49 protein-coding genes and 2 tRNA genes (1 of these 51 cut by a window edge) are annotated in these 56,504 nt (G+C 69.4%); 22 read left to right on the plus strand and 29 right to left on the minus strand.

Annotation, left to right across the window (positions count from 1 at the left end):
- Nucleotides 1-39 precede the first annotated feature (39 nt).
- Nucleotides 40-1,368, minus strand: a complete 1,329-nt coding sequence (locus ACIHEJ_RS15505) for a vanadium-dependent haloperoxidase (RefSeq protein ID WP_400135334.1) — start codon at nt 1,366-1,368, stop codon at nt 40-42.
- 1,172 nt (nt 1,369-2,540) lie between these two features.
- Between ACIHEJ_RS15505 and ACIHEJ_RS15510 the strand changes: the two genes are divergently transcribed.
- The 3 genes from ACIHEJ_RS15510 (at nt 2,541) to ACIHEJ_RS15520 (ending at nt 4,943) form a co-directional block, all read left to right on the plus strand.
- Entirely contained in the window at nt 2,541-3,287 is a 747-nt protein-coding gene (locus ACIHEJ_RS15510; RefSeq protein WP_400135335.1) for a hypothetical protein, read from the plus strand.
- Nucleotides 3,284-3,631, plus strand: a complete 348-nt coding sequence (locus ACIHEJ_RS15515; protein ID WP_400135336.1) for a winged helix-turn-helix domain-containing protein — start codon at nt 3,284-3,286, stop codon at nt 3,629-3,631. Before ACIHEJ_RS15510 ends, ACIHEJ_RS15515 begins: the two co-directional genes overlap by 4 nt.
- 361 nt (nt 3,632-3,992) lie before the next feature.
- Nucleotides 3,993-4,943: an alpha/beta hydrolase family protein gene (locus tag ACIHEJ_RS15520; protein WP_400135337.1), complete on the plus strand. Its 951-nt coding sequence runs from the start codon at nt 3,993-3,995 to the stop codon at nt 4,941-4,943.
- Nucleotides 4,944-5,815: 872 nt separating this feature from the next.
- Here ACIHEJ_RS15520 and ACIHEJ_RS15525 read toward each other — a convergent pair.
- Nucleotides 5,816-5,977 (minus strand): hypothetical protein, encoded by a 162-nt coding sequence (locus ACIHEJ_RS15525; RefSeq protein ID WP_400135338.1) that lies wholly within the window; start codon nt 5,975-5,977, stop codon nt 5,816-5,818.
- A 234-nt stretch (nt 5,978-6,211) separates the two neighbouring features.
- On the opposite strand from ACIHEJ_RS15525, the gene ACIHEJ_RS15530 reads away from it, so the two are divergent.
- Genes ACIHEJ_RS15530 through ACIHEJ_RS15540 form a run of 3 tightly spaced genes read left to right on the plus strand, consistent with a single transcriptional unit; the run spans nt 6,212 to nt 9,026 of the window.
- Nucleotides 6,212-6,652: a hypothetical protein gene (locus ACIHEJ_RS15530; protein ID WP_400135339.1), complete on the plus strand. Its 441-nt coding sequence runs from the start codon at nt 6,212-6,214 to the stop codon at nt 6,650-6,652.
- 9 nt (nt 6,653-6,661) lie between these two features.
- Entirely contained in the window at nt 6,662-8,491 is a 1,830-nt protein-coding gene (locus tag ACIHEJ_RS15535) for an alpha/beta hydrolase (RefSeq protein WP_400135340.1), read from the plus strand.
- Between the two features lie 13 nt (nt 8,492-8,504).
- A complete protein-coding gene (locus ACIHEJ_RS15540; RefSeq protein WP_400135341.1) occupies nt 8,505-9,026 on the plus strand; it encodes a hypothetical protein in 522 nt (173 codons plus the stop codon).
- Between the two features lie 407 nt (nt 9,027-9,433).
- Here the strand turns inward: ACIHEJ_RS15540 and ACIHEJ_RS15545 are convergent, their stop codons facing one another.
- From ACIHEJ_RS15545 to ACIHEJ_RS15600, 12 genes are all read right to left on the minus strand, one after another.
- A complete protein-coding gene (locus tag ACIHEJ_RS15545; protein WP_400135342.1) occupies nt 9,434-11,491 on the minus strand; it encodes a restriction endonuclease in 2,058 nt (685 codons plus the stop codon).
- 416 nt (nt 11,492-11,907) lie between these two features.
- Nucleotides 11,908-13,878, minus strand: coding sequence for a TIGR03960 family B12-binding radical SAM protein (locus ACIHEJ_RS15550; RefSeq protein ID WP_400135343.1), 1,971 nt, complete (start codon nt 13,876-13,878; stop codon nt 11,908-11,910).
- Nucleotides 13,879-13,949: 71 nt separating this feature from the next.
- On the minus strand, nt 13,950-15,449 hold the full coding sequence (locus tag ACIHEJ_RS15555; protein WP_400135344.1) for a CHAD domain-containing protein: 1,500 nt from the start codon (nt 15,447-15,449) through the stop codon (nt 13,950-13,952).
- Between the two features lie 91 nt (nt 15,450-15,540).
- Nucleotides 15,541-16,737, minus strand: a complete 1,197-nt coding sequence (gene rodA, locus ACIHEJ_RS15560; protein ID WP_400135345.1) for a rod shape-determining protein RodA — start codon at nt 16,735-16,737, stop codon at nt 15,541-15,543.
- A complete protein-coding gene (mrdA, locus tag ACIHEJ_RS15565) occupies nt 16,734-18,992 on the minus strand; it encodes a penicillin-binding protein 2 (RefSeq protein WP_400135346.1) in 2,259 nt (752 codons plus the stop codon). Before mrdA ends, rodA begins: the two co-directional genes overlap by 4 nt.
- 164 nt (nt 18,993-19,156) lie before the next feature.
- Nucleotides 19,157-19,834 (minus strand): rod shape-determining protein MreD, encoded by a 678-nt coding sequence (gene mreD, locus ACIHEJ_RS15570; RefSeq protein WP_400135347.1) that lies wholly within the window; start codon nt 19,832-19,834, stop codon nt 19,157-19,159.
- A 13-nt stretch (nt 19,835-19,847) separates the two neighbouring features.
- Nucleotides 19,848-20,810 (minus strand): rod shape-determining protein MreC, encoded by a 963-nt coding sequence (gene mreC / locus ACIHEJ_RS15575; protein ID WP_400135348.1) that lies wholly within the window; start codon nt 20,808-20,810, stop codon nt 19,848-19,850.
- A 173-nt stretch (nt 20,811-20,983) separates the two neighbouring features.
- Nucleotides 20,984-22,003 (minus strand): rod shape-determining protein, encoded by a 1,020-nt coding sequence (locus tag ACIHEJ_RS15580; RefSeq protein ID WP_366014331.1) that lies wholly within the window; start codon nt 22,001-22,003, stop codon nt 20,984-20,986.
- A gap of 283 nt (nt 22,004-22,286) precedes the next feature.
- A complete protein-coding gene (ndk, locus tag ACIHEJ_RS15585) occupies nt 22,287-22,700 on the minus strand; it encodes a nucleoside-diphosphate kinase (RefSeq protein WP_400135349.1) in 414 nt (137 codons plus the stop codon).
- 67 nt (nt 22,701-22,767) lie between these two features.
- A complete protein-coding gene (locus ACIHEJ_RS15590) occupies nt 22,768-23,130 on the minus strand; it encodes a DUF4233 domain-containing protein (protein WP_400135350.1) in 363 nt (120 codons plus the stop codon).
- A gap of 9 nt (nt 23,131-23,139) precedes the next feature.
- The gene (locus ACIHEJ_RS15595; protein ID WP_400135351.1) at nt 23,140-24,654 is read right to left on the minus strand and encodes a bifunctional folylpolyglutamate synthase/dihydrofolate synthase; all 1,515 of its coding nucleotides are present in this window, start codon (nt 24,652-24,654) and stop codon (nt 23,140-23,142) included.
- A gap of 212 nt (nt 24,655-24,866) precedes the next feature.
- The gene (locus ACIHEJ_RS15600) at nt 24,867-27,491 is read right to left on the minus strand and encodes a valine--tRNA ligase (protein ID WP_400135352.1); all 2,625 of its coding nucleotides are present in this window, start codon (nt 27,489-27,491) and stop codon (nt 24,867-24,869) included.
- A 137-nt stretch (nt 27,492-27,628) separates the two neighbouring features.
- On the opposite strand from ACIHEJ_RS15600, the gene ACIHEJ_RS15605 reads away from it, so the two are divergent.
- Nucleotides 27,629-28,633, plus strand: a complete 1,005-nt coding sequence (locus ACIHEJ_RS15605) for a hypothetical protein (protein WP_400135353.1) — start codon at nt 27,629-27,631, stop codon at nt 28,631-28,633.
- 319 nt (nt 28,634-28,952) lie between these two features.
- On the opposite strand, the gene clpX is transcribed toward ACIHEJ_RS15605, so the two are convergent.
- The 5 genes from clpX to ACIHEJ_RS15630 form a co-directional block, all read right to left on the minus strand.
- Nucleotides 28,953-30,239 carry an ATP-dependent Clp protease ATP-binding subunit ClpX gene (gene clpX, locus ACIHEJ_RS15610; protein WP_014672712.1) on the minus strand — a complete coding sequence of 429 codons (1,287 nt, stop codon included), beginning with the start codon at nt 30,237-30,239 and terminating at the stop codon, nt 28,953-28,955.
- A 169-nt stretch (nt 30,240-30,408) separates the two neighbouring features.
- Nucleotides 30,409-31,074, minus strand: coding sequence for an ATP-dependent Clp protease proteolytic subunit (locus tag ACIHEJ_RS15615; protein WP_400135354.1), 666 nt, complete (start codon nt 31,072-31,074; stop codon nt 30,409-30,411).
- A 66-nt stretch (nt 31,075-31,140) separates the two neighbouring features.
- Entirely contained in the window at nt 31,141-31,746 is a 606-nt protein-coding gene (locus tag ACIHEJ_RS15620) for an ATP-dependent Clp protease proteolytic subunit (protein ID WP_400136111.1), read from the minus strand.
- 380 nt (nt 31,747-32,126) lie between these two features.
- Complete coding sequence (gene tig / locus ACIHEJ_RS15625; RefSeq protein ID WP_400135355.1) at nt 32,127-33,497, minus strand: trigger factor; 1,371 nt, start codon at nt 33,495-33,497, stop codon at nt 32,127-32,129.
- 207 nt (nt 33,498-33,704) lie between these two features.
- Nucleotides 33,705-33,781, minus strand: a tRNA-Pro gene (locus tag ACIHEJ_RS15630).
- Between the two features lie 161 nt (nt 33,782-33,942).
- Between ACIHEJ_RS15630 and ACIHEJ_RS15635 the strand changes: the two genes are divergently transcribed.
- Nucleotides 33,943-34,013: transfer RNA gene (locus ACIHEJ_RS15635), tRNA-Gly, on the plus strand.
- Nucleotides 34,014-34,189: 176 nt separating this feature from the next.
- Here ACIHEJ_RS15635 and ACIHEJ_RS15640 read toward each other — a convergent pair.
- The 3 genes from ACIHEJ_RS15640 to ACIHEJ_RS15650 form a co-directional block, all read right to left on the minus strand.
- Entirely contained in the window at nt 34,190-34,657 is a 468-nt protein-coding gene (locus ACIHEJ_RS15640) for a hypothetical protein (RefSeq protein ID WP_400135356.1), read from the minus strand.
- Nucleotides 34,648-35,130 (minus strand): hypothetical protein, encoded by a 483-nt coding sequence (locus ACIHEJ_RS15645; RefSeq protein WP_400135357.1) that lies wholly within the window; start codon nt 35,128-35,130, stop codon nt 34,648-34,650. The genes ACIHEJ_RS15640 and ACIHEJ_RS15645 overlap by 10 nt, the downstream gene beginning before the upstream one ends.
- A gap of 227 nt (nt 35,131-35,357) precedes the next feature.
- Complete coding sequence (locus ACIHEJ_RS15650) at nt 35,358-35,855, minus strand: hypothetical protein (protein ID WP_400135358.1); 498 nt, start codon at nt 35,853-35,855, stop codon at nt 35,358-35,360.
- A 281-nt stretch (nt 35,856-36,136) separates the two neighbouring features.
- On the opposite strand from ACIHEJ_RS15650, the gene ACIHEJ_RS15655 reads away from it, so the two are divergent.
- The gene (locus tag ACIHEJ_RS15655; RefSeq protein WP_400135359.1) at nt 36,137-36,793 is read left to right on the plus strand and encodes a hypothetical protein; all 657 of its coding nucleotides are present in this window, start codon (nt 36,137-36,139) and stop codon (nt 36,791-36,793) included.
- Between the two features lie 10 nt (nt 36,794-36,803).
- Here ACIHEJ_RS15655 and ACIHEJ_RS15660 read toward each other — a convergent pair whose 3' ends face one another.
- Both ACIHEJ_RS15660 and ACIHEJ_RS15665 read right to left on the minus strand, forming a co-directional pair.
- The gene (locus ACIHEJ_RS15660) at nt 36,804-37,052 is read right to left on the minus strand and encodes an SCO4226 family nickel-binding protein (protein WP_400135360.1); all 249 of its coding nucleotides are present in this window, start codon (nt 37,050-37,052) and stop codon (nt 36,804-36,806) included.
- A 493-nt stretch (nt 37,053-37,545) separates the two neighbouring features.
- Nucleotides 37,546-37,740: a hypothetical protein gene (locus ACIHEJ_RS15665; RefSeq protein ID WP_400135361.1), complete on the minus strand. Its 195-nt coding sequence runs from the start codon at nt 37,738-37,740 to the stop codon at nt 37,546-37,548.
- A 533-nt stretch (nt 37,741-38,273) separates the two neighbouring features.
- Between ACIHEJ_RS15665 and ACIHEJ_RS15670 the strand changes: the two genes are divergently transcribed.
- Complete coding sequence (locus ACIHEJ_RS15670; protein ID WP_400135362.1) at nt 38,274-39,362, plus strand: acyltransferase family protein; 1,089 nt, start codon at nt 38,274-38,276, stop codon at nt 39,360-39,362.
- On the opposite strand, the gene ACIHEJ_RS15675 is transcribed toward ACIHEJ_RS15670, so the two are convergent.
- Nucleotides 39,359-39,850: an HD domain-containing protein gene (locus ACIHEJ_RS15675; RefSeq protein ID WP_400135363.1), complete on the minus strand. Its 492-nt coding sequence runs from the start codon at nt 39,848-39,850 to the stop codon at nt 39,359-39,361. The two genes, ACIHEJ_RS15670 and ACIHEJ_RS15675, sit on opposite strands and share 4 nt — an antisense overlap.
- 97 nt (nt 39,851-39,947) lie before the next feature.
- Between ACIHEJ_RS15675 and ACIHEJ_RS15680 the strand changes: the two genes are divergently transcribed.
- Nucleotides 39,948-40,610 carry a GNAT family N-acetyltransferase gene (locus ACIHEJ_RS15680; RefSeq protein ID WP_400135364.1) on the plus strand — a complete coding sequence of 221 codons (663 nt, stop codon included), beginning with the start codon at nt 39,948-39,950 and terminating at the stop codon, nt 40,608-40,610.
- 172 nt (nt 40,611-40,782) lie between these two features.
- On the opposite strand, the gene ACIHEJ_RS15685 is transcribed toward ACIHEJ_RS15680, so the two are convergent.
- A complete protein-coding gene (locus ACIHEJ_RS15685) occupies nt 40,783-41,955 on the minus strand; it encodes a PP2C family protein-serine/threonine phosphatase (protein WP_400135365.1) in 1,173 nt (390 codons plus the stop codon).
- A gap of 199 nt (nt 41,956-42,154) precedes the next feature.
- Here ACIHEJ_RS15685 and ACIHEJ_RS15690 point away from each other — a divergent pair, with 199 nt between their 5' ends.
- Nucleotides 42,155-43,396 carry a GNAT family N-acetyltransferase gene (locus tag ACIHEJ_RS15690; RefSeq protein WP_400135366.1) on the plus strand — a complete coding sequence of 414 codons (1,242 nt, stop codon included), beginning with the start codon at nt 42,155-42,157 and terminating at the stop codon, nt 43,394-43,396.
- A gap of 106 nt (nt 43,397-43,502) precedes the next feature.
- Here ACIHEJ_RS15690 and ACIHEJ_RS15695 read toward each other — a convergent pair whose 3' ends face one another.
- Both ACIHEJ_RS15695 and ACIHEJ_RS15700 read right to left on the minus strand, forming a co-directional pair.
- On the minus strand, nt 43,503-44,312 hold the full coding sequence (locus ACIHEJ_RS15695; protein ID WP_400135367.1) for an Fpg/Nei family DNA glycosylase: 810 nt from the start codon (nt 44,310-44,312) through the stop codon (nt 43,503-43,505).
- An 85-nt stretch (nt 44,313-44,397) separates the two neighbouring features.
- Nucleotides 44,398-44,883 (minus strand): ribose-5-phosphate isomerase, encoded by a 486-nt coding sequence (locus ACIHEJ_RS15700; RefSeq protein ID WP_400135368.1) that lies wholly within the window; start codon nt 44,881-44,883, stop codon nt 44,398-44,400.
- Between the two features lie 224 nt (nt 44,884-45,107).
- Between ACIHEJ_RS15700 and ACIHEJ_RS15705 the strand changes: the two genes are divergently transcribed.
- Nucleotides 45,108-46,532, plus strand: a complete 1,425-nt coding sequence (locus tag ACIHEJ_RS15705; protein ID WP_400135369.1) for an amino acid permease — start codon at nt 45,108-45,110, stop codon at nt 46,530-46,532.
- 266 nt (nt 46,533-46,798) lie between these two features.
- Complete coding sequence (locus tag ACIHEJ_RS15710) at nt 46,799-47,005, plus strand: hypothetical protein (RefSeq protein WP_400135370.1); 207 nt, start codon at nt 46,799-46,801, stop codon at nt 47,003-47,005.
- Nucleotides 47,006-47,117: 112 nt separating this feature from the next.
- Here the strand turns inward: ACIHEJ_RS15710 and ACIHEJ_RS15715 are convergent, their stop codons facing one another.
- Complete coding sequence (locus tag ACIHEJ_RS15715) at nt 47,118-47,696, minus strand: biotin transporter BioY (protein ID WP_400135371.1); 579 nt, start codon at nt 47,694-47,696, stop codon at nt 47,118-47,120.
- 427 nt (nt 47,697-48,123) lie between these two features.
- On the opposite strand from ACIHEJ_RS15715, the gene ACIHEJ_RS15720 reads away from it, so the two are divergent.
- The 8 genes from ACIHEJ_RS15720 to ACIHEJ_RS15755 form a co-directional block, all read left to right on the plus strand.
- Entirely contained in the window at nt 48,124-49,341 is a 1,218-nt protein-coding gene (locus ACIHEJ_RS15720) for an ROK family protein (protein ID WP_400135372.1), read from the plus strand.
- A gap of 207 nt (nt 49,342-49,548) precedes the next feature.
- Nucleotides 49,549-50,592: an ABC transporter substrate-binding protein gene (locus ACIHEJ_RS15725; protein ID WP_400135373.1), complete on the plus strand. Its 1,044-nt coding sequence runs from the start codon at nt 49,549-49,551 to the stop codon at nt 50,590-50,592.
- Entirely contained in the window at nt 50,589-51,434 is an 846-nt protein-coding gene (locus ACIHEJ_RS15730) for an ABC transporter permease (RefSeq protein ID WP_400135374.1), read from the plus strand. Before ACIHEJ_RS15725 ends, ACIHEJ_RS15730 begins: the two co-directional genes overlap by 4 nt.
- Nucleotides 51,410-52,144, plus strand: a complete 735-nt coding sequence (locus ACIHEJ_RS15735) for an ABC transporter ATP-binding protein (RefSeq protein WP_400135375.1) — start codon at nt 51,410-51,412, stop codon at nt 52,142-52,144. Before ACIHEJ_RS15730 ends, ACIHEJ_RS15735 begins: the two co-directional genes overlap by 25 nt.
- Nucleotides 52,141-53,484, plus strand: a complete 1,344-nt coding sequence (locus ACIHEJ_RS15740) for an LLM class flavin-dependent oxidoreductase (RefSeq protein WP_400135376.1) — start codon at nt 52,141-52,143, stop codon at nt 53,482-53,484. Before ACIHEJ_RS15735 ends, ACIHEJ_RS15740 begins: the two co-directional genes overlap by 4 nt.
- A gap of 11 nt (nt 53,485-53,495) precedes the next feature.
- A complete protein-coding gene (locus ACIHEJ_RS15745; protein WP_400135377.1) occupies nt 53,496-54,386 on the plus strand; it encodes a TauD/TfdA dioxygenase family protein in 891 nt (296 codons plus the stop codon).
- Nucleotides 54,387-54,507: 121 nt separating this feature from the next.
- Complete coding sequence (locus ACIHEJ_RS15750; RefSeq protein ID WP_400135378.1) at nt 54,508-55,890, plus strand: amino acid permease; 1,383 nt, start codon at nt 54,508-54,510, stop codon at nt 55,888-55,890.
- A gap of 119 nt (nt 55,891-56,009) precedes the next feature.
- A protein-coding gene (locus tag ACIHEJ_RS15755) for a superoxide dismutase (protein WP_400135379.1) crosses the window boundary here: on the plus strand, nt 56,010-56,504 show its 5' portion. 153 nt of this gene lie beyond the right edge of the window; 495 of the gene's 648 nt are visible here — the first part of the coding sequence; the start codon lies at nt 56,010-56,012; its stop codon lies beyond the right edge, outside the window.

The following is a 56,504-nucleotide window of genomic DNA, read 5'->3' on the forward strand; positions in this document are numbered from 1 at the left end:
CTCCCCAGCTCGACGCCGGGTCCACTTCGGCTCTGCAGTTCAGTCGGTGTCGTCGCCGCACTTCGGCTCGGCGGACCTGCCCGGCCGAGCCGTTCGGGTCGGCGGGGACGGCTGGGTACCGTCCTTGCCGACCGGCTGGAAGTAGTGGTCCAGCGCCCAGGCGGCCAGGTGGGTGCCGGCCCGGCAGCCGACCACGTCCGCCGTGCGGGAGTGGACGCCGCCCCACACACGGGCGTCGACGACGTCCCGGTTGAGGTCGTCGACGGACCCGTAGAACCGCGTGTTGCCGGTGACCTCGGAGGGGACGTAGAGATCGATGTGCGAGGTGCCGAGAACGCCGGTCAGGGCTCGTGCCACGGCCGCCATGACGGTCGTATGGCCGGCAATGTAGTCCGGGTGTGGCGGAGTGATGAGCAGCGGCTCCCAGGCCGGGTCAGCCGTCGTCGCGGGGTTGCCGTCGGTGTCGGCGAGGCGGATGGCGGTGATCGGCCGCCAGGAGCCGTAGTGGAGCTTGGCGTCCCATGCGGTGACGACGGCGTCGGTCGCTGACGCGTTCACCGCGGCGAACAGCCGGGCCGTCTCGGCGATGCCGAGCCGGTGCCGGGCGGCGTGGTCTCGTACGGCTGTCTGTACCTGTGCGACCAGGTTGCCGCTGAAGAAGAGGGCGGTCTCGGTCTGCTGCGCGCTCCTGCCCGAGTTGGTCTTCGCGCCCATGGCCTTCAGCTCCTGGACATCCTCGGCGTAAGCGGCCGAGGAGAGGGCGGGTGGTCCGCCGGGGCGGAACTGCTGCGGGGAAGCGAGCAGGAGGGGGCGGAGCCTGGCGAGCCAGGTGTCGATGAAGGGCTGGAACGCGGGCGGGGTGGGCCGCCAGACCCCCGGCGCTGGGGAAGCGGTGAAAGGAACGTCCGCGAACCTGCCGTCCCCTTCACGGAGTTCGATGATGCGGTCGGCAGCGCGCCTTCCGTAGTCCACCCCCCGGTCTCTGGCCTGACCGGCCGGAAGAGCGGCGAGCGAGTCCGCGTACGCGGTGTCGAGCCGCTCCTTGAAGGCCGGGAAGTAGGTGAGCAGCACGTCGTGGGCCGCAGTGGCGGCGGCCGCCGCGGAGGATGCCTTGGCCGGACCGCGCTCGTGCCATTTGTACAGGGCGTAGCCGCCTTCGATCCCCACCACGGCGTTGTACACGGCGACGGAGACGAACCCCTCCCAGATCGCTACCTGCCCGGAGGGGCGTGGGCCGAGGCTGGTCTTGATCGTGTCGGTGGCGATGGCGTTCCACTCGCGAACCACGGCTGCCGGGTCCGCCGCCGTCCGGTTGTCCGGTTCGGGGGGACTTGCCGCAGCAGTGAGCGTCACCAGGGCGATGGCCACGACGGCGCAGATGATTGCCCGGACACGTGAACGCGGAGGAACGGGAAGAGGGGGCTCTTGATGCACAGCGTGCTCCCTAGCATCGAGTGCCCAAGGCTTAGCAACGGCCCCCTGCGTGAGCAAGCCAACTCGCCGCGACCGGGCAGGCCCGGGGCGCCCTCGTACGCCTCACCACCCGCTACGAGAAGATCATCGCCGCCGGACGGACCCTGCACCCGCCCCAGGCCCCGGAGAACCGCGCTGCAACCAGGCAAGAGCCGCACACCTGCTCGCCCACCTCGACACCGACTCGACCACGTGCTCCCGTTCACCCTCGACTGGCGGGTGCCCTCGACAACAACAGCGAACAGGCCATCGGGAGGGGGCTCATTGACGTGTGGTGGCGTGTGGTGGCGTGTGAGTGCCGGCCAGCCGGAGATCTTCTGCTGGCTCTTGGCCATCCGGCCGGGCGAGGGGGCTCAGGGGCCATATGGGCCTGCAGAACTCTGGAACGGGCCGTCGGCCGTCAGGTCCACTCCACCTCGGAGACGGTCTGCGAGGCGCCTGTAGGGCCCGGCAGCGGCGTCCGAGCCGAGGCCGACGGCGTCGGCGAGCGAGGACGCGAAGTGCCGACCGCGGCCAACGCGGCGACCACCTCGTCCTCGCTCACCCCCGCCAACACTTCGACCACCCGATCGAGTGCCTCACCCACCTCAGTGCGCGTGCCCGCTCGAAGCCGGCGCCGGACCCGCGTTCTTGACCGTCAGCGGCAGCAGCTTCTTGCCAGTCAGGCCGATTTGTATGGCCGTATCCATCTGCGGGGAGGTAACCACCTACATCCGCCCCCTCGCCGAGCCGAGGGTGGTCGTCCACCTCCTGTCGGCGCCGCCTTCGTCGCTGCCTCGACTGGCGTTTCCCCAGTAGCGATCTCCTGTCGCCCGCTCAATGCCATCAGCTTGGGAAGCTGGGTGCCCTTGCGGTGGCGGTACGCCCATGCGGCAGCCGGCCGATGTGGGGGGTTTCGCTCTGGCGGTCGAGCTTCTGTCCGCCGGTGCAACCGAGCGTAGTCGGTGCGGATCTCGGTTCGGGCGGCCAGTGGCGAACCGTGGACCGCCGGTTTCCCATGCCCGGCTTTGGCAGCTAATCCAAATGGATCTCTTGTCACAACTGGTTTGTAATGCAAAGCTGATGCCATGACAGATGCATCAGTGCCCTCGCAAGGCACCCCTCATGAAGTCCTTACCAGCCTTCGGGACCTGACCCGGCGGGTCCGTGCCGCCCAGCGCGGCGCCTGGTTTCCCCTCTTGCTGCTCGGCCTGCTCACACTGGGCGGAATCCTGGTCAGCCACCTCACCTTCAAGGTCGAGACCGTTCCCTGCCCCGCCGCCGACCCCACGGCAGGCGCCAGCTGCACCCAGGTCACACAGGGCTCGGCGGTCTACTGGCTCGTCGGGCTCGCCCTCGCCTACACCGCGACGGCGTTCTTCTACATCCGCCGCTCCCACGAACGCGGCGTCGGCACCCCGATCCGGCCCTACATCCTCACCGGGATCGTCCTGGTCGGCCTTGTAACGGCCACCACGATCTGGACCATTCGCCACGGGATGCCGAAGCCCGGCGAACCGCTCGACTTCTGGGGCCTGCACCTCGACCCCACCTCAGGGCTGACGGCATTCCTGCACCGACTCATGGGGAACGCCATAGCCGTCGGGCTGCCCCTGCTGGTGCTGTCTTGGGTGGAACGCAGCCGCGTCCTGCTGCTGCTCACCGTGGTGTACCTGGGCATCGAACTGGTGCCGCTCACCGACGGCTGGGCGGGGATCCCTTTCACCTCGCCCTGGTCATCCCTGCCCCACTTCGGTGTCCCCGGTGTACTCCTCCTGCTCGGCGCCCTCGGTTTCGGCCTGGCCGAGCTGCTCGATAAGCGCACACACTCATGAGCGACCAAAGCCAACAGACCGATCAGCACCCCGTCAACGGCCTGGATGATGTTGTCCACCAGCGCGTCCGTCTCGGCATTCTCACCGTGGCCCACCAAGCCCGCCGTGTCGAGTTCTCGTTCCTGCGGACAACGCTCGGCCTCACAGCTGGCAATCTCAGCCAGCACCTGGCCGTCCTGGAGAAGGCCGGACTGATCGACATCGAGAAGGGCTACGAGGGCAAGCGTGCCCGCACCTGGCTCTCCCTCACTCCCGCCGGCGACCAGGCCCTCCGGGACGAAGTCAGCCAACTCAAGCGGCTCATTGACCAGATCGAACAGGGCAGCTCGGACCCACAGTCCTAGCTGGCACCGTCCGGGAACTCCGTTTGCCGCGATCAGCTCGCGCTGGACGCACCGAACACGCGCAGCACGCCGAACACCATCCAAGAGTCCTGGGGAGGACCCTGTGACCACGACATCGGTCACCAATCGAACCGACATGACGCGCCGTCACATGCTCGGAGCAGCGTTGGCCGCAGGCATCGGGGCTGCCGTGCCGCTCGTCTCCGCATCCCGCGCGTGGGCGGCTCCGACCGCCTCCGACCCGGCACAGCTCACCCTGCCTACGCCTACCGGGCCGCACTCTGTGGGCACGGTGCCACTCCATCTCGTCGACACCTCACGTCCGGATCCCGTGGCCGGCCCCGGACATCACCGCGAGCTGATGGCCAGCGTCTGGTACCCCGCTCGCAAGACGGAGGGTCTGCCGCGTGCGTCCTGGATGACCGAGGGCGCGTTGCGGGCGTTGCTGGCGGACATTGGCTTCCCTCTCGACCCCGCCCTCGGCCCGCTCACCGCCGGGCACGTGGGCGCGCCCATCCACCGTACGGGCCACCGTCTGCCGGTCATCGTGTACTCGCACGGTGCTAGCAGCCACCGCGGCGACCACACGATCATGATCCAGGAACTCGCCAGCCACGGCTATGTCGTGGTCACCGTCGACCACACCTACGACACGTTCACCGAGTTCCCCGACGGCCGAGTGGTCATCCCGACAGAGGTCCCGCCGTTCCTGGGGCCACGGGACTTCGCCGCGGACCTCCGGTTCCTGCTCAACTGCGTAGAGCAGCTCGCCGCCGGGCGCAGCCCAGACGTCGACGGCAGGCCACTGCCTCAAGGCCTGCTCGGCGCCCTCGACCCGCAGTGCATCGGCGCGTTCGGCTGGTCGAAGGGCGGCACCGCCACCGCACTCACCATGCTCGCCGACCAGCGCGTGCGCGCCGGGCTCAGCGTCGACGGCCCGATGCAGCCGACCATTACCACCGACCTGGAGCGGCCGTTCATGATGATGACCGCCGACTTCACCCGGGCCGCCATGCCAGACGTCGCCGAGTTCTGGACACACCTGCGCGGCTGGCGGCTCGACATCCAGGCCGACGGGGCCATCCACAACTCCTACGGCGACAACGCGACGCTGATCCCGCAAGCAGGCAAGATCCTCGGCATGACCGACCAGCAGATCCAGGACCGGATCGGCACCCTGGATCCGGCCCGGGCCGTACGGATCCAACAGGCTTATCCCCTCGCGTTCTTCGACCTGCACCTACGGCACCGCGGGGGGCACCTGCTCGAAGGCCCGAGCGCGGCCTACCCAGAGGTGAAGTTCCTCCACTGAAGCGTCGGGCCGCGCACGGTGCGCTTCCGACGAGGACTGCCTCGGCTGCTTGCCGCGCGCGGTGAGCGGAGCGAGCCGCCTTTACCTGGCAGAGGAAGTTGTGGCCCGACCGAGATGGGGGCCTCACAGACCCAATCGCGCCGCTCCATATCACCGCACGCCTACGTGCCCTCCTCCCACCAGGTAAGGAGGCCCAGGGACAGAGCAGTCACGCAAACCGGCAGGTCCCTCAGACCCACTCCACCTCGGAGACGATGTACGGGGTACTTCCAGGGCCCGGCAACGGCGTCCGAGAGGACGCCAGCGGCGCCGACGGGCGAGGGACCGAAGCGCCGGCAGCAGCCAACGCAGCCGCCACCTCGTCCACACTCGCCCTCGCCAGCGCCTCAACCACCCGATCGAGCGCCTCGCTCACCTCAGTGCGCGTGACCACTCGAAGCCGGCGCCGGACCTGCGTTCTTGACCGTCAGAGGCAGCAGCTTCTTGCCGGTCGGGCCGATCTGGATGTGGGTGTCCATCTGGGGGTACACACCAACGGGGTTACAACTGCGCTTCCGCTGGCCGGCGCTATGGGCGGCTGAGGGTGCATGTGATCCCTGCGGCAACCGTCGTGGCGAGAATCCAGCCGACAGGTGGTGCTTGCTGCCGTCTTCCCGCGGTCGACCGGCGACGAGCCGGTGGCCTCGCCCCCCTTCTTTTCGCGCGGATGTGGGAGGCATTCACGCAGGCCCGCGACCAGCCCAACTCCTCGACCGCGTGCAGTTCAGCTAGCAGGAGGCGGTGCAACTGGTCGAAGACACCGGCCTCGTGCCACCGGCCCAGCCGACGCCAGCAGGTCTGATCGGAGCCGACCCCTGTTCCAGCGGCTGCAGCTACCAGCTCACGTCGTTGTAGAGCACGTACAAGATGCCCGGCAGGCACAGCCGGTCGCCCACCGGCCTTGGGTCAGGCGCCTTCTGCGGCGAAGGCGACAGCAGCAGCTCGATCAGCACCCACAGGTCGTCATCCGCGAACCACGGCCGGTTGCTGCCCACATCCTGCGAACGTCGAAATCATCCGCACTGGTCACGGCCGACCAGCACACACCCACAAGATCGTGTTACGAGCTCTGAGAGCCTGACAAGCAATGCAGCCACGCTCGTCACAAACATGGGTACGAATACTCAATCGCTGTGGCGTCTGACGCCGATACGGTAAAGCCACGTTCCGGCTACGGTATGAGTCGATCACCGCACTGCGGTACTGCGGACACGGGGGAGGAAGCACGCATGGCGTGGGACGAGTGGGAGCAGCTCAAAACAGCTGCGGCCAACGGGCCTGGCACTCATATGGAGTTGAACCATGTGCCGTCGGACCCGGGAGTATCCGGCACCCTGCTGTCGAACAAACCGGCCTGGTCCAAGGCGGGCCAAGCAGTCGGCTCGCTCAGCGGCTCCATCACCGCGGCGCTCGAAAGGCTGACGGACGGACAGAAGGGCCTCGTCGCGGAGACCGGCTGCCAGACGTCCGGGGCTCAGAAGGAAGTCCACGACTCGTGGGACCGCTACGTCAAGGCGGTGAGCGGGCGCTGCACAAGGCTCTCGGACCTGCTGGAAAAAGCGGGCACCGACCTGTTGAAGACCGATGAGTCCGTCAAAGCCGAGATCGGCAACCTCAAGGTGGACTACGCGGATACGCCGACGGTCGGCGGCCAGGGCAAGGGGCGGTAACCAGAAGTCATGGACCTCGCGACCCTGAAGGCGCTCGACCCCAAGGAGTTTCTGGGCGCCGCCGACGGATACCGCAGCACCAGTGACATGGCCGGCGCGGCCAAGGACCGCATCGACCACGAGATCGCCGCGGCCATGAGGAAGTCCCTCCACAGCGAGGCCGCGACCGCGGCGATCGGCCAACTGTCGGAGCTGGGCAAGGACTTCCACTACATCCAGATCGAATGTGGACTGGTCAGTACGGCTCTCGAGGCGTTCTCGTACGAGATCGAAGCGGCCAAGAAGAAGCTTCAAGCGGCCATCGACGGCGCGCAGGCGGCGAAGCTCACCGTGAACGCCGACGGCTCGATCACCTACCCGGCGGGCGGGGAGAAGGCTGAGGACGGAAAGGTTCCCGGGGGCGGCACGGTCAGCGGTACGTCGGGCGGCCTGTTCGAGGGCATGTTCGCGGCAGTGAGCCGTCAGTCCGCAGCCCTCGACCCCAACCCGAACCACCGCCTCGCACTGGACTACGCGGATGAGATCGCCGGCGCCCTCAAGGAGGCGACGGAGTCCGACGAGAAGTGGGCGCCGAAACTGCGGGCACTGAAGGCGGACGACGATCTCAGCGTCTCCGACAAGGACCTTGCCGACGCGTCCTCGGACACGAGCGGCGTGCGCGACGCGGGCAAGGAGTACCTCGACTCGCTGCCGCAGCCGCCCAAGGACGGCAAACCGACGGACAACGCGAAGTGGTGGAAGGGGCTCAGCCCGGAGCAGCAGACCGCGTGGATCTCCATGCGCCCCGACTCGGTCGGCGCGCTCGACGGACTTCCCGCCACGGTTCGGGACGAGGCCAACCGGACAGTGCTCTCCGAGACCCATGGTGTCGCACAGGTCAAGTACGACGCCTGGTTGAAGGACCACCCTGAGCCCCCGCAGTACCAGGACCACATCAACTTGCACACGGGAGTGAAGCAGGGCAAGGAGAAGAACCCGGCGTGGGAGGCATGGAAAGCCGAACAGGAGAAGATGCACAAGGGGCTTGACGGCATGGACGCGTTACAGAAGCGTTTCGACCAGACGGGCATCAAGGGACTGCCCGAGGCGTACCTCCTGGGCTTCAGCGCCGACGGAGACGGCCGCGCGATCATCGCCAACGGGAACCCGGACACCGCGGATCACCAGGCGGTGTATGTTCCGGGTACGACCTCCGATTTGGACAGTATCGAGGGGAACGTCAACCGGATGGTGAAGGTCTGGCATGCAGCCCAGGATGAAGCGGATGGGAAACCCGTCTCCACCATCACCTGGCTCGGCTACGACGCACCTGACGGCGTCGTCAAAGACGCGACTTTCCCCCACTACGCATACGATGGCGCACCAGCCTTCAACAAATTCCTCGATGGACTCGACGTATCACATTCCGGCGATTCGGCAGCGCACCGGACCGTGATCGGTCACTCGTACGGGTCGAGTCTCGTGGGTGCTGCGGCCCAGACCGGGGATCTCCACGCCAACGACATCGTCTTCGCGGGCAGTCCCGGCGTGGAGGTTTCCCGCGCCGACCAGATGGACGTGCCGAAGGGGCATGTGTGGAACGAGTACGCCGACGGGGACCCGGTTCCAGAGCTCGGCCGCATGTTCCACGGAGGAGGGTTCGGACGCGTCATCCCCGCCGATTCGGCCTTCGGCGCCAATCAGATGGCCACTGACACCGAGGGTCACGGCGGCTATTGGGATGAACACTCCCAGAGTCTGAAAAATCAGGCCCTGGTAGTGGTCGGGAAATACGACGACGTCAAGGCGGCGCCGGAGCCGACCAGACCGTATACGCCGAAGACGCCGTTCGAAAAATAGGAGTGCCCCTATTATGAAGGACAAGCTGAGCGCCTTTGTGCTCGCCGCGCCCATTGCGCTCATCACTCTCACGGGATGCAGCATGAACTCCGATGAAACCACGATCGTCGGCACGAGCACCTCAATGGATGCCGCCAACGCCACAGAAAAAGTATCCAGTGGAATATACGACCTGATCGGTGTCAAGGGAAAGACTTCCGACAGCCAGTCAGGGGTCTCGGAGTGCTCGGGGAAAGATGAGGATAAGTACTTTCGGATCTTTCATCCGTGGAGTTTCTACCCGACCTCGGCGAGCGACCTCGAAAAGGCGATGAAGAACCTCAGGGCGGAACTGCCGAAACACGGCTGGAAGATCGTCGAGTACGGTCCGGACACCAGCAAGCACAGGAACATCAACCTGACCGCTGACAACGACCAGAAGAAAGTCAGCGTAAACATCGTTCAGATGCTGAAGAACGATCCACCGAAGCTGAGCCTGACCGTCGTGACCGGCTGCTACAAGGTCCCGGACGGTCAGAAGGTCCAACACTTCTGAGCGCGGTGGTACGAGCCGCCTCAAACTCGAAAACGATCACGATTGGGCCATCTTGAGGCGTCTCCAGCACATGAGACTGCACGCGAGTGAGATGAGGGCGTTGTGCAGGTCGAGGCGTCGTTCCCATCGGACGGCCAGGCGCTTGAAATGGTGCAGGAGCGAGAAGGTCAGCTCCACGACGCAGCGAAGCTCGCCCAGTCCCTTGCTGTTGGGCGGGCCTCCGCGGGAGATCACCGGCAGGATCCGGTTTTCCGTCGCCGGGGGCCCTGTACCTGCCGAGGCGTACAGGGCCCGATCAACTACTTGTTGACCACCGTCAGAGGCAGCAGCTTCTTGCCGGTCGGGCCGATCTGGATGTGGGTGTCCATCTGCGGACAAGGTCAGCACTATGTAGGAGCTCCGTGTCGTCACTCGACTTCGATGCCGTACTCCTGGACGAGCTGCTCCAGCCCCCCTGTGTACCCCTTCCCTCCAAGCACGAAGTCCCAGTCGCCATTGGGCCTGCGCCGGAAGGAACCGAGCACCAATGCGGTCTCGCCGGAACGGCCATCGGAGACTTCGAGTCGACCAAGCTCAGTCATTGCCGGGTCCAGCAACCGGATACATGCATCGGTGAATCCGGACAGGTCGGCCCCCGGGTTCACCTCCGGATCCACGGCCGCCACGAGCACGAACCGATCAGCTGCTCCCGGGAGCGCGTCGAAGGAAACATGGAGTGCTGCCTTGTCCGGCGCCGCAGCCGGCACTGCGCGTACCGAGCCGTCTGGGGTCTGCGGGTTGTTGAAGAAGACGAAGTGCTCTTCGCTCAGGATTCGGTTGCCACGGCAGACAAGAGCGCATACGTCCAGTGCCACACTGCCGGACCACGTCATGCCCAACACGTTGTGGTGGTCGGACGCTGTTGCAGGACTGGACGGCGACGGCTGCGCTGGAGTCGGTCGCCCACCCTCCCCCAGGCGCCCACGAAGCCCATGCCGGTGCAGCAGGTCAACGAGTTCACCGCCCGAGATGAGCTCCAAAGGCTTACCCCGGGCGAATGTGTGTGAGCCGGGGCCGAAGCCCGCCGTGGTCACCAGCACTCCCTTGTTGGCGCCGACGTCCTGGACCGTTCCGTACAGGTCACGTACCGCGGTGGGCGGCACTGTGCTGCGGTAGCGCTTCACCTGTACGACGATCTTGCCGCCTCGGATGGGCGTCGGGTCCAGCGCGTCGACATCCACGCCGCCGTCATTCGAGCGCTGGGTCGTCACAGCCTGCATGCCCATGGCGCGGAACAGGTCGGCAACGAGCGACTCGAATTCGATCGGGTCCATGTCGTACAGATCCGGCTCCTCATCACCGCCGTGCGCGACGACATGGTTTCCGACGTCCTGAGGCTTTCGGCCCGGGCGTACGGAGGCGAGCTGATCAGGGCGGGACGCGAGCTGACCCCTCAACGCGTCGGTCAGACAGCTGACCGCGTCCACCTGTTCCAGGTGCAGGCCGGTGAACGCCGCCCGCTGGGCCATGACGGTCGCAACGAAGATGTGCGTGCGCTGGCCCGTGGCCGGATCATGGGCGTCGACGAAGCCGTTCACGGCCACCGAGTCGAGGATGCCGCACTCGTCCGCCGCGAAAAGCTGATGCAGGACCAGCAGCAGGCTCTGCGCGAGCACCTCTCGGTACAGCCCACGACGCTGGGTAACAGAACGTGCGGTTTCCTTGTCCTCGTCCTGGGCGGGCACGTACCTCACGGATTTCGCCTCGGGGACCACGTCGTATCCGGGCAGCTCCCAGTCCAGCACAAGCTGCCGCGCCGCCGCGTCGAAGGCTGCCGCGACCTGCCGAGGAAACCCTTCGGGCCAAGCAGTCGACGAGTAGAGAGCCGCTGAGAAGTACTCGACCACGGAGTCAGGGTCTCCCCGCCTCACGCCCTCGGTCACCTCGACGATGCCAGCGTTATGCCGACGCACCTCCGCTCGCTGTGCCCCAGTCCTCTGCTCATAGTCCCTCTGGAGGGCCGCCAACTGTTGCTGTCGCTGTGCTTCGGCAGCTTGCGCGGCGTGCCAGTCCCGTTCGAAACGAGCCTGTGCCTCCGCCTGGGCCTGCGCACGCCGGTTTGCAGTCCAACCGCCCTGCGCCTGGTATTGGCTGGGATCCGGCATGCGCACGGGCCAGGCGAGCTGTCCCGGGTCGAACGGCGGGATCTCTTCCGCACGCATCAGGGACGAGGCTCTGAAGGCCGGCGCCTGGCAGCCGGCGGTCAGCAGCCCTTGCAAGGTGGCGACCTGCGCGTCCAGCTCCTCCGTGCGTCGCCTCGCCTCTGCCTGCCGGTATTGCCGGTACTCCTGCGTGGCACGTCGTTGATAGGCCCGCGCCTGCCGTGCCTCTTCCCGGCGCCGTCTGGCTTCGGCTTCCACTTGACGCTGGTGCTGACGCTGCATTTCTGCCCAGGCACCGACAAAACCAGCAGAGCGACGACTCATGCGCTACAGGCCCTCCCCAGGATGTCGGGCGCAGCCGACCAAGCTCTGGTTGCCCCCACAACCAGTAGTAACCAAACGACTTTAACCAGCAATCGCTGGTACGGACATCAACTTGCCAAAGGCAACTTGCACCGGTTCTTCCGACAGGTCACGACACGAGTGCGCCCCCTCCGAAGCGAAGGGGGCGCTCATGGTCGCCACATGGCCTGTGCGCGGCCGCAGTGGCTCAGACCCACTCCACTTCGGAGTGGATGTCCGACGACCTCCCAGGACCCGGCAGAGGCGTGCGAGGGAGCTCCTGCGGCGCCTGCCGTCGGCTCGAAGCTGAGTTTCCGACAGCAGCCAACGCAGCCGCCACCTCGTCCACACTCGCCCTCGCCAGCGCCTCAACCACCCGATCGAGCGCCTCGCTCACCTCAGTGCGAGTGACCACTCGAAGCCGGCGTCGGCCCACTGTTCTTGACCGTCAGAGGCAGCAGCTTCTTGCCGGTCGGGCCGATCTGGATGTGGGTGTCCATCTGCGGGCAGACGCCGCAGTCGAAGCACGGGGTCCAGCGGCAGTCCTCGACCTCCGTCTCGTCGAGAGAGTCCTGCCAGTCCTCCCAGAGCCAGTCCTTGTCCAGGCCGGAGTCGAGGTGGTCCCAGGGCAGGACCTCCTCGTAGGTGCGCTCGCGGGTGGTGTACCAGTCGACGTCCACGCCGAAGGGGGCGAGGGCCTTGTCGGCGCAGGCCATCCAGCGGTCGTAGGAGAAGTGCTCGCGCCAGCCGTCGAAGCGGCCGCCGTCGTCGTAGACCGCGCGGATGACGGCGCCGATACGGCGGTCGCCGCGGGAGAGGAGGCCCTCGACGATGCCGGGCTTGCCGTCGTGGTAACGGAAGCCGATCGAGCGGCCGTACTTCTTGTCGCCGCGGATCTTGTCGCGGAGCTTGGCCAGGCGGGCGTCCGTCTCCTCCGCGGAGAGCTGCGGGGCCCACTGGAAGGGGGTGTGGGGCTTGGGGACGAAGCCGCCGATGGAGACCGTGCAGCGGATGTCGTTGGAGCCCGAGACCTCGCGGCCCTTCTGGATGACGTGCGTCGCCATGTCGGCGATCTGCAGGACGTCGTCGTCGGTCTCCGTGGGCAGGCCGCACATGAAGTACAGCTTCACCTGGCGCCAGCCGTTGCCGTAGGCCGTGGCGACCGTACGGATCAGGTCCTCCTCGGAGACCATCTTGTTGATGACCTTGCGCATGCGCTCCGAGCCGCCCTCGGGGGCGAAGGTCAGGCCGGAGCGGCGGCCGTTGCGGGTCAGCTCGTTGGCGAGGTCCACGTTGAAGGCGTCGACGCGGGTGGAGGGCAGGGAGAGGCCGATCTTGTCGTCCTCGTAGCGGTCCGCGAGGCCCTTGGCGATGTCGCCGATCTCGGAGTGGTCCGCCGATGACAACGACAGCAGGCCCACCTCCTCGAAGCCCGTGGCCTTCAGGCCCTTGTCGACCATCTCGCCGATGCCCGTGATCGAGCGCTCGCGCACCGGGCGGGTGATCATGCCGGCCTGGCAGAAGCGGCAGCCGCGGGTGCAGCCGCGGAAGATCTCCACCGACATGCGCTCGTGGACCGTCTCGGCGAGGGGGACGAGGGGCTGCTTGGGGTACGGCCACTCGTCCAGATCCATCACCGTGTGCTTGGAGACACGCCACGGGACGCCGGACTTGTTGGGGACCACACGGGCGATACGGCCGTCGGGGAGGTACTCGACGTCGTAGAACGCCGGGATGTAGACCGCGCCGGTCTTCGCGAGGCGGAAGAGGACTTCCTCGCGGCCTCCCGGGCAGCCTTCGGCCTTCCACTCGCGGATGATGCGGGTCATGTCCAGGACGGCCTGTTCGCCGTCGCCGATCACGGCCGCGTCGATGAAGTCGGCGATCGGCTCCGGGTTGAAGGCCGCGTGGCCGCCGGCCAGGACGATCGGGTCGTCGATCGTGCGGTCCTTGGACTCCAGCGGGATGCCGGCCAGCTCGAGGGCGGTGAGCATGTTCGTGTAGCCCAGCTCCGTGGAGAAGCTGAGGCCGAACACGTCGAAGGCCTTCACCGGGCGGTGGCTGTCGACCGTGAACTGCGGGACGCCGTGCTCGCGCATCAGCGCCTCCAGGTCCGGCCACACGCTGTAGGTGCGCTCGGCGAGGACGCCCTCCTGCTCGTTGAGGACCTCGTAGAGGATCATGACGCCCTGGTTGGGGAGCCCGACCTCGTAGGCGTCCGGGTACATGAGCGCCCAGCGGACGTCGCACTCGTCCCACGGCTTGACCGTGGAATTGAGCTCTCCGCCGACATACTGGATGGGCTTCTGCACATGCGGGAGCAGTGCTTCGAGCTGCGGGAACACCGACTCGGCGGCTTCGGCAGGCATCTCGCGAACCTTCGTGAGCTGACAGGGGTGACCATTCAGCGTAACCCGGCCGGAGGCCCTCCCCCGAACGCTCAGCCCCAGGCCCCCGAGCCGATCTTTTTCCACAGGCCCGGGAGTCTGGTCTCCGCCGCTGTCGCCCGTTGCTCCTCACGGCCGTACAGCACGCCGTAGGCGAACGCGTTCTCGCCCGCCGCGTGGGCCACTGCGGACAGTTCGCGCAGGGTGTGGCGGGCCATGACGCTGTCCTGGTGGTCGCCCAGGAGGGTGGTCAGGGACTTCATGGAGGCGGTGAGGGAGCGGGCGGGGGTGCCGAGGGCGGGGGTGGCGGCCTCGGCGGCGTAGCGGGTGCGTTTGGCCTTCTTGCGGGCCTCGTGCAGGGCCAGGTCGCGGTCCGCGCCGGGCGGGAGGTCGAGGGCCTGCTCCACCAGGGCCGAGAGTCGGGCGAGGTCCTGGTGCACGGCTTTGGTGAGCACCTTGTCCGGTTTCCGGTCGGCCGCCTTGCGCAGGGGCGGGTCGGCGAGCAGCGCGTCGAAGGTGTCGAGGAGGGTCAGGTAGCGGCGGGAGTCCAGGACGCCGGTGAGGTGGCCGTGGGCGCCGGACCGCCGGGTCCGGCCCCAGGTGGCGAGCCGGTCCTGGACGGGGCCGGTGACCAGGGCGGGCGGCAGGGCGTCCAGGGCGGCCGTCAGGCGTTCGGTGAGGACTTCCTGGTCGCGGTCGATGCCCAGCTCGCCCGCGAGCCACTTCAGCTCGGTGCCGACGGGGTCGGTGACGGCGCGGTCGAGGACCGCGCGGAAGGTGCGCAGGGTGCTGCGGGCGCGGCGGGTGGCGACGCGCATGCGGTGCACGGAGTCGGGCACGTCGCGGCGGACGGCGGGGTCGAGGTCGAGCAGCGCGTCCCGCTGGGTGCGCAGGTAGGCGAGGACGTGGTCGCCGGCGGTCGTGGGCTTCGACGGTTTGGGCTTCCTACGGCGGCGGCCGGCGGTCTGTTCCAGGGCGCGGGCCAGTTTGGAGGGTGAGGTGGAGGGGCGGACGCCGGCGCGGCGGAGGCGTTTTTCCACCTGGTCGAGGAAGGCGGGGTCGCCGCCGTCGGCCAGCTCCACCTCGATCTCGGTCCACTGGGCGGTCCCGCCCTTGCCGGTGAGCCGCTCGGCGGTCACGTCGTCGATGCTGGCCTCGGCCAGCAGGGTGCCGTCGGCGTCGACCAGGTGGCGTACGTCGCGGGCGGAGCGCAGCCGGACCAGGGGGATCAGCTCGGTGTCGCGGACGCGGGAGCGGACGAGGGCGGCGATCTCCTCGGGGACGGTGTCGGCGAGGGGGGTCCGGATCTCGTCGCGGACTCCGGGGGCGACCGGGAACTTCAGGTGCCAGCCGGCGTCCGCGCCTCCGGTGCGGCGGCGCAGGGTGAGCGAGGCGGCCGCCAGGCGTTCGTCGACGGTGTCGTAGTAGGTGGCGTCGAGTTCGGCCGTGCCCTTGTCGAGGACGGCCGCCACTTTGCCGACACCGGTCAGGTCGGGCAGTCCGCTGTCGTCGGATTCGTACTTGCGCTCGATCTCGCGTTTCGTATCCGCCATGGACCGAATCTAGTGGGAGGCGGATCGGCGCGGCAGAGGTCATCCCGGGTGAATGGCGAGAAACCTCCCGTCATCCACCCGGCGAACGCCCTCAGGCCGACAGTGGCCGCTGCACCTTGATCGACTGCAATAGCCCGATCGCCACCCAGACGGCGAACATCGAGGAGCCTCCGTACGACACGAACGGCAGTGGGAGGCCGGTGACCGGCATGATGCCGAGGGTCATGCCGATGTTCTCGAACGACTGGAAGGCGAACCAGGCGACGATCCCGGCGGCGACGGTCGTCCCGTACAGCTCGGTCGAGTCGCGCGCTATGCGGCAGGCGCGCCACAGGACGACGCCGAGCAGGAAGATGATCAGGCCGGCGCCGAGGAAGCCGAGCTCCTCCCCCGCGACCGTGAAGACGAAGTCCGTCTGCTGCTCGGGCACGAACTGGCCGGTGGTCTGCGAGCCGTGGAAGAGTCCCGCCCCGGTCAGGCCGCCGGAGCCGATGGCGATGCGGGCCTGGTTGGTGTTGTAGCCGACGCCCGCCGGGTCCAGGCTCGGGTTGGCGAAGGCCGCGAAGCGGTTGATCTGGTACTGGTCCAGGACGTGCAGCTGCCAGATCGCGATGCAGCCGATCACGCCGGTGGCGAGCAGGCCGAAGATCCAGCGGTTGGAGGCGCCGGAGGCGAGCAGCACGCCGAGGACGATCGCGACCATGGCCAGCACCGAGCCGAGGTCGGGCATGAGCAGCAGGATCAGGACCGGCACGGCGGCCAGGCCCAGGGACTGCAGCACCGTCCGGTGGTCGGGGTGCGGCTTGTCGCCGGCGTCGACCCGCGCGGCCAGCAGCACCGCCATGCCCAGGATGATCGTCACCTTGAGGAACTCGGCGGGCTGGAGCGAGAAGCCTCCGATGACGAGCCAGTTGCGCTGGCCGTTGATCGTGGCGCCGAGCGGGGTGAGGACGACGAGGGCCAGCAGGACCGACAGGCCGTAGAGCATCGGTACGGCGTTGCGCAGGGCGCGGTGGCCCAGCCAGACGGTGCCGATCATCAGGGCGAGCCCGATGCCGAGGTTGATCAGGTGCCGTTCCAGGAAGAAGTACGGGTCGCCCTGGTTGATCTCGGTGCGGTTGCGGGTCGCCGAGAACACGAGCAGGGAGCCCAGCAGGGACAGCGCGGTGGCCGCGAGCAGTATCGGCCAGTCGAGCCGCCGGGTCATCGAGTCGCGGGCGAAGAGCCGGGTCCAGCCGGCCCGCGCGGGGCCGTACCCGGAGACGGAGAAGCTGTTCACGCCGGTCATGAGGGCATCCTCCGGCTTCCCCTCGTGCGGTTCTTCCGTTGCCGCCTGCGGGTGTCGCGGTTGCCCGTGGTGGGCGAGGGCGAGGTGGCGGGCTGCTGGTCGGTGCCGTTGCTGGGGTTGTTCTTCTGGAGGGTCTCTGCGTCCTTCGCGGGGTCGCCGGAGACCTTCGGGGCGTCGATGGTGCCGTCCTTGCGGACCTTCGGCAGGCCCTTCTGGGGCTCGGGCAGCAGTGCCTTCTTGTTGTCGATGGAGCCGTCGCCCTGGACTCCGTAGAGCGCGCTGTAGATGTTGCGGACGGCCTCACCGGAGGCTCCGGAACCCGTACCGGCCTGGGCGATCGTCATGATCACCGTGTAGTCCTTGGAGTAGGTGGCCAGCCAGGACGTGGTCTGCTTGCCGTAGACCTCCGCGGTACCGGTCTTGCCGTGCAGGGGGATCTTGTTCTGCGGCCAGCCGCCGAACTTCCATGCGGCGGTACCGCGGGTGATGACGCCGGCGAAGGCGTCGTCCATGCCCTTGAGGGTGGCCTGGGTGACCGGCAGCTTGCGCTGCACCTTGGGCTTGATCTCCTTCACGCTCTTGCCGTCGGGGCTGATGATCGCCTTGCCGATGGTCGGGAAGTACTCGGTGCCGCCGTTGGCGACGGCGCCGTAGATCATCGCCTCCTGGATCGGCGTGACGAGGGTGTCGCCCTGGCCGATGGAGTAGTTGATCTCGTCACCCTCACGCATCTTGTTGCCCTCGAGGCAGTTCTCGTAGGCGATCTTCTCGACGTAGGAGCCGTTCTTCTTGCCGGTCTTGCACCAGGCGTCCTTGTTGGCCTTCCAGTAGTTCAGCTTCCACTGGCGGTCGGGGACGCGGCCGGTGACCTCGTTGGGCAGGTCGATGCCGGTCTCCTTGCCGAGGCCGAACTGGTGGGCGGTCTTGAAGAAGTAGTCCTTCGGCTGGCCCTTCTTGGGGTTGATGCCGCCGTCCCGCTTCCACTCCCTGTCGGCGAGGCCGTAGAAGACGGTGTCGCAGGAGACCTCCAGGGCGCGGCCCAGGGAGATGTCGCCGAAGTTCTCGCCCTCGAAGTTCTTGAAGACCTGGCCGCCGACCGAGTACGAGCTGGTGCACGGGTAGCCGCCGTCCCACTCGTAGCCGGCGTTGACCGCGGCGGCCGTGGAGACCACCTTGAAGGTCGAGCCGGGGGCCGCCTGGCCCTGTATGGCCCGGTTGAGCAGCGGGTAGTCGGAATCCTTGCCGGTGAGGGCCTTGTAGTCCTTGGCTGAGATGCCGCCCACCCACACGTTGGGGTCGTAGGTGGGCGCCGAGGCCATGGCGACGATCCGTCCGGTCTTGGCCTCCATGACGACGACGGCGCCGGAGTCGGCCTTGTAGTTCTCGCCGGTGATCTTGTCGTACTGCTGGCGGGCGACCTTCATCGCCTTGTCCAGCTCGTACTCCGCGACGCGCTGGACCCGGGAGTCGATGCTCGTGACCAGGTTGGAACCGGGCTCGGCCGCGTCCGACTTGGCCTTGCCGATGACCCGGCCGAGGTTGTCGACCTCGTAGCGGGTGACGCCGGCCTTGCCGCGCAGCTCCTTGTCGTACTCCCGCTCCAGGCCGGAGCGGCCGACCATGTCCGAGCGCAGGTACGGCGAGCTGGTGTCCTTGGCCTTCTGGATCTCGTCGTCGGTGACCGGCGAGAGATATCCGAGGACCTGCGCGGTGTTGGACTTGCCCGGGCCCGCGTAGCGGCGCACGGCCTCGGGCTCGGCGGTGATGCCGGGGAAGTCCTCGGAGCGCTCGCGGATCTGCAGGGCCTGCTTGGGAGTGGCCTCGTCGGTGATCGGGATCGGCTGGTACGGCGAGCCGTTCCAGCACGGCTGGGGGGTCTTCGCGTCGCACAGCCGGACCTTCTGCCTTACGTCCTCGGGCTTCATGCCGAGGACGCCGGCCAGCTTGGTCAGGACGGCCCTGCCGTCGTCCTTCTGCTTGAGCAGGTCGGTGCGGGAGGCGGAGACCACCAGACGGGTCTCGTTGTCGGCGAGGGGGACGCCCCGGGCGTCCAGGATGTCGCCGCGCACGGCCGGGTCGACGACCTGCTGGACGTGGTTGCCGGACGCCTCCTTCTGGTACTCGGCGCCCTGGCGGATCTGCAGGTACCAGAGCCGGCCGCCGAGCGTGCCGAGGAGGGAGAGGACGAGGATCTGGATGACGACGAGCCGGATCTGGACCCGTGGGGTCCGACCGGTCTCGGGGATGTTGGTCACTGCGGCTGCCTCCCCCTCTCAGTGCATGGATGCGTCGGCGCGTACGAATGATGAACGATCAGGCTGTGAACGCACGTTCCGCGACAGCCGACCCGTTCGGGTGAATGTCCGGCTGTCCGTCCGGATGCGCGTCCGGCCGTCCGGCCGCGTGAACTCGCCCGTGCTCACAGCCGCTTGACCCCCTTGATGCGGCCGACCCGCGCCGAGCGGGTGCGGGCCTTCGCCTTCAGCGCGCCGAGGCCGCTCCGCTGGCTGCCGATGCGCAGGCCGGTGCCGGAGGACAGCCAGCCGGAGGAGATGTCGCCCGCCTTGCCGGCGGGACCGTTCTCGGCGAGCGGGTCGTTGTCGCAGCGGCGGGCCAGCCACATCACCGCGGGGACCACGAACGGGCCCAGCAGCAGGTCGTACAGGGCGGCCGAGAACAGCAGTCCGGGCAGACCGACATGGCGGGCGGCGGTGTCACCGACCAGGGCGCCCACCCCGGCGTACAGCAGCGTGGAGCCGAGGGCGGCGGCGACCACGACGGCCATCGGGCCGGTCGCCGACCTCAGGCGGCCGTTCTCCGGCTTGATGAGCCCGGCGAAGTAGCCGGTCACGCACAGCACGAGGGCGTAGCGGCCGGCCGCGTGGTCGGCGGGCGGGGCGAGGTCGGCGAGGAGTCCCGCGCCGAAACCGACGAGGGCGCCGCCGACATGGCCGTACACCATCGCGAGACCCAGGACGGTGAGCAGCAGCAGGTCGGGGACGGCGCCCGGCAGGTGCAGGCGGGCGAGGACGCTCACCTGGATCACCAGGGCGACGACGACCAGCGCGGACGAGAGCAGGATCCGGTTGACACGCATGGGGATTCAGCTCCTACTGCTGCTGGTCGTCGGCGTTGGCGTTGGCGTCGGAGTTGGGATCGGCACCGGCCGACGGGGTCACGGTGACCGTCACCGTCGGTGTCGGGACCGGCTTCGGCTTGGTCGGCAGAACCTCGTCGCGCGGGTCCTTCTTCGGGACCTGGACGACCACGCCGACGATGTCGAGCTTGGTGAAGCTGACGTACGGGGTGACGTAGAGGGTCCGGGTGAGGCCGCCGTTGGACGGGTCGACGCGGGAGACCACACCGACCGGCACGCCCGGCACGAACGGCTTGTCGGCCTGCGAGCCGAAGGTGACGAGCCGGTCGCCCTTCTTCACCTCCGCCTTGCCGTTGAGCAGTTCCACGCGCAGCGGGCGGTCGCCCTGCCCGGAGGCGAAGCCGAGTTCGTCGCTGCCTTCCATGCGGGCGCCCACCGTGAAGTCCGGGTCGTTGGCGAGCAGCACGGTGGCGGTGTTCGGGCCGACGGTGGTGACCCGGCCGACCAGGCCGTCGCCGTTGAGGACGGTCATGTCCCGCTTGATGCCGTCGTCGGCGCCGACGTCGATGGTGATGGTCCAGGAGAAGCCCTGCGCCGACCCTATGGCGATGACCTGGGCGCCCTTGATGCCGTACTGGCCCTCGCCGGCGAGCTTCAGCGTCTTCTGGAGCTGGTTCAGCCGGCTGCGGTTGCGGTCGTCGCTGCCGAGCTTGGCCTTGAGGGCCGCGTTCTCCTTCTCCAGGGCGGCCAGCCGGTCGTGCCGGCTGCCGGAGTCACGGATCGCGGAGACGGCGTCGCCGACCGGGTCGACCGCCGAGGACAGCCCGTTCTCCACCGGGCCGAACACCGCGGCCGCGGCCTGCCGGGCGCCGTCGACCGGGGAGTTCCGGCCTCCACGGATGTCCACGGTGATCAACGCGAATGCGATGGCGACCAGCAGGACCAGGAGCAGCCGGCTCTCTTTCGTGTCCCTCACGTGCGGCGGCCGTGCCCTTCCTCGATAGGAATTCGTAAGCCCTGTGGGGGGTGTACCGGCGCGATGCGCGCGACGCACCCCCAAGGGGCCCAATTGCGGGAGCTTATGCCTCTATATCAACGATCCGCCGCACGAGAGGAGAACGTCTCGTACGGCGGAATCGAAAAGTTGCGTCATCTGCGCGGCTGGGCGTCCAGGACCTGCTGGAGCGCCTCGAACTCCTCGACGCACTTCCCGGAGCCGAGCGCGACGCTGTCCAGCGGGTCCTCGGCGATGTGGATCGGCATCCCGGTCTCGCGGCGCAGCCGCTCGTCGAGGCCGCGCAGCAGGGCTCCGCCGCCGGTCAGAACGATTCCGCGGTCCATGATGTCGCCGGACAGCTCCGGCGGGCACTTGTCGAGGGTCGTCTTGACCGCGTCGACGATCGCGTTGACCGGTTCCTCGATCGCCTTGCGGACCTCGGCGGCCGAGATGACGACGGTCTTCGGCAGCCCGGACACCAGGTCCCGGCCACGGACTTCGGTGTGCTCGTCGGCGTCGAGCTCGTACGCCGAGCCGATCGTGATCTTGATCTGCTCGGCCGTCCGCTCACCCAGCAGGAGGCTGTACTCCTTCTTGATGTACTGGATGATCGCGTTGTCCAGTTCGTCGCCCGCGACGCGGATGGACTGGGCGGTGACGATGCCGCCGAGCGAGATGACCGCGACCTCCGTGGTGCCACCGCCGATGTCCACCACCATGTTGCCCGTGGCCTCGTGGACGGGCAGGCCGGATCCGATGGCGGCGGCCATGGGCTCCTCGATGATGTGCACCTGGCGGGCGCCGGCCTGGGTGGACGCCTCGATGACCGCACGGCGCTCGACACCCGTGATGCCCGAGGGCACACAGACGACGACCCGCGGACGAGCCAGGTAGCGCCGCTTGTGGATCTTCAGGATGAAGTAGCGGAGCATCCGCTCGGTGATCTCGAAGTCGGCGATCACGCCGTCCTTCAGCGGACGCACGGCGACGATGTTGCCCGGGGTCCGGCCGATCATCTTCTTCGCTTCCGCGCCGACCGCGAGGATCCCACCGGTGTTGGTGTTGATCGCGACGACGGACGGCTCGTTCAGTACGATCCCGCGACCCCTGACGTACACCAGCGTGTTGGCGGTCCCGAGGTCGACAGCCATGTCACGGCCGATGAACGACATTGAGTTCCCCATCCGGATTCATCTGGCCTTCCCGAGCTTTTGAGGGCATGTCAGGACGGCGAGGCGGGTGCTGTGACGTGAAGGCTTCCATCGTAAACGCGCCTGCACGAACACTGCGCGAGGGTCTCCGCCATTGTCACCAGATGGCGGGCCGCCTCGCTTGTGGAGACGGGCGTTCGGGGGCGCTCGTTCCCTCGATCGCCGGTACTCATGCCGGCGAAGTCAGGTCCGGGTGCCGGTCACGCGGGCGCGCCGGACCCCGGACCGTCGGCTGCGCCGGGCGTCACCCGCGGCCGGGGAAGAAGATCTTCACCTCGCGCTCGGCGGACTCCTCGGAGTCGGAGGCGTGGATCAGGTTCTCGCGGACGATCACGCCGTAGTCACCGCGGATGGAACCGGGCGCGGCGGCGATCGGGTCGGTCGGGCCGGCGAGCTGGCGCACGCCCTCGATGACCCGCTCGCCCTCGACGATCAGCGCGACGACCGGGCCGGAGGACATGAACTCCACCAGCGGCTCGTAGAACGGCTTGCCGACGTGCTCGGCGTAGTGCTGCTCCAGCGTGGCGCGGTCCAGGGTGCGCAGCTCCAGCGCGGTGATCTGCCAGCCGGCCTTGCGCTCGATCCGGCCGATGATCTCGCCGGTCAGGCCGCGACGGACGGCGTCGGGCTTGAGCAGGACGAGGGTGCGCTGGGTCACGGGAGGACTCCTTCTGAGGGGCGTCTGCGGTGGTGGGACGAGGTTACAGGGCGTGCCCGAGCGCCCGTTACGCAGCGTCAGGTGTGGAGGAGGCGGAGTCCGCCTGCGCGGCGAATCTGGCCTTCGCCTCGTCCACCTTCCTCCCGAAGTGCACCGACGCCCACCACAGCGCCGCGAACACCGCGCCCATGAAGTACATGGTGGGGACGAAGACGCCGGAGGCGATCAGCGCGATCTGCAGGGCCCAGCCGAGGGCCACGCCGCCCGGCCGGGTCACCATGCCGCACAGCAGCACGCACAGCAGCATGGCGATGCCGCTGACCAGCCACACCGTCGACGTCGACAGGTTCGGGTCCTTCATGGCGACGAGCCCGGCGAAGCCGATGATGAAGAACTCGCCGATCAACGTCGATGCACAGAGCGTACGCATGGTGGATCCTCAGCCCCTTCCCAGCAGCAGCCGGGCCTCGCCGACCGTGATGACGGAGCCGGTGACCAGGACGCCACCGCCCGCGTACTCGCCCTCCTCCTCGGCCAGCGTGATCGCGGCCTCCAGGGCGTCCGGCAGCCGCGGCTCGACCTGCACGCGCTCCTCGCCGAACACCTCGACGGCGATCGCGGCCAGCTCGTCCGCGTCCATGGCGCGATGGCTGGAGTTCTGGGTGACGACGATCTCGGCGAAGATCGGCTCGAAGGCCTCCAGCAGCCCGCGCACGTTCTTGTCGCCGCTCGCGCCGACCACACCGATCAGCCGGCTGAAGTCGAACGCCTCGCCCACGGCCTCCGCGGTGGCCACGGCACCCGCCGGGTTGTGCGCGGCGTCCAGCACGATCGTGGGAGAGCGCCGTACGACCTCCAGGCGGCCCGGCGAGGACACGGCGGCGAAGGCCTTGCGGACGGTGTCGATGTCCAGTGGCTGTGCGCGCTGTGCGCCGACGCCGAAGAACGCCTCCACGGCGGCGAGGGCAACGGCCGCGTTGTGCGCCTGGTAGGCGCCGTGCAGCGGGAGGTACACCTCGGGGTACTCGCCGCCGAGGCCGCGCAGGGTGAGCAGCTGCCCGCCGACGGCGACCTGCCGGGCGACGACGCCGAACTCCAGCCCCTCCCGGGCCACGGTGGCGTCCACCTCGACGGCCTTCTTCAGCAGCACCTGCGCCGCGTCGACCGGCTGCTGGGCCAGGATGACCGTCGCGTCCTGCTTGATGATGCCGCTCTTCTCGCCGGCGATCTCCGCGGGCGTCTCACCGAGGCGGTCGGTGTGGTCCAGGGCGATGGGCGTGACGACCGCGACGTCGCCGTCGATCACGTTGGTCGCGTCCCAGGAGCCTCCCATGCCGACCTCGACGACGGCGACGTCCACCGGGGCGTCCGCGAAGGCCGCGTACGCCATGCCGGTGAGCACCTCGAAGAAGGACAGCCGGTACTCCTGCTGCCCGTCGACCATCTCGACGTACGGCTTGACGTCCTGGTACGTCTCGATGAACCGCTCGGCGGAGATCGGGGCGCCGTCCAGGCTGATCCGCTCGGTGATCGACTGCACGTGGGGGCTGGTGTAGCGGCCGGTGCGCAGCTCGAAGGCGCCGAGCAGGGCCTCGATCATGCGGGCGGTGGAGGTCTTGCCGTTGGTGCCCGTGATGTGGATCGAGGGGTACGACCGCTGCGGCTCGCCGAGGACGTCCATCAGCGCGGAGATGCGGCTGACGGAGGGCTCCAGCTTGGTCTCGCCCCAGCGGGTGGCCAGCTCGGACTCGACCTCGCGCAGAGCCTTGTCGACCTCCGGGTCCTCGGGGCGGACCGGTACGTCTGCCTGCGGCGGGCCGCCCTGGGTGCGCAGGGTGCGGCTGCCTGCCTCGATCACCGCGAGGTCGGGGTCGCGGGTGGTTTCCTCAGAGATGATCTCGTCGAAGCCGTCGAGGGGGTCGGGCTGGTCGTTCTCGTGCGGGAGGTCGCTCACAGGGTCAGTCTACGGACCGGCGGTGACAAAGGGTGCGGTGGCTGGGTGCGCCTGCCGAAGGGGGTGGCCGGGCTCACGGGCGGGTGCGGGCCGCGGGTCGTTTCGCGCGCCCACGCGGCGCAGCCGCAGGCCGGGCACGGCCCCGCGCCCGTCCGGACGCCGAAGGCCCCCGGTGCTCGAACGCACCGGGGGCCTTCGGCCACGTGGGACGACTACGCCTGCGGCAGGCGGTCCAGCTGGGCGGTGATGCGGGCGATGTCCTCCTCGGCCTTGGCCAGGCGCGTGCGGATCTTGTCCACCACGTTCTCCGGGGCCTTGGCGAGGAACGCCTCGTTGCCGAGCTTGGCCGTGGCCTGGGCCTTCTCCTTCTCCGCGGCGGCAAGGTCCTTCGCGAGACGCTTGCGCTCGGCCGGCACGTCGATCGTGCCGGACAGGTCGAGCGCGACCTCGGCACCGGCGACCGGGAGGGTGGCCGTGGCCGTGAAGGAGTCGCCCTCGGGCTGGAGGCGGAGCAGGTTGCGGATGGCCGCCTCGTGCGGGGCCAGCGCCGTACCGTCCAGGGTCAGCCGGGCCGGGACCCGCTGGCCGGGCTGGAGGCCCTGGTCGGCGCGGAAGCGGCGGACCTCGGTGATGACCGACTGGAGGGTCTCGATCTCCCGCTCGGCGGCCTCGTCACGGAAGCCGCTGCCCTTCGGCCACTCGGCGACGACGACCGACTCGCCGCCGGTGAGGGTGGTCCACAGGGTGTCAGTGACGAACGGGACCACCGGGTGCAGCAGCTTCAGCGTGACGTCCAGGACCTCGCCCAGGACGCGCTTGCTCGCCTCGGCGGCCGCACCGCCCGCCTGGAACGTCGTCTTGGACAGCTCGACGTACCAGTCGAAGACCTCGTCCCACGCGAAGTGGTACAGCGCGTCCGACAGCTTGGCGAACTGGAAGTCGTCGTAGAACGCGTCGACTTCGGCGACGGTCTTGTCGAGGCGGGACAGGATCCAGCGGTCGGTCGCGGACAGCTGCTCCGGGTCGGGCAGCGGGCCCTCGACCGTCGCGCCGTTCATCAGCGCGAAGCGGGTCGCGTTCCAGATCTTGTTGGCGAAGTTCCGGGACGCCTGGACCCAGTCCTCGCCGATCGGCACGTCGGTGCCGGGGTTGGCGCCGCGCGCCAGGGTGAAACGGACGGCGTCGGAGCCGTACTTGTCCATCCAGTCCAGCGGGTCGACGACGTTGCCGAAGGACTTCGACATCTTCTTGCCGCGCTCGTCGCGGACCAGGCCGGTCAGGGCGATGGTCTTGAAGGGGACCTCGCCGTCCATGGCGTACAGGCCGAACATCATCATCCGGGCGACCCAGAAGAAGATGATGTCGTGGCCGGTGAGCAGGACGTCGGTCGAGTAGAACTTGCGCAGGTCCTCGGTCTGTTCGGGCCAGCCGAGCGTGGAGAACGGCCACAGGCCCGAGGAGAACCAGGTGTCGAGGACGTCGGTGTCCTGGTGCCAGCCCTCGCCGGCCGGCGGCTCCTCGTCGGGTCCGACGCAGACGACCTCGCCGTCCGGGCCGTACCAGACCGGGATGCGGTGGCCCCACCACAGCTGGCGCGAGATGCACCAGTCGTGCATGTTGTCGACCCAGTCGAAGTACCGCTTCGACATGTCCTCGGGGTGGATCTTGACCCGGCCGTCACGGACGGCGTCACCGGCGGCCTTGGCCAGCGGGCCGACCTTGACCCACCACTGCATCGACAGACGCGGCTCGATGGTGGTCTTGCAGCGGGAGCAGTGGCCCACGCTGTGGACGTACGGCCGCTTCTCGGCGACGATCCGGCCCTGGGAGCGCAGCGCCGCGACGATGGCGCTGCGCGCCTCGAAGCGGTCGAGGCCCTGGAAGGGGCCGTGCGCGGTGATGACGCCGCGCTCGTCCATGACCGTGATGGACTCCAGGCCCTGACGCTGGCCGATCGCGAAGTCGTTCGGGTCGTGGGCCGGGGTGACCTTGACGGCGCCGGTGCCGAACTCGGGGTCGACGTGGGTGTCGGCGACGACCGGGATGCTGCGGTCGGTCAGCGGCAGCTTGATGCGCTTGCCGACGAGGTGCTTGTAGCGCTCGTCGTCGGGGTGGACGGCGACGGCCGTGTCACCGAGCATCGTCTCGGCGCGGGTGGTGGCGACGACGAGGGTCTCGTCGCCCTCGCCGTACTTGATGGAGACGAGCTCGCCGTCGTCCTCCTGGTACTCCACCTCGATGTCGGAGATGGCCGTCAGGCAGCGCGGGCACCAGTTGATGATGCGCTCGGCGCGGTAGATCAGCTCGTCGTCGTAGAGCTTCTTGAAGATGGTCTGGACGGCCTTGGACAGGCCCTCGTCCATGGTGAAGCGCTCGCGCGACCAGTCGACACCGTCACCGAGGCGACGCATCTGGCCGAGGATCTTGCCGCCGTACTCCTCCTTCCACTGCCAGACGCGCTCGACGAACTCCTCGCGGCCCAGGTCGTGGCGGGACTTGCCCTCCTCGGCGAGCTGCTGCTCGACCTTGTTCTGGGTGGCGATGCCGGCGTGGTCCATGCCGGGCAGCCACAGCGCCTCGTGGCCCTGCATGCGCTTGCGGCGCGTGAGGGCGTCCATGAGCGTGTGCTGGAAGGCGTGGCCCAGGTGGAGCGAGCCGGTGACGTTCGGCGGCGGGATGACGATGGTGTACGCCGGCTTGTCGCTCTTGGCGTCCGCCTCGAAGTAACCGCGCTCTACCCAGCGCTCGTACAGCGGCCCCTCTACATCGGCCGGCGCGTACTGGGTCGGCAGTTCGGAGTCGGGCGCGGGTGGCTGCTGCTGAGCGTTCTCGGTCACGGGGGTCAGTTTAGAGGTGTCACGGGGCGGTCCCGAAACGCGTTTGTTGTGTAACGGTGCGGCCCCCGGTGCCGTGCGGTTTCCGGGCCTGGTCCAGGATGTCAGGAACACATAAGCGTCCTAGGGGGAACCCAGAAATGAGCAACAACCAGCCGGGCCCGTACGGCCAGCCGCCCCAGCAGCCGGGTCCCTACGGCCAGCCGGGGCAGCCGGGTCCGTACGGCCAGCCGGGGCCCTACGGCCAGCCGGGCCAGCCGGGCCCGTACGGCCAGCCGCCGCAGGCTCCGCAGCCCGGCTACGGCTACCCCCAGCAGGCGCCTCCGGCCCCGCCGCAGGGCTACGGCTACCCGCAGCAGGGCGTGCCGCCGCAGCCGAACCCGTACGGCCAGCAGCAGGCCCCCTACGGCCAGCAGCCCTACGGCATGCCGCAGGCACCGGCTCCGGCCGGGGGCAAGAAGAAGACGGGCCTCATCATCGGCGCGGTGGCCGTGGTGGCGGCCGTGGCGGTGGCGGTGGCCTTCGCGGTGGGCAGCGGGGGCGGCGGCACCAGCGTCGCGGACGACGGCCCGCACAAGCTGATCACGCCGGCGACGGTGATCAACGGGGAGTACAAGAAGGACGACTCCGCCGGTGACTCCAAGGTGAGCGACGACGACCTCAACGACTTCAAGAAGGTCGGCGTCCAGGACGCGAAGGGTGTCGCCGCCGGCTACAAGGCCGGTACCGGCCTCACTGCCAAGAGCCTGTTGTTCGAAGGCGCCTACGGCACCATCAAGGACCCGGAGGCGGCCGTCGACGCGATGTTCGCCAAGATGAAGACCGAGTCCGAGAAGAAGAGCAACACCAGCAGCGACGAGAAGGTCAAGGGCAAGCTCGTCGGCGCCCCGCAGAAGTTCGAGCCGTCCGGCTTCAGCAACGGCATCATGAAGTGCCAGGAGAGCCAGGTCACGAACGACGGCGGTGCCACGTCCGGCATGCCGAAGACCATGGCCGTGCCGATCTGCATCTGGGGCGACCACAGCACCATCGCGATGACCATGTCGTTCGACATCGCGGGCCTGGCCAGCGGCAAGGGCGCGAGCATGCAGGACCTGTCGGACACGGCCGCGAAGCTGCGCAACGACGTCCGCGTCAAGGCTTGACACAACGCGTCTTCGACGATCAAGGGGCCATCGGCCGACACCGTCGGCAACGGTCTCCCTCAGTGGTGCGTCCCGTCGCCTTCGGGCGGCGGGACGCAGTGCTTCGAGGGCCGCGGCAGCGGGGACGCCGCAGGTCGAACGCCCTGCCCCGTACGACCGTGGCGACGGAAGCGACTGGTACAGCTGGGGCCTGTAAGGGCAGTCCGGCCGGCACGGGTTCGGTCGGTCGGTCGGTCCGCGAGCAGTTCACGCAGAACGCTCGGCTGGGGTCTCCCAGCCGAGCGTTCTGCGTGCGATCATCCTGACCGGTCCGCTGCCGTCAGGCCGTCTTCTGCTCCCCCGACCCCCGCCCCCGGGCGTCCCTCGGGATCAGGGTCGGGTTGACGTTGGAGAGGACCACGTCGGCGGTGATGACCACGCGGGCCACGTCCTTGCGGGACGGCACCTCGTACATCACGCCCTGGAGGACCTCCTCCATGATGGCGCGCAGGCCGCGGGCGCCGGTCTGGCGGAGGATGGCCTGGTCGGCGATGGCCTCCAGCGCCTCGCGCTCGAAGTCCAGCTCCACGCCGTCGAGTTCGAAGAGGCGCTGGTACTGCTTGACCAGCGCGTTGCGGGGCTCCACCAGGATCTTCAGGAGCGCTTCGCGGTCCAGGTTGTGGACCGAGGTGATCACCGGCAGGCGGCCGATGAACTCCGGGATCATGCCGAACTTCACCAGGTCCTCCGGCATGACGTCCTCGAAGACGTCCTTGGCCTCCAGCTCGCGCTTGGAGAGGATCGTCGCGCCGAAGCCGATGCCCTTGGCGCCGGCCCGGGCCTCGATGATCTTCTCCAGGCCGGCGAAGGCACCGCCCACGATGAACAGGACGTTCGTCGTGTCGATCTGGATGAACTCCTGGTGCGGGTGCTTGCGGCCGCCCTGGGGCGGGACGGAGGCCGTGGTGCCCTCGAGGATCTTCAGCAGCGCCTGCTGGACGCCCTCGCCCGACACGTCACGGGTGATCGACGGGTTCTCGCTCTTGCGGGCCACCTTGTCGATCTCGTCGATGTAGATGATCCCCGTCTCGGCCTTCTTGACGTCGTAGTCCGCCGCCTGGATCAGCTTCAGGAGGATGTTCTCGACGTCCTCGCCGACGTAGCCCGCTTCCGTGAGCGCCGTCGCGTCGGCGATCGCGAACGGGACGTTCAGCATGCGCGCCAGCGTCTGCGCGAGGAGGGTCTTGCCGGAGCCCGTGGGGCCCAGCAGGAGGATGTTGGACTTCGCCAGCTCGATGGCGTCGTCACGGCCGCTGGCGCCGCCGTTCTCGCCCGCCTGGACCCGCTTGTAGTGGTTGTACACCGCGACGGAGAGGGCCTTCTTGGCGGCCTCCTGGCCGACCACGTAACCCTCGAGGAACTCGTAGATCTCGCGGGGCTTGGGCAGCTCCTCCCAGCGCACCTCGCTGGTCTCCGCGAGCTCCTCCTCGATGATCTCGTTGCAGAGATCGATGCACTCGTCGCAGATGTACACACCGGGCCCTGCGATGAGCTTCTTGACCTGCTTCTGGCTCTTGCCACAGAACGAGCACTTGAGCAGATCGCCGCCGTCACCGATGCGTGCCACGGTGTGCTTCCCCTTCGCCTGGGAGACGACTGGACACTGAGATCCAGCGGCTCCTGGTGCTGCCTTATGTCCGACGGTACCTTGCCGGGCCCGGTGTTCGGGCCCCCCTTGGCAGGGTTCACTTTGACGTGTGCCCTGCCAAGAGGGGTAGAGAGTGTGCCTCTCCGGGTCAGCGGACCTCGGAGTTGTTCAGCTTGCGGGTGGAGATGATCTGGTCGACGAGGCCGTACTCCAGCGCCTCCTCGGCCGTGAGGATCTTGTCGCGCTCGATGTCCTCGCGGATCTTCTCGATCGGCTGGTTCGAGTGCTTGGCCAGCATGCTCTCCAGCTGGTCACGCATTCGGGTGAACTCCTTGGCGATGATCTCCAGGTCGGAGAGCTGACCGCGGCCGGTGGAGCCGGCCGGCTGGTGGATCAGCACGCGGGAGTTGGGCAGCGCCATGCGCTTGCCCGGCGTACCGGCGGCGAGCAGGATGGCCGCGGCGGAGGCCGCCTGGCCCATGCAGACCGTCTGGATGTCGGGCTTCACGAACTGCATCGTGTCGTAGATCGCCGTCAGGGCGGTCATGTCGCCACCGGGGCTGTTGATGTAGATCGAGATGTCCCGGTCCGGGTCCATCGACTCCAGGCACAGCAGCTGCGCCATGACGTCGTTGGCGGAGGCGTCGTCGATCTGGACGCCCAGGAAGATCACGCGCTCCTCGAAGAGCTTCGCGTACGGGTCGTACTCGCGGATGCCCTGGGAGGTGCGCTCGACGAAGCGCGGGATGACGTAGCGGCTGTCGGGGCGGGGCCCTTCGTACATGCCGCTGGCGGCGCCGGGGAAGTTGCTCATGGGGTGTTCACCGTCCTGGTGGCGTTCTGGGGGCTTCGGTCTCGGTGGGTGGCGCGGCCGGGCCGGTCAGGCACCGGTGCCGCCGCCTCCCGGAACACCCGAGGCGTGCGTGATGATCTCGTCAATGAGACCGTACTCCTTGGCCTCTTCCGGGGTGAACCAGCGGTCGCGGTCGCCGTCGCGGATGATCGTCTCGACCGTCTGGCCGGAGTGCCGCGCGGTCAGCTCGGACATGCGCTTCTTGGTGCGCAGCAGGTACTCGGCCTGGATCTTGATGTCCGAGACCGTGCCGCCGAGGCCCGCGGAGCCCTGGTGCATCATGATGTCCGCGTGCGGCAGCGCGAAGCGCTTGCCGGCGGCGCCACCGGTGAGCAGGAACTGGCCCATCGAGGCGGCCATGCCCATGGCGATGGTGACCACGTCGTTCGGGATGTACTGCATGGTGTCGTAGATCGCCATGCCGGCCGTCACCGAGCCACCGGGGCTGTTGATGTAGAGGTAGATGTCCTTGTCCGGATCGGCGGCAAGGAGCAGCAGCTGTGCGGTGATCTTGTTGGCGATGTCGTCGTCAACCTGCTGGCCGAGGAAGATGATCCGCTCGTTGAGCAGCCGGTTGTAGACCTGGTCGCCGAGGCCACCACCGATGGAAGGCTCGCCGGCGGCTGAAGGCATCAGATTCGTCACGTATCCACCTGCTCGTCTTACGACGGCGCCGGGCCGTCTCACGTCGTCCTGCCGGAGGCTGGGCGGGGGGTTTCAGGAGACTCCCCTGCCCCCGTACTCATGGACCCTAACGCTCAGGCAGCTTCGGGGAATCCCGGGAATGGGAGTGTTCGCCGGGGGCGTAGCGCTCCGCGGCTGGCCGGGTGCGGTTCGTGGGGGGCGCCTCCGGGCGTGGGTCCGCCGTGGCCTGTCGCGCTCACGCGGCGGAGCCGCACGAAGACACGGTCCCGCGCCCCTGGGGCCGGCCGGGCTGCCCGGAGACGGCAGGGGCCCCCGGGAGACACTCCCAGGGGCCCGTCGTATGCGCTTCAGAGGCGCCGTGGGGCCGCTCAGCCCTCGGCGTTCTCCTCGGAGGTCTCCGACGCCTCGGCGGCCTCGGTCTCCTCCTCCTCGTCGTCCAGGTCGACGATCTCGCCGTTGGTGTCCTTCACCGTGGCGGCCTCGACCACGACGGCCAGGGCCTTGCCGCGGGCGACCTCGCCGACGAGCAGCGGCACCTGGCCACCCTCGACGACGGCCTGGGCGAACTGGTCGGGGGACATGCCGGAGGAGGCCGCACGCCGCATGAGGTGCTCGGTGAGCTCCTCCTGGTTGACGTTCAGCTGCTCCTTCTTGACCAGCTCGTCCAGGACGAACTGGGTCTTGATGCCCTTGACCGCGGCCTCGCGGGTCTCGGTCTCGAACTCCTCGGCGGTCTTGCCCTGGATCTCCAGGTACTTGTCGAGGGTGAGGCCCATCTGGCCGAGCTGGTGGTGCTCCAGGTTGTGCTTGCGGGTGTTGATCTCGTCCTCGAGCAGCTTCTCGGGGACCGGGACCTCGACCAGCTCGAGGAGCTTCTCCAGGACGCGCTCCTGGGCCTGGGTGGCCTGGTCGAACTGCTTCATGTTGGCCAGGCGCTTGCGGCTGTCGGCCTTCAGCTCGTCCAGGGTGTCGAACTCGGAGGCGAGCTGCGCGAACTCGTCGTCCAGCTCGGGCAGTTCACGCTTGGCGACCTGGGTGACCTTGACGGTGACCTCGGCCTCCTTGCCCGCGGCGGAGCCGCCCTTCAGCTCGGAGGTGAAGGTGCCCTCCTCGTCGGCGGACAGGCCCTTGACGGCGTCGTCGATGCCGTCGAGGAGCTCACCGGAGCCGATGGTGTAGGAGACGCCGTTGGCGATGCCGTCCTCGAGGACCTCGCCGTCGACCTTGGCCTCGAGGTCGATGGTGACGACGTCGCCGTCCTCGGCGGCACGCTCCACCGGGGAGGTGGAGGCGAAGCGCTCGCGCAGCTGCTCGACCGACTTCTCGACGTCCTCGTCGGTGACCTCGACGGCGTCGACCTCGACCTCGATGCCGGAGTAGTCCGGGATCTCCAGGGCCGGACGGACGTCGACCTCGGCGGTGAAGTTCAGCGTCTCGCCGTCCTTCAGCTCGGTGATGTCGACCTCGGGCTGGCCCAGCGGGCTCAGCTCGGCCTGGTTGACCGCCTCGGTGTAGAACTTCGGAAGCGCGTCGTTGACCGCCTCCTCCAGGACCGCACCGCGGCCGAACCGCTGGTCGATGACGCGGGCCGGGATCTTGCCCTTGCGGAAGCCCTTCACCGTGACCTGCTGGTTGATCTTGCTGTACGCCGCGTCGAGGCTGTCCTTGAGCTCCTCGAAGGGCACCTCGACAGTGAGCCGAACCCGGGTCGGGTTCAGGGTCTCCACGGCGCTCTTCACGGTTCGGTCTCCTTGTGGCTGACTTCTTGGTTTCTGCCGGAGCCAGACTGGTCCGGCGGATGTTGCCGCCCGGAGGAGTTCGTAGGCCGAGTGGGCCGGGACACACGGGCGCGCAGCTTGCATAGTAACCTCAGCCGGTCAGCGCCCCAAAAGGCGATCACCACGGCGCGGTGTCACGGTGCCGTGAGCCGGTGGGCTGCGAGCCGGTGGTCGGGGTGGCGGGATTTGAACCCACGGCCTTCCGCTCCCAAAGCGGACGCGCTACCAAGCTGCGCCACACCCCGTCTGGTGCGACACGTAGGGTACATGCCCCGGCCGGTCGCGTCGGCCGTATTGCTCGAGGGCGGCACGCGGGACGGCCCGACGGTCAACTCGTTGGCCTCGGCGGCGGCCGACCCGCTACGATGCGTGCAGTGCCGCGGTCACCGACCTGCGGCGCCGTTGTGCGGGCGTAGCTCAATGGTAGAGCCCTAGTCTTCCAAACTAGCTACGCGGGTTCGATTCCCGTCGCCCGCTCTGGATGCCGAAGGCCCAGGTAGGAGGACGATTCCTCTCCCTGGGCCTTCCGCCGTTCCGGGGCCGCTCAGCCCTCCGTGTCCCCCGCGTGCCCCTTCGGCCGGGGACGCCGCTTCAGAGCGTTCACGATCACCGCGTCCACACCGTCAGCGATCAGCCGTGGCCCAGCCGGGTCATCAGCTCACGCGTGCCGGCGTTCGTCCGGGACGCCAGGGTGTTGCCGGTGTGCCGTAGATCATGGAAGCGAAGGCCTTTGATGCCAGCCTCGGCACAGGCCTTGGCCACAGCCCGTCGAAGTGGTTCCGGCGAGGTGTGGCGCCCTTGGCCCCGACGAAGACCCGGCCGTCAGCACCGGGCTCCGCGAACTGCCTCATGTGGTCGATGACGACCGGCGTGATCGAGCGCGGGATGGCCACGGACCGCTTGCCCGCCTCGTTCTTGGGCGCCTTGTAGATCCACTTGCCGTCGCTCAGTTCCGACACCGAGCCGCGCACCCGGATCATGCCCGCTTCCAGGTCGATGTCCCGCCGGCGCAGGGCGACCAGCTCACCCCGGCGCAGGGCGCAGAACGCGCCGATCAGCACCAGGGCTCGAAGGACGGGCGCACGCGCCCGCCACCAAAGATTCCACCGGACTAGGACCACCGCTTGATGATCTTTGCCGGACGCTCCGGGGCCGGCCACACCTGGATACGGATCTTCTCAGTGGTCTCGGGGCTCTCGTCAGAGTCGACGTCGGCCTGAGCCGCCCGAGCCAAGTTGCTCCGGGAGACGCGGACGCGGTTCCAGCCTCTCGGGACCTCGAACGTCGCCGCATCGGGGGCGTAGTCGGTGCAGCCCAGAACCATCAGGCGGCCCAACGACACATCGAGGCCGGCCTCAACGACGTGATCGAATTCCGAGCTGTCATCACTCGGCTCCTGAGGCAGGACGACGACGGTGACGGATACGTTGACATTGACCGACGTGCCGATTCCCAGCGCATCCGGCGCAACCGCGAGGTGATCCGCAACGGCCTGGTCGGTCCACGCGTCGCTCAGATCACCGTCCGAATCCGCATCGGATACGTGTATCTGGAAGTAGTCGGCGAAGAGGGTGAGCTCTGTCGTTGTGGTCATGGCGGCACAGTGCCACGCAGCACTGACAGCCGGAGATGCGGTAGTCGTCCAGTTCTAGCTTCGTACGGGCGCCCTCCTTGTCGGCCGGCGCCCCGCCTTGCCTCGGTCATTTCAGACTCCACCGACCTCGAATGGGTACCTGCTCACGGCAGGTGAGGCCGGGTCGGCACCCCGTGACGGCGATCTGTGCGAAGTCGAGGAGGTGGCGCCCCAGAACGCGGACCGCGTTATCCGCGGACCGACGCGAGGCCGCCGACAAGGAAGCATGCGAGGGATGTGACGGGCCCCAGCCACTCCGGGAGCCCGAGCGTGCTGCGCCTTTCGAAGCCATGTCCGGCTCTCGGGACGGCGGCGTCGCGGCGGCGCAGCAACTCCTGCGCGACGGTGTCCCGCTTGGCCTTGCCCGTCAGAGGAGCGGCGTCGAGTGCAACCACCGGCAGGCGGCCGTATCCGGACACGACAAGGGTGAGGGCGGTCCGCCCCTCCAGTGCCGTGATCAGGTGGTAGGGGACGAGGTAGTACGTGAATATGTTGTTCACCCGAAGGCGGTCCTGCCCGAACGATACGTAAGGGCTCAGGAACAGCCGCCAGACCATGTACATGCCGATCAGCATGGGAGCCAGCGGGATCAGGCGCGTCAGCCACGAGCCGGTCACGGCCGCGTTCTCCTGGACCACCACCTGCAAGGTCACCATCGCTGCCTGTCCTGCGACGGCCAGCACCACCTTGGGGGTTCTTCTGATCCTCGCCACTGAGCCGGTTCCTTCGTCGTGTCCCGGAAAGCCCCACCCCGCCCCTCGGATCGGGCGGGGCGAGAACCCTACTGGATCCGCCGGGCCGGACCAGCCCCCCGTGCTCCCACGCGCCCTTTCGGCCGGTGCCGCTCCGGCACAGGCGATCCATGGTGTCCGCGACCCGTGACCGCCCCTCCTCCCGCTTGCCACACCGCGCGTGCCATACTCCGGACGCATCTGAATTGAACGCGTTCAAAAGCGGGGGGTTGGCCATGGAGGGACAGCAGGGAGTGTCCGCCCGTCAGTGGGGCTGGGCCGTGGCGGGGGCCGTGGCCGCAGGGGCGGCGATGGTCCTGGGGCTCTTGATCTCCCCCTTCGTTGTCGGGCTCTTCCTGGTCGGCGCGGTAGCGGCCGCCGTGCCGCTCCTGATGCGAGCGGCACCGAGGGCGTTCGCACGGCTCTGCCTCGCCATCGGCGCGTTCCTGCTCGCCTGGGCGCTGATCGGCGCCGTCATCGGCATGTTCCTGTTTCTTCCAGCGGCCCTGTCGCTGCTGGTCGCGGCCTTCGTGGAGGCCGGCAACCGCCCAGGTGCACGGTGGGCGGTGACGGTGGCCCTCGCCGCCGCGGCGGTCTTCACGTCGGCCGTCCTTTCGCCGGACCCGGACGACGAACCGCCCCCGTACTTCAAGGCGACACTGGACTCCGCCAGCCGGGACCGTGACCGAGAGTTCCATGAGCGCGTGGACCGGCTGCGTGACTTCGGAGCCACCCGGACCGAGGTGTACGAGATGGCCGGGCGTCTCGAACTCAACGTGGACATGCCCGAGAGCTTCCCCGGAGGACAGAGCCAGGACAGGCTCAGGGAGGAGATCGACCGGCTCCCAGGCGTCGTCGAGGTCCGCCTCTGCACGTTCTACACCTGCGATTGACGAAACGCGGTCACACGGTCAGGGGGACCGGGTGGATCTCGTCGGCTCGGTGGCCGGCGCGTTCGTGGATGCGCTGGACCGCGTCGGCCGAGGGAGCCTCGGAGAGGCAGTAGACGGTGCCGGACTCCGGGTCCGCCCAGGCCTTCTCGAAGTGGACGCCTTCTTCCTTCTCGATGGCGAGATCGGCCCTGTGGGCCTGCAGCAGCTGGTCGGCCGTGAGGCCCTTCATCCCGTGGTGGACATCCATGAACTGGGGCATGGCGTCGCGCCTCCTCCCGACTGTCGCGTCCTGCGCCGCCGGATCGCCGGCCGGCTCCGTCATGTCCATCGTGTGCCCGCACCAGCGGGACGGCGACCGTGCGGGTCGGCGCGGACCGCGGTCACGCTGTGGGCAGGTCGGCTCCGGGCCGCTCGTCACGACCGACGGCGACGGCGGCGACGGCCGCCGCCACCAGCGGCACCGGTGCCGTCGTACCGGCTCGGCGGGCCGCCCGGCGGGAGCGGGTTCCGGGGTGGACGCCCGGTCGGGCGGCCGGCCCTCGCCGACGAGGCGCAGGAGCTCGTCAGGGGTCGGGCGGGACGTGGGCTGCTGCTCCGGGCAGGAGCGGATGAAGGGGAGCAGGGCGTCCGGGACGCCGGTGGCGTCGGGCCCGGCCTCGGCGACGCGGGTCGCCGTCGGCCCGAGCCGTGCGGCGCCACGCTCTTGCTCCGCCCGTCGTTTCCGTCGTTCAGCCTCAGCCGGTCCCCCAGGGTCAGAACCTGATCGAGTTGATGGACTCCGCTATCGAGTTCAGGAACCGGTTGATGGAGGGTGCCATGCCGGTCGAGGCGAGGAAGAAGCCGAAGAGGATCGCGACGATGGCGGGACCCGCCTTCATGTTCCCCCCTCTGATGAGCACCACCAGGATGATCGCCAACAGAAGCACCACGGACAGTGAAATGGCCACAACTGATCACACCCTCGGTCGGTCCGCTCTCCCGGCCCGGGGGTACGGCCCGCGCACCCCCGCCAGAACCATCGTGCCACCAACCGGCCCGCCGTATGCGGCCCGTGACGCAACGTCGGGCGCCGGACCGGGGCGGACGGCACTGCGCACAGCAATTCGACAGCTTGCCCGCGCGTGACTCCCCGAGGAATTACGCGACTTCGTTTCTGTCTCCACACATCCCGTGCGCAGGTAATTCGAATTGATGACACAGAGACGCCGTATGCCCCATTTAGTCGGGATGAATCGGGACATCGAGGGTGAACTGATGACCCTCACGTGCCCACCATCACGTAGACAGCGAAGGCCTGTTCTGTAAATCACGGGGTACCCGGACGGGATAACCAGGAATCACTGCGGGAGTTTTACGAAATCCCACAGACGACGCTAGGGTGCCTGAGATGTTTGACGCCGCCTCGTCCCCCGGCCAGAACCGCAGGCCGCTCCCCCCGGCACAGTCGCCGGTGGACGGAGTGCCCGGTCCGCGTACCCCGATGAGCGCGCAGAAGGGACAGGCGAAGGCGGACAGACCCGGCAAACAACGCGACGCGTTCTTCGACAACGCCAAGTACCTTGCGATCGTGCTCGTCGCGATGGGTCACTCCTGGGAGCCGCTGAAGGGCGACAGCCGGATCCTGGAGGCCGTGTACACCGTCGTGTACACGTTCCACATGCCGGCGTTCATCCTCATCTCCGGCTTCTTCTCGCGCAGTTTCGACATGCGCCCGGACCGGCTGAAGCGCCTGATCACCGGGGTCGCGGTGCCGTACGTCCTGTTCGAGACGGCGTACCCGCTCTTCAAGAACCTCGTCACCGGCTCCCACGAGGAGATCAGCCTCCTCGACCCCTGGTATCTGACCTGGTTCCTGGTGGCCCTGTTCGTCTGGCGGCTGACGACGCCGATCTGGAAGCTGGTGCGCTGGCCGCTGCCGCTGGCCCTCGGCATCGCCATGCTGGCGAGCGTCACCCCGAACATCGGCGACGACCTCGACCTGCAGCGTGTCCTGCAGTTCCTGCCGTACTTCGTGCTCGGCCTGTGCATGAAGCCCGAGCACTTCCGGCTGGTGCGCCGCCGCTCGGTGCGGATCGCCGCGGTCCCGGTGTTCGCGGCGGCGCTGGCGATCGGCTGGTGGGCGGTGCCGCGCATGAACACCGCGTGGTTCTACCACCGTGACTCCGCGCAGGAGCTGGGCGCCCCCTGGTGGTGCGGTCCGGTGATGACGCTCGCGCTGATGGGCTGTTCGCTGCTGCTGACGGCCTGCTTCTACTCCTGGGTGCCGGGCCGGAAGATGTGGTTCACGGCGCTCGGCGCGGGCACCCTGTACGGCTATCTGCTGCACGGCTTCCTGGTGAAGCTCGCCGACTACCGGGGCTGGTTCGACCACGCCTGGCTGCACCACCCGCTCGGCGAGATCACGGTGACCCTCCTCTTCGCCGCGACGGTCACGGTGCTGTGCACCAAGCCCGTGCAGCGGGTGTTCCGCTTCGCGATGGAGCCGCGGATGGAGTGGGCGTTCAAGCAGGACGCCGCCCAACTCGCCCGCGAGCGTCAACGCACGGAGCGGGAGAAGGTCAGCGCCTAGCTCTCACCGCTCACGACCGGCCCGAGACCGAGAAGGGCGCGCATGTGCGCGTACTTCTCGGTCAGTCGTTTCCGGGTCGGTCCGGGCAGCAACGCCAGCCGCTCCGGGTCGGCGTTGTGCGCCAGGTCGGCCTCCTTCACCAGCAGCGCCCCCGGGGTGGCGAGGATCCGCCGCGCATACGCCCCCGGCTCCTCCCCCGGCCGCTTGGTGAGGGCGTCCACGATCGCCTTGGTGCGCGCGGTCAGCGCGGCGCCCGCCAGCCACTCCTCGCTGAGCGCGGCGTCCTCGACGGAGTCGTGCAGCCAGGCCGCAGCGAGCTGCTCCGGGTCCCCACCGCGGACGCGCACGCCCTCGGCGACGGCCGCGAGGTGCTCGGCGTACGGCCGTCCGGCCTTGTCGGTCTGTCCCGCGTGGGCGGCCCGGGCGAGGGCCTCGACCTCGGCGGGGGTGAGCGTCTCGGGTGTCTCGGTCACGGGTGTGTCGGTCACCCGCCGAGTCTCTCCCGAACTCCCTCGCATGCGCACCGACCTTCATGCTGTAATGACTGCAATAGCCTGACGCCTATTACCAGTTCAGGGAGGGGCTGTGCCTTTCAGTACCACCGCCGAGGCGGTACGCGCGTGGGTCGAGGGATGGGCCGTGTCACGCGGTGCGGCCGAACCGACAGCCCAGCCTTGGGGGTTCACCGTCGACGTGGGCCTGGCCAAGGAGGTGGCCCGGCATGTCCTGACCGCCGCCGACGAGGCGACCGTCCGCAAGCTGGCCGAGAACACCGCCGTCGCCGCTGTCCCCCTCAAGGTGTTCGTACCGCCTCAGACCCTGAAGGCCTGGCTGCCGCCGGACTGGGTCCTCCTCGACGGCCACGCCGTGCTCATGGCCGCCTCGCTGAGCGCCGTGGAGGCCCCGCCCGGCCTCCCCGACGGCTACCGGCTGCGCAGCTGGCACCGGGCCGACGTCACCCGCGTGGTGGTGCGCGCGGCCGACGGCGCCTTCGCCGCGCGCGGGCAGATCGCGGTCACCGGCGAGACCTCCGTGGTCGACCAGGTGGAGACGGACCCGGCTCATCAGCGCCGGGGGCTCGGGCGCGTGGTGATGGGGACGCTCGCCGAGGCCGCGGCCCGCGGGGGCGCGCGGGCGGCCGTCCTGGGCGCGACCGAGGAGGGCCGGGCCCTGTACGAGGCCGTGGGCTGGAAGGTGGTGGCTCCGCTGAGCGCGGCCGTCCGGGGCACTCGGGAGGGCGGGGCGTAGGTCCTCCGACGGTGCGGAGCCCGCACCGCGAGCGCGGGGACGCAGGACCGCGACGACGGAGGCCCGGACCCACGACGGCGGGGCCGCAGGCAGTCGTCGGCCGGCGCACAGGTCCGCGACGCCCCGTGCCGGCAGCGCAGGACCGCGACGACCCGGGTTCAGGTCCCCGCCCTCAGCGGGCGCCCGCCGACGCCTCGCGGCAGATGAGCAGCAGGGCCCGGTCGTCGTTGACGTCCTTCGCGACCGCCTCGATGAGGTGCCAGGCGGCGCCGTGGAAGCCGCCGGCGACATAGCGGTCGGCCTCTCCGGTGAGGCGGTCGATGCCTTCCACGATGTCCCGGTCCGAGGTCTCCACCAGACCGTCCGTGAACAGCATCAACACGTCACCCGGCCGCAGCGAGCCCTTCACGGGGTCGAACTGCGCACCGTCGTACACACCGAGCAGCGGGCCCTCGGCGGCCTTCTCCTCCCAGCGCCCGCTGCCCGCGCTCAGCTGCAGGCCCGGCGGATGCCCGGCGGTGTACAGCTCGTAGTCCCCGGAGTCCAGGTCCAGCACCAGGTGGATGGAGGTGGCGAAGCCCTCGTCCCAGTCCTGGCGGAGGAGATAGCCGTTGGCCGCGGGCAGGAAGGCGTGCGGGGGCAGCGAGCCGAGCAGTCCGCCGAAGGCGCCGGACAGCAGCAGGGCGCGCGAGCCCGCGTCCATGCCCTTGCCGGACACGTCGGTGAGGACGACCTCCAGCGTCCGGCCGCCGTTCGTCCGGGCCGCGACGACGAAGTCCCCGGAGAACGACTGCCCGCCCGCCGGGCGCAGCGCCATCTCGTGGTGCCAGCCCTGCGGCAGCTTCGGCAGCTTGCTCTGCACCCGGATCCGCTCGCGCAGGTCGAACAGCATGGTTCCGCCGCGCCGCCAGGGCACCCCGACCCGGCTGCGGAACTGGGCCGTCAGCAGGCCGAAGAAACCGCAGGCGGCCACGACCAGCACCACACCCGGAGTCACCCGGCTCGGCCCCTCGGTGTACGGGCCGAGCCGCACCGACTCCACGATCAGCGCGGTGGCCCCCGCGGCGTACAGGCCGAGCAGGCTCGCCGGGCGCAGCAGCAGCCCGCCGGCGACGATCGGCAGCACCAGGGTGGCCGGGGAGCACCACACCGAGTTCATGAGGGTCATGGCCGCGAGGACGGGGATGGCGATCAGCAGTCCGGCGAACGCGATCCAGTCCGAGCCGTTGCCGCGGAAGTAGTCCACGGCGCTTCTGCGCAGCCCGACTCGGGCCCGGTGCCAGTGCATCTTCCACCGGGCCGTGAACGTTTCGGCCTTCGCGCGCCGCTCTCGTCCTGCTGCCATTAGTTCGGGACCCTATCCATCGCACCGGCTGCTTGGCACGGGAGGTCCCACTTGTCCCCCGTGCGAGGTCCGACTTCGCGGTTCGTCCTGTGGTTCGTCCTGCGGTTCGTCCTCACAGTGAACGGCACGCGGGGCCATCGCGCCGCCGTCCGGGAGAAATTCGCTGGCTCGTCCCGCAATGCCCTGATAGGCATGGCGCATGGGGACTGACCGCGGTACCGAGTTGAGGACGCTGCGCCCGGAGGAGTTCGACCGCTGGTGGGACCACCTGGTCCGCGCGTTCGGGGGCGGTCCCGCCTCGCCCGAGGAGCGCGAACTGGACAAATCGCTCACCGAGTTCGACCGTTCCTTCGCCGTCTGGGACGCCGGCGCGGTCGTCGGGACCTCGGGGGCCTTCAGCTTCCGGATGACCGTGCCCGGCGGGGCGGTGGTGCCCACCGCGGGCGTGACCATGGTCAGCGTGGCCGCGACGCACCGGCGGCGCGGGATGCTGACGTCGATGATGCGGCGCCTGCTGGACGACGCCCGCGCCCAGGGCGAGCCGCTGGCGGCGCTGTTCGCCTCGGAGCCCGCGATCTACGGCCGGTTCGGGTACGGCACGGCGACCTTGCAGCTCAACGCCGAGATCGACACCGGTCGGGTCACCCTGGCGCTGCCCGAGGGCACCGACGAGGTCCGCGTGCGCTACGCCCCGCCCGCCGACGTCCTGAACGAGTGCGAGGCGGTCTACGCGGCCCTGGTGCCCCGCCGCCCCGGCATGCTGGCCCGGCAGCCCGGCTGGGAGCGGGCCGGGCTGCTCGACCCGGAGAGCGACCGGGACGGCGCGTCGGCCCTGCAGTGCGTGGTCGCCGAGCGGGACGGCGAGGTCACCGGGTACGCCCGCTTCCGCACCAAGCTGGGCTGGGGGCCGGGCGGGCACGACGGCACGGTGACGCTGGAGGACCTGGCCGGGCTCGATCCGGCGACCGAGGCCGCACTGTGGCGTTTCCTGTTCGGCATCGACCTGATGACGACACTGAGCGTGCGGGGACGGCCGGTCGACGAGGCCTGGCAGCATCAGGTCTCCGACATCCGCCGCTGCCGGCTGCGGCTGCGGGACGCCGCACACCTGCGCCTGGTGGACGTGGGTGCGGCCCTGTCGGCGCGCACCTATGTGGCGCCCGTGGACGTCGTGCTGGACGTCGAGGACCCCTTCTGCCCGTGGAACGCGGGCCGTTGGCGGCTGACGGGCGATGCCAAGGGCGCGTCCTGCGAGCGGACCGCCGACGCGCCCGATCTCTCCCTGAGCGTACGGGAGTTGGGGGCGGCCTACCTCGGCGGTGTGTCCCTGCTGTCGCTGGCGGCGGCCGGGCGGGTGCGGGAGGTGCGGCCGGGGGCGTCGGCGGAGGCGTCGGTGGCGTTCGGCTCACCGGTGGCCCCGTGGCTGCCGCACGGCTTCTAGATCACCAGCTCCGCGGTCACCGTCGTCGCGGTCACTTCCTCCGCGGTCACTTTCTCCGCGGCCACTCCCTCCGCGGTCACTTCCTCCGCGGTCACTCTCTCCGTGCTCACCGCTCCTGGCACGTGGGGCACCAGAAGAGGTTGCGGGCGGCGAGGCCGGCGGTGCGGATCTCGTCGCCGCAGATGTGGCAGGGCTGCGGGGCGCGGCGGTAGACGTACACCTCGCCGCCGTGGTCGTCCACGCGCGGCGGGCGGTTCATGGCCTCCGGCGTGTGCTCGGGGCGGACGGTGTCGATCCGGTTGTTCCTGACCCCCTCACGCATCAGCTCGACGAGGTCGGCCCAGAGGGCGTCCCACTCGCGCGGGGTGATCTCCCGGCCGGTGCGGTACGGGTCGATGCCGTGCCGGAAGAGGACCTCGGCCCGGTAGACGTTGCCGACGCCGGCGACGATCTTCTGGTCCATGAGCAGCGCGGCGATCGTCGTACGGCTGCGGGAGATCCTGCGGTAGGCCGACGCCGGATCGGCGTCATCGCGGAGCGGGTCGGGGCCGAGGCGGCCGTGTATCGCCCGCTTCTCGGTGTCGGTGATCAGGGCGCAGGTGGTCGGGCCGCGCAGGTCGACGTAGGAGGTGTCGTTCGCGAGCCGGAGCCGGACGGTGTCGGTCGGCGGGGGCGCGGGGGCGTCACCGAAGCCGACCTTGCCGAAGAGGCCGAGGTGGATGTGGACCCAGTCGGTGTCCCGGAAGCGGAGGAAGAGGTGCTTGCCGTGAGCCTCGGTGCCGGTGAGCACGGCGCCGTTCAGCAGCTCGGCGGCGTCGGAGAACTTGCCCTGCGGGCTGCTGACCCGGGCGGGCCTTCCCGAGAAACGCTCGGCGTAGTCCTGGGCCAGCCGGTGGATGGTGTGCCCTTCAGGCAAGGCTGAACTGTCCTTTCCGACCGATCTTCTGCCCACCCGCCCACCGAGCCGGGTGGGCGGGGTGGCCCAGGAGCCCCTCGGGGTCCTACTGCTGCGGGTGGTGGGCCGGGATCGGGGGAAGGTCGCCCGTCGTCTCGTACGCGGCCAGCATGTCGATCCGGCGGATGTGGCGCTCGTCACCCGAGAACGACGTGTTCAGGAACACCTCGACGAATTTCGTCGCCTCCTCCGTGCTGTGCATGCGCGCACCCACGGCCACCACGTTGGCGTTGTTGTGCTGCCGGCCGAGCGCGGCGGTCTCCTCGCTCCAGGCCAGCGCGGCCCGCACACCCTTCACCTTGTTCGCGGCGATCTGCTCACCGTTACCGGAACCGCCGATGACGATGCCGAGGGCCTCGGGGTCGGCGGCCGCCTTCTCCGCGGCACGCAGGCAGAAGGGCGGGTAGTCGTCCTGGGCGTCGTAGATGTGCGGCCCGCAGTCGACGGGCTCGTGCCCCGCCGCCTTGAGCCACTCGACGAGGTGGTTCTTGAGTTCGTAGCCCGCATGGTCGGAGCCGAGATACACGCGCATGGGACGAGTGTGACACGCCCCCATCGGGGCAGCAGCCCCGGGTGGCGGCGCCGGACCGGGCCGATCGCGGTCGGAGAGATGTGAGGCAGACCATAGAACCTCAAGGGAACCTCAAGTAACGATATGGATTCAGAGGTTCCCGAATTCGTTCGCCTCGGATTCACTGGACCGTCTCGTACACCGCTCGTACGAATTGCTCCGCCTGGCGTAAAGGAAATCCGTCCATGACCCCTGGTTCGGGCCTTCAAGCAGGACTCAAGAACCGCCACCTGACGATGATCGCGATCGGTGGTGTCATCGGAGCCGGCCTCTTCGTCGGTTCCAGCTCGGGTATCGCTACCGCGGGACCCGGCATCCTTCTGTCGTACGCACTCGTCGGCACCCTCGTCGTCCTCGTGATGCGCATGCTCGGCGAGATGTCCGCCGCGAACCCCACCTCCGGCTCCTTCTCCGCGCACGCCGACCGTGCCCTCGGCCGCTGGGCCGGGTTCTCGATCGGCTGGCTCTACTGGTTCTTCTGGGTCGTCGTGCTGGCCGTCGAGGCCACCGCCGGCGCCAAGATCCTCGAGGGCTGGGTGCCGGCCGTCCCGCAGTGGGGCTGGGCGCTCATCGTGATGGCCGTGCTGACCGCGACCAACCTGGTCTCCGTCGGCTCCTACGGCGAGTTCGAGTTCTGGTTCGCCGGTATCAAGGTCGTCGCCATCGGTGCCTTCATCGTCGTCGGCCTGCTGGCCATCTTCGGCGTGCTGCCGGGCGTCCACGCCGACAAGGCCTCCTTCGGCAACCTGGCGAACCACGGCGGCTTCCTGCCGCACGGCCCCGGTTCGATCCTCACCGGTGTGCTGCTGGTCGTCTTCTCCTTCATGGGCAGTGAGATCGCCACCCTGGCGGCCGGCGAGTCCGAGGACCCGCAGAAGGCCGTCACCAAGTCCACCAACAGCATCATCTGGCGTATCGGCGTCTTCTACCTGGGCTCGATCCTCGTCGTGGTCTCGCTGCTGCCGTGGAACGACCAGTCCATCCAGAAGAACGGCTCGTACGTCGCCGCCCTGGACTCCCTCGGCATCGCGCACGCCGGCGAGATCATGAACGTGATCGTGCTGACCTCGGTGCTGTCCTGTCTGAACTCCGGCCTGTACACGGCCTCCCGCATGGCCTTCTCGCTCGGCCAGCGCGGTGACGCCCCGAAGTCGTTCGCCCGCACCACGGCCCGTGGTGTGCCGATGGCCGCGATCCTGTCCTCGGTCGTGTTCGGCTTCGTGGCGGTCTTCTTCAACTACATGTACCCGGACACCATCTTCCTCTTCCTGCTCAACTCCAGCGGTGCGGTCGCCCTGTTCGTGTGGCTGGCGATCTGCTTCTCGCAGCTGCGGATGCGGAAGATCATCCAGCGGGAGACGCCGGAGAAGCTCGTCGTGAAGATGTGGCTGTACCCGTACCTCACCTGGGTGACGGCGGCCTTCATCGTCTTCGTCCTCGGTTACATGCTGACCGACACCAAGGGCGAGAGCAGCGGCCGTACGACCGTGCTGCTGTCCTTCGCGGTGGCGGCGGTCGTGGTGGTGATCGCCTTCGTGAAGCAGGCGCTCAGCAAGAACCAACCGGCCCCCGCGGTCGAGACCCCGACCGACAAGGTCTCCGTCGGCTGAGCCTGCTCCGGCTGAACATGGCCGCATGACCTGACGACACCTGTCGGGTCATGCGGCCATGCTGCGTTCCATGCCCCCCCGGATCCGTCCCGTCTGCCCGCCGGGGTGCAGGCCACCGGGCACGGGCGCACGCCGGGCGGCGGGCTCGGCGTCCGCACGCGGCGGTTCGGTCACGCGGCCGACCATGCGTGGAAAGTGGACCCGGCGGCCGCGCTGCGGGCCTGCGAGGCCTGGGCGCGGACCTCCCCGCAAGAGCCACCGGATGTGTGTCCCGCCGGCTCGACCACCTGGACGGGGCGCCGGCGCGGCCGGCGCCGAACGCGGTGCCGTACCGCGAAGGGCGGTTCCTGCTGCGGCCGTCGACCGTCGGCGACCGGGAGGAGGCACGGGCCGTGCTGGACCCGGCGTCCGCACTCACGGCCGGCGACACGCGCGGCCGGTCGCTCGACGTCGCCTTCGGGGCGGGCGGGTGACCGGGGCGCCGGGTTGTACGGCCCGCAGACGCGGAAGAGGCTCGCCGGGCTCAAGGAGAGCTACGATCCGGCGAACCTCTTCCGCAGGAACTACGGCGTCAGCGCACAGGCGTCAGCGCTTGCCGACGAGCTTCCAGGCGCTGGGCATGACGCCCATCGCCAGGGCCGCCTTCACGGCGTCGCCGATCAGGAACGGGGTGAGGCCGGCCGCGACGGCCTGGGAGGCGGAGAGGTGGGCGGCGTAGGCCAGGTACGGGACGCCGATCGCGTAGATGATCGCCTCGCCCAGCAGCATCGTGCCCGCCATGCGCAGCACGGAGCGGTCGGCACCGCGCCGGGCCAGGGCGCCCACGACGGTGGAGGCGAGCAGCATGCCGAGGACGTAGCCGAAGGAGACGGAGGCGCCGGAGCTGCCCTCGGCGAACCACGGGACGCCGGCGAGTCCGGCCAGCGCGTAGAGGACGAGCGAGGCCAGGCCGCGGCTCGCGCCCAGCGTCGTGCCGACCAGCAGCGCGGCGAAGGTCTGGCCGGTCACCGGCACCGGGGAGCCCGGCACGGGGACCGAGAGCTGGGCCGCGAGGCCGGTGAGCGCGGCGCCGCCGAGCACGAGGGCCACGTCCCGGACGCGGGACGCGGGCAGCAGGTCGGCGAGGACCTCGCGGGGGCGGGCGGTGGCGGCAGCGGTGCTCATGGGGACTCCGCGGGTGACGGGGACATGCTGGGACACGGTGACGCTATCCCAGCCTCCGCGAGCCGATCACCGTCAGCGCTCGACAAAGGGGGGAACGACGGCTTGGTGGGCTCCGGACAAAGAGTGGGGGTTACACCGACCAGGGCGTGACACTGGTCACTGAGGCGGGGACGTGTGGCTCACTCGGCGGGGCGTCGCGCGGACTGTGGAGTCTCACCAAATGAATCCGGGTCGTCTGGTCGGATTCACCTTTCCTGGCCTACCCTTCCAGCCATGGTCGCCCAGTCCCGGTACTTCACGTCGCGTCGCCATGTCGACCTGCGACGCCAGGGCACGGCCACCTGTCGCCGCCCGGGGTAGGGGCGGACCGCTCGGCGCGCCCCCGCCTTCCGCGACGTGTCGGCCCCGTTCCCGAGGACGGTTCTCCATGCCCCGTACCGCGGCATCCGCTCCTGTCTCCCCCGTTCCCCGCCTCACGCCCGTCTTCCGTGCCGCCGACAGCGACCGACGGCGCACCAGCGCCAGTGTCGTGCTGCGCTCGGTGCTGGAGCACGGGCCGGTGGCGCGCAGCACCATCGCCCGGCTGACCGGGCTCTCCCCTGCGTCGGTGACGGAGCACTGTGCCCGGCTCACCGGACTGGGCCTGGTCCGGGAGTCCGCCGCGCCACGCCGCTCGAACGGGGTGGGCCGGCCGCACGTCCCCGTCGACCTGGACGACACCCGGTTCCTGGTCGGCGGGGTGCATGTGGCCGTGCCGTACACCACGGTGGCGCTGCTGGACCTGCGCGGCCGGGTGGTGGCCCGGCGGGAGCTGAAGCACGAAGGGACCGATCCCGGACGGGTGCTGGCGCGGGCCGCCGAGGGGCTCGCCGGGCTGCTCGCCGGGGTGCCGGGCCGCCGCCCGCTGGGGGTCGGGGTCGCGGTCGGCGGCTGGGTGGACCGGGAGACGGGCACCGTGGTCGAGCACGAGCTGCTGGGCTGGCGGGAGGTGCCGGTGCGGGAGCTGCTCGGGGCCCGTACGGGCCTGCCGGTGCACGTGGACGGGCACGCGCGGGCGCTGGTGAACGCGGAGCGGCTGTTCGGACGGGCCCGGGGCAGCCGCAGTGTGCTGCACCTGTTCGTCGGCAACGTGGTCGACGCGGCCTTCGCCACCAACGACGAAGTGCACCACGGCCCCCGCTCGGCGGCCGGCGCCATCGCCCATCTGCCGGTGCCGGGCGGCGGTGAGCCGTGCGGGTGCGGCCGTACCGGCTGCCTCCAGGCGGAGTTGAGCGAGCGGACGTTGTGCCGCCGGGCCCGGGCGGCCGGGGTGACCGACTCGGCGAACCCGATGCGTGTGGTGGCCGCGGCGGCGGCCGGGGAGGCGGTGGCCCGGCGGCTGCTGGCGGAGCGGGCCCGGGCGACCGGGCGGGCGGCCGGGCTGCTGCTCGACGTGCTCAACCCGGAGACCGTCGTCGTGACCGAGGTGGGCGTCATCCACTTCGAGGACTGCCTCGCCGCGCTGCGGGAGGCGGCCGGCACGGCCCGTTCGGCGGCCGTCCTCCCGACGAGTTTCCCGGATTCCGTGCTGGCGGTGGCGGGTGGATCCGTGGTGCTGGACGCATTGTTCCGGGATCCGCTGTCCGCCTCACCTGAGGATATTTAATTCAGAACCTCCGAATGTTGACAGAGGGTGCTCTTGGTCAGGAACATGCTGGTCATGAGCCTCTTCGCCAGCTGTCGCACCCTCTGTTGCTGACACATTGCCGCGCATGAAGCGCGTGTTTCCCGCTGTGTGAATGCTGTTTCTTCCGGACCTTCTCACCGGAATTCCTTCTGCCTTTCCCCTCTTTTTTGTCCCGGGAGTACTCCCATGCGCCGTCGTCTCTTTCTCACCTCCGTGCTGGGCGCGTCCGCCGCCGTGGCGGGCCTCAGCGGCTGCGCCGAGGGCGAGTCCTCCGCCGCCACCCAGGGCGCCGCCACCAAGCCGCTCGCGGACAAGGTCCCGGCCGGCACCAGCCTGAAGATCGCCTCCTACCTGGGTCAGCAGCAGCTGCAGTTCCGGCTGGCGAAGCTGCCCGAGCTGCCCTTCACGGTGTCCAACTGGCTGAACATCGGGGCCGGACCGGATGTCATCAACGCCTTCCGCGCCAAGTCGCTGGACCTCGCCAACAACGCCGGCATCCCGCCGATCCAGGCGCACTACCAGGGCTACGACGCGAAGATCGTGGCGATCGACCTCACCCGCAAGCCCAACTACCTCTTCGCCACCAAGCCCGGCAGCGACATCCACACCGTCGACGACTTCAAGGGCAGGCGGCTGGCCTTCTCGCAGGGGCAGGCGCAGGGGGTCGTCCTGCTCCGGGCGCTGAAGAAGGCCGGCCTGAGCTACGACCAGGTGAAGCTGGTGCCGCTGACCAGCAACCAGTTCTTCACCGCCCTGCAGTCCGGGCAGGTGGACGTGGCCCCGCTCGCCATCAGCCAGGCGCCCGCCTACCTCAAGCAGTACGGGGCGAAGGGCGCCCGCACCATCGACACCGACGTCGTCGACCTGCTCAACCTGCTGTGGGCGCCGCAGTCGGTGCTGAGCGACCCGGCGAAGGCCGCCGCGGTCGCCGCCTACATCCCGCAGTGGGCGCAGGGCCAGGTGTGGGCGTACGAGCACCCGGACGTGTGGAACGAGCAGTTCTACGTCAAGACGCAGAACCTGACCCTCGCGCAGGCGCAGAGCATCACCAAGCTGGCCAACAAGCCCCTCTTCCCGCCCAGTTGGGACGAGGCGATCAAGTGGGAGCAGGAGACCGCGGATCTGCTCGCCGAGGGCGGGTTCGTGAAGAAGTTCGACGTCTCCTCGCTCTTCGACCACCGCTTCGAGTCGATCGCCGCCAAGGCCGTACCCCAGGAGTACCGGAAATGACCGCCGTCACCACGTCGACCGCCGTGCCGGCGACGGCGGCCGGGGATCTGCCCCAGGTCCGCCTGCGCCGCCGCCTCTCCCCCGGCCGCCGGCTGCCCGCCGCCCGGCTGATCGGCCCCCTCGCGTTCTTCGCCCTGTGGGCCGCCGCCTCCGCCGCCGGGTCCCTCGATCCGGCCGCCGTCCCCGCGCCCTGGACGGTGCTGCGGACCGCCGGTCATCTGTGGACCGACGGCACGCTGCCCACCGATGTGGTGACCTCGCTGAAGCGGGCCGCGTACGGCTTCGCGATCGGCCTGGTGGCGGGCGTGCTGCTGGCACTCGCCTCCGGGCTGAGCCGGACCGGCGAGGCGCTGATCGACGGGACCGTGCAGCTCAACCGGGCGATCCCCACCCTCGGTCTGATCCCGCTGTTCATCCTCTGGCTGGGCATCGGGGAGACCTTCAAGGTCGCCGTCATCGCGATCGTCGTCTACATCCCGATCTATCTGAACACGCATGCCGCGCTGGCCGGCATCGACAGCCGGTACGTCGAACTCGCCGAGGTGCAGGGGCTGTCGCGGTTCACCTTCATCCGCCAGGTGGTGATCCCCGGCGCGCTGCCCGGATTCTTCGTGGGACTCCGGCTCGGTGTGACCGGCTCCTGGCTGGGCCTGGTGGTGCTGGAGCAGATCAACGCCACCAGCGGGCTCGGCTACATGATGTTCCAGGCGCAGAACTACGGCCAGACCGACGTCATCCTGGTCGGCCTGCTGATCTACGGCGTCTTCGGCCTGATCTCCGACAGCGTGGTCCGTCTCGTCGAACGGAGGGTGCTGTCATGGCGCCGCACACTCAGCAGCTGACCCGGCCCGCCGTCCGGCTCCGCGGCCTGACCCGGTCCTTCGAGGGCCGTACGGTGCTCGACGGCATCGACCTGGATCTGCCCGCCGGGCAGTTCACCGCTCTGCTCGGGCACAGCGGCTCGGGCAAGAGCACGCTGCTGCGGGCGGTCGCCGGACTCGACCACGGGGTCGCCGGCAGCGGGCGGCTCACCGCCCCGGAGCGGGTGTCGGTGGTCTTCCAGGACTCCCGGCTGCTGCCCTGGCGCCGGGTGCTGGACAACGTCCTGCTGGGAACGGACGGCACGGACGCCGCGGAACGCGGCCGGGCCGCCCTCGCGGAGGTCGGCCTGAAGGGCCGGGAGCGCGCCTGGCCGGGCGAGCTGTCCGGCGGTGAGGCCCAGCGGGCGGCGCTCGCCCGCTCCCTGGTCCGTGAGCCCGAACTCCTGCTGGCCGACGAGCCGTTCGGGGCGCTGGACGCGCTGACGCGGATCAAGATGCACAACCTGCTGCGCGACCTGTGGAAACGCCACCGGCCGTCGGTGCTGCTGGTCACCCACGACGTGGACGAGGCGATCGTGCTCGCCGACCGGGTCCTCGTCCTCGACCGCGGCCGCATCGGCCTCGACCTGACCATCGACCATCCCCACCCGCGCTCCTACCGCGAGCCGCTGCTGGGTGAGTACCGCGAGCGGCTCCTGGCCGCCCTGGGCGTCACGGAGGACCACCGGTGACCGTGAGAAGACTCCACCTCAACGCGTTCCTCATGAACACCGGCCATCACGAGGCCTCGTGGCGGCTGCCGGAGAGCGACCCGTACGCGCACGTCGACCTCCAGCACTACGTGAACCTCGCCCGGACCGCCGAGCGCGGCACCTTCGACTCCCTCTTCCTCGCCGACGGCCCCCAGCTGTGGAGCAGTCTCGCGCAGCGCCCGGCCGGCGCCCTGGAACCGCTGACCCTGCTGACCGCGCTGGCGACGGCCACCGAGCACATCGGCCTGATCGCCACCGCCTCCACCTCCTACAACTCCCCCTACAACCTGGCCCGCAAGTTCGCCTCGCTGGACATCATCAGCGGCGGCCGGGCCGGGTGGAACATCGTCACCACGGCGGGAGCGGAGGCGGCCCGCAACTTCGGGCTGGACGCGGAGCCCGCGCACGCCGAGCGGTACGCGCGCGCCGCCGAGTTCCTCGACGTGGCGCTGAAGCTGTGGGACAGCTGGGAGGACGACGCGATCGTCGCCGACAAGGCCGCCGGTGTCTGGGGCGACGACGGCAAGATCCATCCGCCCCGGCACCGGGGGACGTACTTCAGCGTCGCGGGCGCCCTCAACGTCCCCCGTACGCCCCAGGGCTACCCGCTCCTGGTGCAGGCGGGGTCGAGCGAGGACGGCAAGGCGTTCGCCGCCCGGTACGCGGAGGCGGTCTTCACCGCCCAGCAGACCCTCGCCGACGCGCAGGCCTTCTACGCCGACCTCAAGTCCCGTACCGCACGGGCCGGCCGCGACCCCGGGCACATCAAGGTGCTGCCCGGGATCGTGCCCGTCCTCGGCTCGACGGAGGCCGAGGCACGGGCGGCGGAGCAGGTGCTGGAGGACCACATCGTCCACGACCACTCGGTGGCCCGGCTGGAGAACCTGCTCCAGCTCCCGGCCGGGACCCTGGAGCTGGACCGGGAACTCCCCGCCGACCTGCCGCCCGAGTCGGCCGTCGAGGGCGCCAGGAGCCGCTACGCGCTCGTGGTCGAGCTGGCCCGGCGCGAGCGGCTCACCGTCCGGCGGCTGATCGGCCGGCTCGGCGGCGGACGCGGGCACCTCACCTTCGCCGGGACGCCCGAGCAGGTCGCCGACCAGATCGAGATCTGGTTCACCCAGGGAGCGGCCGACGGCTTCAACATCATGCCGCCCGTACTGCCCTCCGGTCTGGACGCGTTCGTCGAGCACGTCGTCCCGCGCCTGCGTGCCCGCGGCCTGTTCCGCACCGAGTACGGCCCCCGCCGGACCCTCCGGGAGCGCTACGGCCTGCCCCGCCCCGCCAACCAGTACCTCACCCCGGCTCCCGCCCTCGTCTGAAAGGAACCGCCATGTCCCTCGAGATCACCAAGGTCACGGCACGCATCGGCGCCCGTGTCTCCGGCGTCGACATCACCCGGCCGCTCGCCCCGGAGGAGGTCGCCGCGATCCGCGAGGCCCTGAACGCCCACAAGGCGCTCGTCCTCGACGCGGGCGGCCTGGACGACGCGGGTCAGCAGGCCTTCGCCCGGCACTTCGGCGACCTGACCACCGCCCACCCGACGGTCGGCGCCGTCGAGGGCGCCCCGAACGTGCTGCCCGTCGACAGCGAGCGGGGCCGCGCCAACCACTGGCACACGGACGTCACCTTCGTCCTCAACCCGCCGCAGGCCAGCACCCTGCGCTCGATCACCGTCCCGCCGTACGGCGGCGAGACCCTGATCGCCAACGCGGCGGCGGCCTACCGCGACCTGCCCGAGCCGCTGCGCCGGCTCGCCGACACCCTGTGGGCCGAGCACACCAACGACTACGACTACGCGGTGCCGGACGAGGCGGTCGACGAGGAGCAGGCCGCCCAGCGCGCCGAGTTCACCTCGATCAAGTACCGCACCGCGCACCCGGTGGTGCGGGTGCACCCGCTGACCGGGGAGCGCGGCCTGTTCATCGGAGGGTTCGCGCAGCGGATCGTCGGACTCTCCGTCGGTGAGTCCCGCAAGGTGCTCGACCTGTTCCAGGCGTACGTCACCCGCCCGGAGAACGTCCTGCGCCACCGCTGGGCGGAGAACGAGCTGGTGCTCTTCGACAACCGGATCACCCAGCACTACGCCATCGACAACTACGACGGCCGGCCGCGCCGGCTGCACCGGGTGACCGTCGCCGGTGACATCCCGGTCGGCGTCGAGGGCAAGGAGAGCTACTCGGTCGAGGGCGACGCCTCGCACTACACGCCGGTCGCCGCGTGACCCGTCCGTGACCCTGCGTACAGCAGGTGTCCGGATACTGGGCGGTCCCTCCGCGTGAGCGGACGGGCCGCCCAGACTGACGGGGTTTTTACCCGCCCCTTGCACTGGGAGAGCCGTCCCCATGCCCAGCAGCACCTCCACGCAGACGCCGCCTCAGGAACAGGGCGCCTCACTCTCCCACGGCCTCAAGCAGCGCCATCTTTCGATGATCGCCCTCGGCGGGGTGATCGGCGCGGGCCTGTTCGTCGGCTCCGGCGCGGGCATCGCCGCGGCCGGCCCGTCCATCGTCGTCGCCTACGCGCTCTCCGGACTGCTGGTGATGCTGGTGATGCGGATGCTCGGCGAGATGTCGGCCGCCTACCCGTCGTCGGGTTCCTTCTCCGCGCACGCCGAGCGGGCGATCGGCCCCTGGGCGGGCTTCGCCGCCGGCTGGTCCTTCTGGGTGCTGCTGTGCACGGCCGTCGGCCTGGAAGGCATCGGCGCCGCGAACATCGTGCACGGCTGGCTGCCGGGCACCCCGACGTGGGCCTGGGTGGCGCTGTTCATGGTGGTGTTCCTCGGCACGAACCTGACCGCCGTGAAGAACTTCGGCGAGTTCGAGTTCTGGTTCGCCGCGCTGAAGGTCGGCGCGATCAGCCTGTTCCTGATCCTGGGCGTGCTGGCCATCGCGGGCGTCCTGCCCTCCACCCCCGCGCCGGGCACCTCGAACCTGACCGACTTCATGCCGCACGGCAGCCAGGGCCTGCTGGTCGGCCTGCTGGCCTCGGTGTTCGCGTACGGCGGCCTGGAGACGGTCACCATCGCGGCGGCGGAGTCGGAGAACCCCGTCCAGGGCGTGGCCTCCGCCGTGCGCACGGCGATGTGGCGCATCGCGCTCTTCTACATCGGCTCGATGGCGGTCGTGGTCACCCTGCTCCCGTGGGACTCCGCGGAGGTCGTGGCGAAGGGTCCGTACGTCGCCACGCTCGACCACCTGGGCATCCCCGGTGCCGGCCAGGTGATGAACGTGGTCGTCCTGGTGGCCCTGCTCTCCGCGATGAACGCCAACATCTACGGCTCCTCGCGCATCGCCTACTCGCTGGTCGAGCGCGGCCAGGGCCCGAAGGCACTGGCGAAGCTGTCCGGCGGTGTGCCCCGGATCGCGGTGCTCACCTCCTGCGTCCTCGGGTTCGTCTGCGTCCTGTTCAGCTACTGGAGCCCGAACGGCGTCTTCAAGTGGTTGCTGAACATGATCGGCGCGGTCATCCTGGTCGTCTGGATCTTCATCGCCGTCTCCCAGCTCCTGCTGCGCCGCCGGATCGAGCGCGAGGCACCCGAGAAGCTGGTCGTACGCATGTGGCTGTTCCCGTGGCTGACCTGGGTCGCGCTGGCCGGCATGGCCGCGATCTTCGTGCTGATGGCCCGGCAGCCCGACACCCGGGTCCAGCTGTACTCGACGGGCGCCATGACCCTGTTCCTGGCGGCGGTCGGCTACGCCTGGCAGCGGGCCCGCGCCCGGCGCTGACACCCTGACGGCGAGGCCCCCGTGTGCACGACACACGGGGGCCTTTCCGTTGCCCGCCCACTGTTGTTGCTAGCGTGTACTTGCAAGTGACTTGCAATAAGGTTCCGGAGGGGACACCCATGCCCGTCTACACGCTGCCCGACCTGCCCTACGACTACTCCGCGCTCGCCCCCGTGATCAGCCCCGAGATCATCGAGCTGCACCACGACAAGCACCACGCGGCCTACGTGAAGGGCGCCAACGACACCCTGGAGCAGCTCACCGAGGCACGCGACAAGGAGATGTGGGGGTCGATCAACGGCCTGGAGAGGAACCTGGCCTTCCACCTCTCCGGGCACATCCTGCACTCGATCTACTGGCGGAACATGACCGGCCCGAAGGACGGCGGCGGCGAGCCGCTGGCGGCCGACGGCGTGGGCGGACTGGCGGAGGCGATCAAGGAGTCCTTCGGCTCCTTCGCCGCCTTCAGGACCCAGCTGTCCAAGGCGGCGGCCACCACCCAGGGCTCGGGCTGGGGCGTCCTCGCGTACGAGCCGCTGAGCGGGCGGCTGATCGTGGAGCAGGTCTACGACCACCAGGGCAACGTCGGCCAGGGCGCGACCCCGATCCTGGTC

Origin of the sequence: Streptomyces sp. NPDC052301, assembly GCF_044593395.1 — a bacterium.
Classification (GTDB): domain Bacteria; phylum Actinomycetota; class Actinomycetes; order Streptomycetales; family Streptomycetaceae; genus Streptomyces.

What these genes read in the sequence shown, in the direction of transcription:
- ACIHEJ_RS15510 (WP_400135335.1), top strand. Translation starts at nt 2,541, where the DNA reads ATGACAGATGCATCAGTGCCCTCGCAAGGCACCCCTCATGAAGTCCTT.
- ACIHEJ_RS15515 (WP_400135336.1), top strand. Translation starts at nt 3,284, where the DNA reads ATGAGCGACCAAAGCCAACAGACCGATCAGCACCCCGTCAACGGCCTG.
- ACIHEJ_RS15520 (WP_400135337.1), top strand. Translation starts at nt 3,993, where the DNA reads ATGGCCAGCGTCTGGTACCCCGCTCGCAAGACGGAGGGTCTGCCGCGT.
- ACIHEJ_RS15530 (WP_400135339.1), top strand. Translation starts at nt 6,212, where the DNA reads ATGGCGTGGGACGAGTGGGAGCAGCTCAAAACAGCTGCGGCCAACGGG.
- ACIHEJ_RS15535 (WP_400135340.1), top strand. Translation starts at nt 6,662, where the DNA reads ATGGACCTCGCGACCCTGAAGGCGCTCGACCCCAAGGAGTTTCTGGGC.
- ACIHEJ_RS15540 (WP_400135341.1), top strand. Translation starts at nt 8,505, where the DNA reads ATGAAGGACAAGCTGAGCGCCTTTGTGCTCGCCGCGCCCATTGCGCTC.
- ACIHEJ_RS15545 (WP_400135342.1), bottom strand. Translation starts at nt 11,491, where the DNA reads ATGAGTCGTCGCTCTGCTGGTTTTGTCGGTGCCTGGGCAGAAATGCAG.
- ACIHEJ_RS15550 (WP_400135343.1), bottom strand. Translation starts at nt 13,878, where the DNA reads ATGCCTGCCGAAGCCGCCGAGTCGGTGTTCCCGCAGCTCGAAGCACTG.
- ACIHEJ_RS15555 (WP_400135344.1), bottom strand. Translation starts at nt 15,449, where the DNA reads ATGGCGGATACGAAACGCGAGATCGAGCGCAAGTACGAATCCGACGAC.
- rodA (WP_400135345.1), bottom strand. Translation starts at nt 16,737, where the DNA reads ATGACCGGCGTGAACAGCTTCTCCGTCTCCGGGTACGGCCCCGCGCGG.
- mreD (WP_400135347.1), bottom strand. Translation starts at nt 19,834, where the DNA reads ATGCGTGTCAACCGGATCCTGCTCTCGTCCGCGCTGGTCGTCGTCGCC.
- ACIHEJ_RS15580 (WP_366014331.1), bottom strand. Translation starts at nt 22,003, where the DNA reads ATGTCGTTCATCGGCCGTGACATGGCTGTCGACCTCGGGACCGCCAAC.
- ACIHEJ_RS15590 (WP_400135350.1), bottom strand. Translation starts at nt 23,130, where the DNA reads ATGCGTACGCTCTGTGCATCGACGTTGATCGGCGAGTTCTTCATCATC.
- ACIHEJ_RS15605 (WP_400135353.1), top strand. Translation starts at nt 27,629, where the DNA reads ATGAGCAACAACCAGCCGGGCCCGTACGGCCAGCCGCCCCAGCAGCCG.
- ACIHEJ_RS15615 (WP_400135354.1), bottom strand. Translation starts at nt 31,074, where the DNA reads ATGAGCAACTTCCCCGGCGCCGCCAGCGGCATGTACGAAGGGCCCCGC.
- ACIHEJ_RS15620 (WP_400136111.1), bottom strand. Translation starts at nt 31,746, where the DNA reads ATGCCTTCAGCCGCCGGCGAGCCTTCCATCGGTGGTGGCCTCGGCGAC.
- ACIHEJ_RS15645 (WP_400135357.1), bottom strand. Translation starts at nt 35,130, where the DNA reads ATGACCACAACGACAGAGCTCACCCTCTTCGCCGACTACTTCCAGATA.
- ACIHEJ_RS15655 (WP_400135359.1), top strand. Translation starts at nt 36,137, where the DNA reads ATGGAGGGACAGCAGGGAGTGTCCGCCCGTCAGTGGGGCTGGGCCGTG.
- ACIHEJ_RS15660 (WP_400135360.1), bottom strand. Translation starts at nt 37,052, where the DNA reads ATGCCCCAGTTCATGGATGTCCACCACGGGATGAAGGGCCTCACGGCC.
- ACIHEJ_RS15670 (WP_400135362.1), top strand. Translation starts at nt 38,274, where the DNA reads ATGAGCGCGCAGAAGGGACAGGCGAAGGCGGACAGACCCGGCAAACAA.
- ACIHEJ_RS15685 (WP_400135365.1), bottom strand. Translation starts at nt 41,955, where the DNA reads ATGGCAGCAGGACGAGAGCGGCGCGCGAAGGCCGAAACGTTCACGGCC.
- ACIHEJ_RS15690 (WP_400135366.1), top strand. Translation starts at nt 42,155, where the DNA reads ATGGGGACTGACCGCGGTACCGAGTTGAGGACGCTGCGCCCGGAGGAG.
- ACIHEJ_RS15700 (WP_400135368.1), bottom strand. Translation starts at nt 44,883, where the DNA reads ATGCGCGTGTATCTCGGCTCCGACCATGCGGGCTACGAACTCAAGAAC.
- ACIHEJ_RS15705 (WP_400135369.1), top strand. Translation starts at nt 45,108, where the DNA reads ATGACCCCTGGTTCGGGCCTTCAAGCAGGACTCAAGAACCGCCACCTG.
- ACIHEJ_RS15715 (WP_400135371.1), bottom strand. Translation starts at nt 47,696, where the DNA reads ATGAGCACCGCTGCCGCCACCGCCCGCCCCCGCGAGGTCCTCGCCGAC.
- ACIHEJ_RS15720 (WP_400135372.1), top strand. Translation starts at nt 48,124, where the DNA reads ATGCCCCGTACCGCGGCATCCGCTCCTGTCTCCCCCGTTCCCCGCCTC.
- ACIHEJ_RS15725 (WP_400135373.1), top strand. Translation starts at nt 49,549, where the DNA reads ATGCGCCGTCGTCTCTTTCTCACCTCCGTGCTGGGCGCGTCCGCCGCC.
- ACIHEJ_RS15730 (WP_400135374.1), top strand. Translation starts at nt 50,589, where the DNA reads ATGACCGCCGTCACCACGTCGACCGCCGTGCCGGCGACGGCGGCCGGG.
- ACIHEJ_RS15735 (WP_400135375.1), top strand. Translation starts at nt 51,410, where the DNA reads ATGGCGCCGCACACTCAGCAGCTGACCCGGCCCGCCGTCCGGCTCCGC.
- ACIHEJ_RS15745 (WP_400135377.1), top strand. Translation starts at nt 53,496, where the DNA reads ATGTCCCTCGAGATCACCAAGGTCACGGCACGCATCGGCGCCCGTGTC.
- ACIHEJ_RS15750 (WP_400135378.1), top strand. Translation starts at nt 54,508, where the DNA reads ATGCCCAGCAGCACCTCCACGCAGACGCCGCCTCAGGAACAGGGCGCC.